The sequence below is a fragment of the Paraburkholderia rhynchosiae genome, from assembly GCF_002879865.1.
GTDB lineage: Bacteria > Pseudomonadota > Gammaproteobacteria > Burkholderiales > Burkholderiaceae > Paraburkholderia > Paraburkholderia rhynchosiae.
The window spans coordinates 285,315-342,597 of the sequence record NZ_PNXY01000004.1 but is presented as its reverse complement, the minus strand read 5'-3'; the positions used below and the strand labels follow the sequence as shown (position 1 = coordinate 342,597).

Here is a 57,283-nt window from a genome sequence, read left to right as displayed (position 1 = left end):
TCATACACGGCCACGACGCGCGGCACGCGGATGGTCCCGAGGTCGGCATCCACGTGCACTTCCACGAACACCGCGCCGAACGAGTGAAACGAGTACTTCTGCTTCTCATCGCCTGGTTTGACCGTGGACGTAGCCTCGATCGGCTTGCCGCCCGAGCGCGCGATGATCGCCGCCGCCGGATCGCGCCTCGCCGGTTGCGAGCGGCTCGTCACCCAGCCGTTTTCTACAGTGATGTCGTCGGGCGCGATGCCATGCACGGGCGACGCCGGGTCCGCCAGCGCCAGTGCAATCAACTGACTGCGTACCTGGCTCGCGGCCTCGCGCACGGCCGGCGAAACGCTGGCGGCCGACTGCGAGCCGCCAGACACCGGCGCCTTCGGCAGCGACGAATCGCCGAGCGCGAAGTGGATGTTCTCCGGCGCGAAGCCGAGCGCATCGGCGGCAACCTGGGTCATCACCGTATAAGTGCCGGTGCCGATGTCCTGCGTGCCCGAGGCCACCATCGCGGTGCCGTCCGGCAGAATCCGTGCGATGGCCGCGGCTTCGCTGCGATTGGCCGGATACGTCGCGGTCGCCATGCCCATGCCGATCAGCGTGTTGCCGTTTCGCATCGAACGTGGTGCGGGAGTGCGCCGCGACCAGCCGAATTTTTCCGCACCGGTCCGATAGCAGTCGCGCAGCGAGTTGCTCGACCACGGCTTGTTTTCCTGCGGATCGGCCTCAGCGTAATTTTTCAGGCGCAACGCAAGCGGGTCCATTTTGAGGGCGACCGCGAGTTCGTCCATCGCCGATTCCTGCGCGAACGAGCCGGTTGTCTCGCCCGGCGCGCGCATGAAAGTCGGCGTGCCGACGTTCAGCGGCACGAGCCGGTGCGTGGTCACCTGGTTCGGTACCGCGTACAGCATGCGCGTGACCATGCAGCAGGTCTCGGTCCAGTCTTCGATCATCGACGTGTTCGAGATGCTGTCGTGGCGCATCGCGGTCAGCGTGCCGTCGCTTCGCGCGGCCAGCACGAAGTGCTGTTCCGTGTGCGGACGCGCGCCGACCGGACCGAACATCTGCGGCCGCTCGAGCACGAGCCGCACGGGACGCCCCGTCTGTTTCGCGGCCATCGCGCACAACGACACATGCGACCACGACGAGCCCTTGCAACCGAAGCCGCCGCCGACGAACGGCGAAATCACGCGCACGTCGCCGGGTGAAATGCCGAGCGTCTTCGCCACAGCCTGCACTTCGCCGCTCACGCCTTGCGTCGAATCGTATAGCGTGAGTTGCGGGCCGTCCCAACGCGCCATCGTGGCGTGCGGCTCCATCGGATTGTGATGTTCGATGGGCGTCGTATACGTCACGTCGATATGCACGGCGCCGCTGCGCATACCGTCCTCGAAGCTGCCGCGCTGTGTATCCGTTTGACGTCCCTGTGGTTTATCGGGCGCATGGGCGTTTGCCTTGGCCTGCGCGAAGTCCAGCGTGGCGGCGCCAGGTCGATACGTGATGCGCAACTGACGCGCGGCATCGGTCGCATGTTCGAGCGTATCCGCGACAACTACTGCGACCGGCTCGTTGTTGTAGTGAACCTCGTTGTCCTGCAGCAGCGACAGACGACGTCCCGCCGGCGGCGCCAATTGCGCCTTGCCGCCGTTCGGCAGACGCGGCGCGTTCTGATGCGTCATCACGAGCAGCACCCCGGGGACGGCTTGCGCGCGGCTCGCGTCGATCGACGCAATCGTGCCGCGCGCAATCGTGCTCGTCACGAGCACGGCATGCGCAAGACGTGCTTCCGGAAATTCCGCCGCATAGCGTGCTTCGCCGGTCACTTTCAGCAGACCGTCGGTGCGATCGAATGGTTGACCGATCAGATTCATGCGACACCTCCCGCGCGGCCGGCGGCCTGGTTCACTGCGCGCACGATCGCGCGTTGCGCGAGCTGCACCTTGAAGCGGTTCTCGTGCAGCGGCCGTGCGTCGCGCAATGCGGCGGACGCGGCGCGGTTCAGCGTGGCTTGCGTGAGCGGCTGTCCGTTTAGCATCTGTTCCGCCGCGCTCGCGCGCCACGGTTTGTGTGCCACGCCGCCCAATGCGATGCGCGCCGTCTGCACGCGCTCGCCGTCCATTTGCAAGGCAGCGGCGACCGACACCAATGCGAATGCGTAACTGGCACGGTCACGCACTTTCAGATAATGCGAATGAGCGCTGAAAAGCGGTGGCGGCAGATCGACCGCGGTAATCAGTTCGCCAGGGCGCAAGGTGGTGTCGACATCGGGCCGGTCGCCCGGAAGCCGGTGAAACTCCGCGAACGGAATGCTTCGCTCGCCAGCGGGCCCGCTTACGCGAACCACGGCATCGAGCGCCGCGAGTGCGACGCTCATATCCGATGGATTCACCGCGACGCACTGCGGACTCGCGCCGAGAATCGCGTGCATCCGGTTGTGTCCTTCAAGCGCTGCGCAACCGCTGCCCGGCACGCGCTTGTTGCACTGGGAGAAAGCGGTGTCGTAGAAGTACCCGCAGCGGGTACGTTGCAGCAGATTCCCGCCGACAGTCGCCATATTGCGCAATTGCGACGATGCGCCCGAAAGAAACGCCTGCGACAACAGCGGATACTGCTCGCGCACGAAGGCGTGATTCGCGGCGTCGCTGTTGCGCACCAGCGCGCCGATGCGAATGCCGCCATCGGGCAGCGTCGTCACGCTGTCGAGTCCGCTGATATGCGTGATGTCGATGAGCCGCACCGGCCGCTCCACGCCACCCTTCATCAGATCGAGCAGATTTGTGCCGCCGCCGATGAACACCGCGCCCGGTTGCTGCGCGGCTCGCACTGCGCCGGCGACATCGCTGGCGCGTTCGTATGAGATCGCATCCATGCTCGTCGCTCCATCACGCGTTGTCGCGATTCGTGACGGCATCCACGCTCGCGTTCTGGGCGCCGCCTTTATGCGTTGCGCGTATCGCGGCAACAATGTTCGCGTAAGCGCCGCAACGGCAAATATTGCCGCTCATGCGTTCGCGGATCTCGTCATCGGAAAGTTTGATGGGACGTCTGCGCACATCGGCTGTCACGACGCTCGCAGTGCCGTTGCGAAATTCATCGAGCAAAGCAGTCGCCGAACACAACTGTCCCGGCGTGCAGTAGCCGCATTGAAACGCATCATGTTCGATGAAAGCGCGTTGTATGGGGCTTAATGCGCCGTTGCTCGCGAGCCCTTCAACTGTCGTGATGGTCTCGCCTTCGTGCATCACGGCGAGCGTCAGACAGGAGTTGATGCGCCGCCCGTTGGCGAGCACCGTGCACGCGCCGCATTGTCCACGGTCGCAGCCTTTCTTCGTGCCCATGAGGCCGGCATACTCGCGTAGTGCATCGAGCAAGGTCACGCGCGGTTCGAGTTGCAATGCATAGGCGCGGCCGTTCACGTTCAACGCGACGGGGCGCGGCGGTACTGCCTCTGGAGTTCGCGCGGGCGGCGCGGCAGGGTTTTGCGTTTGTGCATGAAGGTGCGGTGCCGCACCGACAGTCGCCGCGGCCGCAGCCGATTGTAGAAAACGGCGACGCGAAGGTTGACGTAAGACGGCGGCTTCGTCACCCGAATCCTGACATTCGTTACGTGTGGCCATGACGTTCTATTGACTCCGCTGAAAGGTCCATGCAGGCTGACGATGCGTCGGTATCCGAAGCGTCGTGCGCCAATTATTCAGCGTAGCAAATCCGGCGCAGTTGCGTGTACAACGGTAGTGCAAAACGGTATTGCGAAAATAACGGAGACAGCACAGATGACATCATCGATTGCAACCAGGTCCGCGCTTTCCATTGCATTCATCGTGGCTCTAGGCGTGAGCGCCTGCCACGGCGGCCACGACGACGGTCCCCCTCCACCACAAGCGAACACACTGCCGGGTTTCATCACCAGCACGGTCAAGACACAGTCATATGACGGCAATACTGACGACCTGCTCACTGCGGGACTCGGTAAAACTGGCCTGGCTTTAGCGACCGCGCCCGCCATTGCAAATGCTGCGCAACCGACCGCGGCCGAATTGCGGCGCCTCGCGATCTGGTCGAACTATCGCGCGCTCGTCGACATGACGGCGAATGGCGGCTATGGACGCTTCTGGGGGCCCAATGTCGATCTGAACGGCAATGACACGCTGGGCGAAGGCAAGATCGCCGGCAAGGAATATCTCGCATTCGCCGACGACGGCAGCGGCAACAAAAACGTCAGCATGCTCGTGCAGATTCCGACCAGCTTCAATGCGGATCAACCGTGCATCGTGACGGCAACGTCCTCCGGTTCGCGCGGCGTGTACGGCGCGATTTCGGCAGCGGGCGAATGGGGCCTCAAACGCGGCTGTGCGGTTGCGTACACCGACAAAGGCTCAGGCAACGGCGCACATGAACTGTCGACGAATCGCGTCACGCTGATCGACGGTACCTTGCAGGACGCGAGCGCCGCGGGCAAGGCGAGCCTCTTCACCGCGAACCTCGGCAACACGGATCTCGCGACGTACAACAGCAAATTCCCGAACCGCTACGCGTTCAAGCATGCGCACTCGCAGCAGAATCCGGAGCAGGACTGGGGCAAGAATACGTTGCAAGCAATCCAGTTCGCGTATTGGGCGCTCAACGATTCGTACGGCGCGCTCAACGGCTCAACACGCACCGTACGCTATAAAAGCGGCAGCATCATGACGATTGCCGCATCGGTGAGCAATGGCGGCGGTGCGTCGCTGGCAGCGGCGGAACAGGACACCTCCGGGCTCATTACGGCGGTGGTGGTCGGTGAGCCGCAAATCAACGTGCGGGTGCCCTCGCAAGTGTCGGTGTCTCAGGGCGGTGTGCCCGTCGGCGCATTCGGCAAGCCGCTCGCCGATTACATGACGCTCGCGAACCTGTTGGAGCCCTGCGCGGCGCTCGCGCCCGCTGCAGCCGGCGCGCCATATCTGACCACATTGCCGCTCGCGACCACCACCGCCATTCGCACCGCGCGATGCGCGACGCTCGCGGCTAATGGCGTTATTGCGGGAACAGATACGACGACGCAGGCGACCAACGCGCTGGCGTTGCTGCACCAGAACGGCTATGAGACCGATTCCGACGTGCTACATGCGCCGATGTGGGACTCGCAAGCGGTGCCGGCCGTCGCCGTGACGTATGCGAACGCCTATGCGAAGGCGAGCGTGACCGCCAACCTGTGCGATTTCAGTTTCGGCACGACCAGCTCCACAGGCGTGGCGGGCGTGACACCGGCTGTCTCACCGATGCTAACCGTGTTCGGCGTCGGCAACGGTGTGCCGCCGACCAACGGCATCAACCTGGTCTACAACGCGGGCACGGTCGGCGCGGTGGATCACCGGTTGGCAACCGTCGACGCGAGCTATGTGGGCGCCTCCTGTCTGCGCACACTGTGGACCAATGGCGCCCTAACCACGAGCGTCGAAGCCGTCAAGGTGAATGCGAACCTGCATGGCAAGCCCACCATCATCGTGCAAGGCCGCGCTGATGCGCTAGTGCCGATCAATCATGCATCGCGGCCGTACGTTGCAACGAATCAGCTTGTGGAAGGCGGTGCGAGCAAGCTGTCGTTCTACGAGATCACGAACGGTCAGCACTTCGATGCGTTCCTCGGTGTGGCGGGCTTCGATACGCGCTTCGTACCGCTGCATTACTACAACATCCAGGCGCTCAATCTGATGTGGAGTCATCTGAAGAGCGGCACGCCGTTGCCGCCGTCGCAAGTGGTTCATACGGTGCCGCGCGGAGGCACGGCCGGGGCCGCGCCCGCGTTGACCACCGCTAACATGCCGGCGATTGCGACGAGCCCGGGCGGCAATGCGATCACCGTGGCCAACGGCGCGGTGAATGTGCCGAACTGATTGCGAGTTCACTCCTTGCCATGGATCACGCGCGCCGGTCTGGCGCGTGATCGCTTGTTGAGATGCAAAGGGCAGGTATGGGCGATGCTACCGCTGCTTGAAATCACGCGCGTTCAGAGGACAACGGATGCAGTTCGACTACAGGCATTTTCACATCGATTGCCGGGCACGCCATGCGGACGAAGGCGTTTACTACGCGCGTGCCAGGATCACTCACATACCGCAAAAGAGCGAGCATTTCCGGACTCACGATTCCGGCGACATCGACGCCTTTACAAACGAGGCCGATGCGATCTCGTGCGCCAGGTCGTGGGCGATCGAATGGTGCGATGAGACGTCCGAAGCGGTGGCAAAAGCGGTGGCAAAAGCGGTGGCAAAAGCGGTGTCGAAAGCGGCGTCGAAATAACTCGCATTGCAGGGAGGACGTGCCGTGGCAAGGCTGCGCATTGCGACATTCAACATCAACGGAATCCGTTCGCGTCAGGCGGCATTGCTGCAATGGCTCGAACGCGAAGCGCCGGACATTGTCTGCTTGCAGGAACTGAAGGCCGCCGACAGCGCGTTTCCGGCCGATGCATTGCGCGAAGCCGGCTACAGCGCGATCTGGCATGGCCAGAGCGCATGGAACGGCGTGGCGATTCTGTCGAAGGGCGAAGCGCCGCTCGAAAGCCGCCGCGGTCTGCCCGGTTTCGAAGCCGACACGCATAGCCGCTATCTCGAAGCGGCGGTGGGCGGCTTGCTGGTGTGCTGCCTCTATCTGCCGAACGGCAACCCGCAGCCCGGTCCCAAGTTCGACTACAAGCTCGCGTGGTTCGATCATCTGCTCGAGCATGCGGCGAAGCTGCTCACGAGCGGCCATCCCGTCGTGCTGGCCGGCGACTTCAATGTCGTGCCCACCGACGAAGACATCTACAACCCGCGCTCGTGGCTGAAAGACGCGTTGTTGCAGCCGGAAAGCCGCGAACGTTATCGGCGCCTGCTCGCGCAGGGCTGGACCGACGCGCTGCGAACCCATGTCGGCGATGAGCGCGTCTACACCTTCTGGGATTATTTTCGCCGTCATTGGGACACTAACTCTGGCTTGCGCATCGACCACATCTTGCTGAGCCCGGAGCTCGCGCCGCGTTTGCGCGACGCGGGCGTGGACCGCTGGGTGCGCGGCGAGCCGCACGCGAGCGATCACGCACCGACATGGGTGGAACTGGAGATGGGCGCCGCGCGCAAACGGGTGGCCAAAGCGCGTGGCTAGCACGCGCGTTTTGCGCCAGCCATACAGAAAGAATGCACCAACAGATCGCGAGCGAAGCGCTCGCGAAGGCTACTGCACCCTCGTCGAACCCGGCGCCGGACGCAAACGGGCCGCGACCGCCGGAATCGCCGAGCTGGCCGGCGTGCTTTCGTCGACCGACGTACGGCCGCCATCGTGGAAGAACGCCTGCTCCGCGGCCTTGTTCATCACTAGGATGCTGATGCGCCGATTGGTCGGTTCGTCGACGACATTGCTGTTAAGCGGCAACACGTCCGCGAGGCCGCGCACCTGCAGCAGCTTTTCGCCGTGCATCCCGCCGTAAACGAGCGCGCGGCGCGCGGCGTTCGCGCGCTCGGACGACAACTCCCAGTTCGAATAGCCGACAGGTCCACCGGTATACGGCACGGCATCTGTGTGCCCCGCGATCGAGATGCGATTCTCGACGTCGTTAAGCGCCGCGCCGATCTGCGTCAGTATGGCGACCGCGTACGTCTGCAGCTTCGGACTGCCGGATGCGAACATCGGACGGTTCTGCGAATCGACAATCTCGATGCGCAGCCCTTCGTTCGTGATCGAAATGCGGATCTGATCCTTGAAGGCCTTCAATGCGGGGCTCTGTTCGATCAGCGCGATGAGCTTCTCCTTCAACTGCTGCAAGCGAGCCGTGTCGGCGGGCGCGACAGTCGGCACCGCATTGACAGGCGTAGCCGGCTCGATCTGGGTCTTCTTGCCGTCGCCAGGACGCGTATCCGAGATGTCGCGGCCGCCCCCTTGCACCACGCTCGGCCGCGCGGCGGCTGCGCCTTCGTTGCCGCCGAGCAGGCTCGGGAGGGGCGTGTTGAAGTAATCCTCGATGCCTTGCTTGTCGAACTTCGACGTGGAGCCGAGCAGCCACATCAGCAGGAAAAACGCCATCATCGCGGTGACGAAATCGGCGTACGCGATTTTCCAGGCGCCGCCATGATGCCCACCGTGGTCATCGCGCTTTCTCGAGCGACGCACGATGATCGGCGGCGCCTCGTCCTGCGAGCCGCGTGACCTTCTTTGCGTCATGATGCGGCTCCCCCGGCAGCCGGCTTCGGCGTCCTGGTGGCGCGCACGGCGTCGTCGAGTTCCTGGAAGCTCGGGCGATCGGCGGTGAACAGCACCTTGCGGCCAAATTCGACAGCGATTGGCGGCGCGTAGCCGGACAACGAAGCGAGCAGCACGGCCTTCACGCATTGATACGGCTTTGCTTCGGCGCGGCCCTTAGCGTTCAGCAGATCCGCGAGCGGGCCGACAAAACCATACGCGAGAAGAATGCCGAGGAACGTGCCGACGAGTGCACCGGCGATCATCTCGCCGAGCACGGCCGGCGGCGCGCCGACCGAACCCATTGTGTGGACCACGCCCATCACGGCCGCGACAATGCCGAACGCGGGCAGCGCGTCGGCCATCTTCTGAATCGCATTAGCCGCGATCGACGATTCCGCGTGATGCGTGGCCAGCTCTTCATCCATCAGGTCCTGCACTTCCAGCACATTCACATTGCCGCCAGACATCATGCGCAAATAATCGACGATGAAATCGAGCAGATGGTGATCGCTGAGAACGTGCGGATACTTCTGGAAAATCACGCTTTCATCCGGCGCAAAGACGTCGGCTTCGAGCGACATCATGCCTTCCTTTCGCGCCTTCTGAAGCAGCTCGTAAAGTAACGCGATCAGTTCCAGATACTTTTCCTTCGTGTAGCCGCCGCCCTTGAAGCACGAGGGAATCGCCTTAAGGGTTTTCTTCAGCGTCGAAGTCGGATTGCTCACGACGAACGCGCCGATTGCCGCGCCGAAAATGCATAGCAATTCGAACGGTTGAAGGAGAGCCGGAAGATGACCGCCCACGCCCACAAAGCTCCCTATGACGGAACCGATCACCAGCAGCCAGCCGATTGCGACAAACATATTCTCTCCGATATCCTGCGCGGCGCACGTTCGATTAGAACAGGCCTTGGTTCAAGGGCTTTTCCGTGCGTCATTGAATTTCCGCATGTACTGGTAAACGGCCCGAGTGGCGGTTGCTGAAGTGCAGAAGCGAGTGAAACCGACGAATTCGGCAAAATTCTGGCGCGTTTATGCGGCATCGGTAAAAGCGCCCGCACCTTTTTACCGATCGCTCTGCTAGCATGCAAAGCGACCGGCGCCAGGTCTCTCGAACCGGTAATCAAACAGCGATCGTCAAGCCTCACAAGAAGAACGGAGATGAGCATGAAAGCCAGCACCATTGCCGAACGGGAGGCCCGTGGCCGTGCCGCCCGCGAAAAGTCGAAGCGTTCGAGCCATCGAACGGTGGGCACATTGGAGCGCGATCCGATCGAGCTCCTGAAGCAAAGCAGCGAAGGCCGCGTGCAGAACCTGGTGCCGCTGCGTTACGGGCGCATGGCCGTCTCGCCGTTCACGTTCTTTCGCGGCACGGCGATTTTGCAGGCTCACGATTTAAGCAAGGTTCACGACACCGGCCTGACCATGCCCATCTGCGGAGACGGGCATCTGATGAATTTCGGCGGCTTCGCCACGCCCGAGCGGCAGCTCGTATTCGATCTGAACGATTTTGACGAAGTGTCGGTCGGCCCATTCGAGTGGGATCTGAAACGCTTGACCGCGAGCCTCGTGATCGCCGCACGTCATATGCGTTTGAGCCGCGGCACGGCGGAAAATCTGGTGATGACCGCTGTCAGCGAATATCGCAATCGTATGGCGCAGTACGCGCAATGCGGCGCGCTCGAACTCTGGTACGAGCGCATCACGTTCGACCGGATGGCGGAGACGGCGCTCACGCCGGAGCGCCGTCGTGCCGCGCGGCGCGGCATGGAAAAGGCCGCGAACCGCACGCACGAAAGTCTGTTCGAGAAGATGGCCGAGCGCGACGGCGATCACTGGGTGATTCGCGATGCACCGCCCGCGCTCTTTCACGTGCTCGGCGCGAACACGCTGTTCACGGCCGAAGAGACCGACGAGCTGAAAGGCTCGCACGGACGCAAGATGCTCGACAGCGTGTGGAGCGAGTACGTGAAGACCATGTCGCACGACCGGCGCGAGCTGCTTGCTCATTTCACCGTGCAGGACATCGTGTTCAAGGTGGTGGGCGTGGGCAGCGTGGGTACGCGTTGCATGGCGGTGCTGCTCGTCGATCACATGGGCAAGCCGCTTTTCGTGCAGATGAAGGAGGCGAGGCCGTCTGTGATCGCGCGTTATTACAAGTCGCCGTCCGTCAAACATCAGGGCGAACGCGTGGTGCAGGGTCAGCGCATGTTGCAGGCCGCGAGCGACATTTTTCTCGGCTGGGCGACGACTCCGCTCGGGCGGCATTACTACTTTCGTCAGTTGCGCGACATGAAGCTGTCGGCCAGCATCGATCTGTTCGACACCGATCTGCTGGAGGGCTATGCGCAGCTATGCGGCTGGGTGATGGCGCGTGCCCATGCAAAGGCGAGTGGCCAGGCGGTCGAAGTGAACGCGTATATCGGCCGCGGCGATCAGTTCGCCGAAGCGTTGACGGCTTACGCAACGAGCTACGCGGATCAGGTGGAGCGCGACTACGACGTGTTCGTCAAGGCATGCCGAAGCGGCGCAATCGAGGCGCGCTCAGACGAAGACATGGCGGCCGACTTCCGCATGTGATGGCTGGAATCAGCCGTATCAATGGTCGACCCGCGCCTCGCGCAATGTGACGAAGCGCAATTGCCGCTTGCGAGCCGCGTCGATCACGCGTGGCAGCACCGCGAGAATCAGCGGCTTTCCGTCGACGGTCAGCGCGGCGTTGCCGTCGTGCAGCAGCAGAATGTCGCGCGGCGCGAGACCGTCGAGCAGCCGCCGCGCGACCCGTTGCGGATCGCGCTCGCGCGTGTCGTAGCCGCGCCGTGTCCACGACGCGAGGCGTAGATCGAGCTTGCGCAGCACGGGTTCCAGGAAGATGTTGCGCAGGCCGGCTGGCGCGCGAAAAAACATCGGCCGCTCACCGCTGAGTTCTTCGAGCGTGCGTTGCGCGGCATCGATCTCACGCGTAAGAGCGCGCGGAAACGTCACAGAAAACGTGTGCACGTGAACTTGCGAATGGTTTTCGAGCGCATGACCACGCGCGACGATCTCGCGTGTGAGCGCCGGATAGCGCTGCGCCATTTCGCCAATACAGAAGAACGTGGCGCGCACGCCGAAGGCGTCGAGCAGGTCGAGCACTTGCGGCGTAACGACAGGATCGGGACCATCGTCGATGGTCAGCGCGATGGCGTCCGCGTTGCGCGCGCTCGCGGGCAGGCGCGTCCAGTTCGGCCCCAGCAACGAGGTGCGCGGCAGCAGGCCGGCCACTGTGAAAATGGCGTGATTCACGAAGATTGCCGCGAGCCACCACGGCCATGCGCGAGGGGTGAGGAGCCACCCGGCCAGCACGAAGACGTGCCATGCGGCGGTGGCGGTGAGCATCGCGGGATAGCCGGTTTGCGGCCAGCGGCGCAGCGGTGCGGCGCAAGCGTCGTGGAGCGTGGAAAGTCGGTTCATAAAACATGCGTCCGGTAATCGCGTGCGGCAAGCAAGGCGCCGCACGCAACGTCGAAAGATACCATTGATGCGCGGGCCGACGCGCTTGCGGACAGGAACGGCAATCTAAACGCACGCGCCGGCGGCATTTGTGATCGACGCTCCGCTGCGGTATGGTGCGGAACGAGTTTGAAACGGACTTGAAACGAGGAGATATGTCGTGACGGTGACGGGAATCAGAAAAGTCGCACTGGTAACGGGCGCGGGCAGCGGTATCGGCCGTGCATGCGCGCTGCGGCTGGTGGGACATGGTTATAGCGTCGTGCTCGCGGGTCGTCGCCAGGCGGTGCTCGACGCCGTGGTCGAAGAAGCCCGGCCGTTCGGCGGCGAAGCGTTTGCGGTGCCGTGCGACGTGACCGACGCCGGCAGCGTCGCCGCGCTGTTCGACACGATCCGCGCGCGCTATGGCCGGCTCGATGTGCTGTTCAACAATGCGGGCCGCAACGGCTCGCCGGTCGACATCGACGAACTCGATATCGACGAATGGCGCTCGGTGGTCGACACCAATCTCACGGGCGTGTTTCTCTGCACCCGTGCCGCCTTCGGTCTGATGAAAACGCAGAGTCCGCGCGGTGGGCGCATCATCAATAACGGCTCCATTTCGGCGCACGCACCGCGGCCGAACAGCATCGCGTACACGGCCACCAAGCACGCGATCACCGGTCTCACGAAAGCCGTATCGCTCGACGGCCGCAAATACGACATCGTGTGCGGGCAGATCGACATCGGCAACGCGGCCACGGAAATGGCCGAACGCATGGCGCGCGGCATTCAGCAAGCGAACGGCGAGATCGCGGTCGAACCGCTGATGGACGTGCAGCATGTCGCCGATGCTGTACTGCACATGGCGCAATTGCCGCTGTCGGCAAACGTTCAGTTCATGACCATCATGGCGAGCAAGATGCCGTTCGTGGGGCGCGGTTGACGGCGATCGGCGATAAGCGCGGCGCGGAAGATCAACTTATACTGAGCGCTTTGCAGCTTCGCTTTGCAGTCTCTTTCTAGCGTGTTCACGTGAAGTCACCAGCCGCGCCGCTAGCCGCATCCAACGACGACCCCAAGCCCGTGCCACCCATCCGGCCCAATCTGGAAGAGTGTTGCCACAGCGGCTGCAATCCGTGCGTGTTCGATCTCTATGATGAGGCGCTCGAACGCTATGAAATCGCGCTCGCTGAATGGCAAACGCGGCAAACGCGGCAGACCCGGCAAACGCGGCGAGTACGGCAAACGCGGCAGCCTGAGAAAGCGCGACGTGTAGCCGCTTCGGCGCCGAAGAACAAGCCGCGTACGCGTCGTTGAAACGGCGTCGCGTGTTCTGGCCTGTGCCGCAGCCATCACTCATCCTGTCATGACCGACCTTTACTCCGCGCCCGTCGCATCCTTCAGCGACCCTCATGCACTCGACGATCTGCACGACTTCGTGCAACGGTATCCGCGTCTCTTCGTGCTGACCGGCGCGGGCATCAGCACGGATTCCGGCATTCCCGGCTATCGCGACGACAACGGCGAGTGGAAGCGCTCGCCGCCCATCACGTTGCAGGAGTTTCTCGGCACCGATGCGATGCGCCGGCGTTACTGGGCGCGCAGCATGGTCGGCTGGCCGGTCGTCGCGCAAGCGCAGCCCAACGCCGCGCATACGGCGCTTGCCCGCCTTCAGGCCGCCGGTCACGTGCCGACACTCGTCACCCAGAACGTCGACGGTTTGCATCAGCGCGCGGGCAGCCGCGACGTGATCGAACTGCATGGCGGCATCGACGGCGTAATGTGTCTGGACTGCGGGACGCAACATTCGCGTGCGTCGATCCAGCAGACGCTCGAAGCGCATAATCCCGCGCTGCTCAACGTAAGCGCCGAAACCGCCGCCGACGGCGACGCGCATCTCGAATGGCACGCGCTCGAAGCGTTCCGCGTGCCGGCGTGCACGAACTGCGGCGGTCTGCTGAAGCCGGCAGTGGTGTTCTTCGGCGAAAGCGTGCCGCGCGAACGCGTCGAAGCGGCTTCGCATGCGCTCGACGCTGCGGACGCCGTGCTCGTGGTCGGTTCTTCGCTCATGGTGTACTCGGGCTATCGTTTCTGCGTGTGGGCGCAGAAGCAGCACAAGCCGATCGCCGCAATCAATCTCGGACGCACGCGCGCCGATCCGCTGCTGTCGCTGAAAATTGCGGCGCCGTGCGCCGATATGCTGACCGCCCTGGCCGGCCGTCTCGCGGTAGATTGAGCGGCGAGCTTGATCCAATCCAGCGCAAATCAAACCCAACCCCCACACCAACGCAAACCACCTCACCATGACCGAACCCGTTCCGTCGATGCGGCAACATTCGCCCTCCGCTGAGCGCAACCGCGAACCGATACTCGCCGTCCTGCGCGCCGTGCTGCCCGCCACGGGTCGTGTACTCGAAATCGCGAGCGGCACGGGTCAGCACGCGATGTGCTTCGCCGGCGCAATGCCCGGACTCGACTGGCAACCGAGCGATGCCGATGCGGACGCGCGCGAGTCGATTGCCGCCTGGATCGCGCACGACGCGCCGCCGAACGTGCGCGCGCCGCTCGCACTCGACGTCCATCGAGCGGATTGGGGCGTGGGCACACTCGACGCGGTTGTCTGCATCAACATGATTCACATTGCGCCGTGGAGCGCGGCGCAAGCGTTGTTCGCGGGCGCGGGCCGTCATCTTCGGGACGGCGGTGTACTGTATCTCTACGGCCCGTACAAACGCGGCGGCGCGCACACCGCGTCGAGCAACGAGGCGTTCGACCGGCAATTGCGGAGCCGCGATCCCGCATGGGGCGTGCGCGACATGGAGACGGTCATCGCGCTGGGCGCATCGGCGGGATTCTCGTGCGACGAGCCGGTCGCGATGCCGGCCAACAATTTCAGCCTGATATTGCGCAAACGCGAAGAGAACACAAACGCGCAGTGAGCGAATACTCAGGCGCACAGCCGTTTTGCTTGCCCGATAACAAGCGGCAAACCGGCATTTCTTTTATGCTTTCACCCTCGACGTCCGGCCGACGTTCCTTCCGGCGCGGCGTCACGACACTTTTGGACACTGGAGAATTTTCATGGGCAAACAGGCAATCGGCGTGGTAGGGCTGGCGGTCATGGGCCGCAATCTGGCGCTCAACATCGAGAGCCGCGGCCACGCGGTGTCGGTCTACAACCGTAGCCGCCAAAAAACCGACGAACTCATCGCCGAATATCCGGACAGGAAGCTGGTGCCGGCGTTCACGCTGGAAGAGTTCGTGGAGTCGTTGGAAAAGCCACGCCGCATTCTGCTCATGGTCAAGGCCGGCGAGCCGACCGACGCCACTATCGCGTCGCTCAAGCCGCTCCTGGAGGCGGGCGACATTCTGATCGACGGCGGCAACACGCATTTCACCGACACCATCCGCCGCAATCAGGAACTGGCGAAAGCGGGCCTCCACTTCATTGGCACGGGCGTGTCGGGCGGCGAGGAAGGCGCGCTGAGAGGCCCCTCGATCATGCCGGGCGGACAGCGCGATGCGTACGACCTGGTCGCGCCAATCCTCACCGAGATCGCCGCAAAGGCGCCGGACGGCGAGCCGTGCGTCGCCTACATGGGTCCGGATGGCGCGGGCCATTTCGTGAAGATGGTGCACAACGGCATCGAGTATGGCGACATGCAGCTGATCGCGGAAAGCTATGCGGTGCTCAAGCAGGTCGCCGGTCTGTCGAACGAAGAACTCGGCAAGGTCTACACCGAGTGGAATCAGGGCGAACTCGACAGCTATCTGATCGAAATCACCTCGAAGATCTTCGGCAAGAAAGACGAGGAAACCGGCAAGGATCTGGTCGACGTGATTCTGGATCGCGCGGCGCAGAAAGGCACCGGCAAGTGGACGAGCCAGAATGCGCTCGATCTCGGCGCGCCGCTGCCGCTCATCACGGAAGCCGTGTTCGCGCGCGTGCTGTCGTCGCTGAAAGATCAGCGCGTGGCGGCGAGCAAGCTGCTCGACGGGCCGAAGGCGAAGCCGCCTGGCGCCGAGCGCGACGCGTTCATCGAGTCGGTGCGACGCGCGCTGTACTTCAGCAAGGTCATCTCGTACGCGCAAGGTTTCGCGCAACTGCGCGCGGCATCGGAAGAGTACAAGTGGGACCTGGATTTCGGCACCATCGCGAAGATTTTCCGCGCCGGCTGTATCATCCGCGCCCGCTTCCTGCAGAAGATCACAGACGCCTACACGACCGACAAGGCGATCGCCAATCTGCTGCTCGACCCGTACTTCCGCGACATCGCGAGTAACTACCAGTCGGCGTTGCGCGAAGTGGTGGTCGCGGCGATCAATGCGGGCGTGCCGGTGCCGGCGTTTGCGTCGGCGGTCGCGTACTTCGACGCTTACCGCTCGGAGCGGCTGCCCGCGAACCTCGTGCAGGCACAACGCGACTTCTTCGGCGCGCATACATTCGAGCGTATCGACAAGCCGGGTAGCTTCCACGCGAACTGGAGCTAAAGTTTACGCGCGGCGGTGCGGTGTCCGGTTGCGGCAACGTGCGCGCGGTTGTGTGGCGGATTGAAATGCGTCGGGCGATTATTGCCCGAGGCTAGTCAAGGGATAGGCGAGGGCAGGCTTCAGCGGTGGACTATTGCAATTTGCGGAATAGAGTTTCGTCGTTTCAGGGGTTTCCCCTAGATGTTCAGGCTCCTAAACTTCGGTTCAAGCGCTAGGGACAACAAGCCCGAAGCGAATCACAACAAGTTCTGGAGGTTATACATCATGAAGACTCTTATCTCTGCCGTTGTCGTCGCCGCCGCTCTGGCCGCTCCTGTTGCTTCGTTTGCGCAATCGAACCAGCCGGTCACCCGCGCTCAAGTCCGCGCTGAACTGGTCCAGCTCGAAAAGGCAGGCTACAACCCGGTCGGCGACCATATCGATTACCCCGCCAACCTGCAAGCCGCTCAAGCGCGCGTCGACGCTCAGAACGGTACGACTCAAGCCGCGGCCCAAGTGGCGGATAGCGGGTACGGCGCACCGATCGCCGGCAGTTCGCAAGCAGGCCGTGCGATCAGCACCGACCGCAACTCGGTTTATTTCGGCAACTAATCGCGCCGAAGTTGAGGAAGCGCCGCCTGGCCGATACAGGCGGCCGCTAATGCAAAAAACGCCGCCAGGCTTTTGCCTGGCGGCGTTTTGCCGTTTACCCGTTCACAGCGGTTCGTCCAGTTGGCTCGCCCGAAAGGGCCAGACGGCGCCGGCAAGAAAGCGTTCCGGCAAACTGGCGGATTGGGCGGTGGGCGAAAAGCGATGGCTCAAGGCGCACGCGGTCGTGCCGCTTTGCGCCGGGCTGCATAGGCGCGGGGATGTCGTCCGCGAGCGCTGCTTTAATGCAGGATGCGATGTCGGCCTATGCCGTCGAACAGCGCGCGGCTCGGTTCAAGCGCGAGCAGCCAGGATTCGTCGTAGCCGCTCAGATTGTCGAGCGCCTCGCGCAGCCGCTCGATTGCGAGTGCGGGAATCTCCACGCGCGCCTCGACGCCGCCCGACAGTCCCGCAATGCTGGCCAGTTGTACGAGCGCGTCGGCGGCTTCCGCGACATCGGCGGCGAAAACCAGGTGCGTGTTGAGCAACTCCGCCAGTCCCGGGGAAGCGGTGACGTCGTCGACGTTGAGTTGCACGGCCAGAAAAGTGGCATTGTTCATCGTCAATTCCTTGCGGTCTGGTCGTTTTTGTCGGCGCCGCCCGGGCGCAGCAAGGTTGAGTATAGGCGAGGGTCAAGAGGTTCCAATGCTCGCACGATTGCGCGGACGCAGCCCGTTGGGGCCGGTCGCGCCGGCGACGCCATTTATAATGGGCCTTCAAAACGCCGATGCTGGGAGGCCCTGGCGGGCGCGATGTACGGCTCGAACAGCGATAGGCGCGATGCGGCGCCGGTCCTTACGGAATGCCTCTGACCATGAAGATCATCCGCAGCAGAAACTTCACCGCGACGCGTGCCTGGGGCGCGCTCGACATCGCCAACATGGGCGGCATCACGACGCGTCTGCATTGGACCGATCAGCCGTACAAGTGGCATGTCAACGACGGCGAGGAAGTGTTTGCGGTGCTGGATGGCCGCGTCGAGATGCGCTATCGCGAAGACGGCGTCGAGCAGGCGGCCATTCTCGAAACCGGGGATGTGTTCTATGCGTCGGTGGGCACCGAGCATGTGGCGCATCCCATCGGCGCCGCCCGAATTCTCGTGGTCGAAGCCGAGGGCAGCGTTTAGGGGCCGCGCCGGCCCGACAATGTGCGCGGCGGTGGCCCCCGGTTCACGGAGCGGCACATGGAATGCTACGACATCGATTGAAGCGAATCGGATCGAAAGATTGAATCAGAAAATGTCGAGGAAATCACATGACGAGACCATGGCAATTGACAGTGACCCGTTTGCTGGCGGCTGCCGCGCTAGGCGTGATGCTCGACGGCTGCACGACCATGCCGTGGGACAGCACGCCGTTCTATGGCAATACGCAGTCGCGGCCGACCACCCTCGGCACGGTGCCGGTGCCAGCAGGGTTCTACCGTGTCAATCCTGGCGATTCGCTCGCGGGCATTGCGTCGGCCTATGGCCATAAGCCGCAGGACATCGCGACGTGGAACGGCCTGCCGGTCAACGCGGCCGTCGCGCCCGGACAGGTGCTGCGCGTTTCTCCGCCTATGGCGTCCGGCAGCGTCGTGACGCCGCCCGTCGGCGTCGCGCCTGGCGGAAACCCGCCGCCGACGGCGTCCGCGGCACCCCAGCAGGGCGTGCTGCAATGGCCGCTACGTGGGCCGGTCCTGAGGACGTTCGCGGCGGGCAGGTCGAACGGCATTGTGATCGGCGGGCGTCCCGGCGATCCGGTCAAGGCGGCCGCGACCGGCCGCGTCGTGTACGCGGGTTCGGGCATCGAGGCGTACGGCCCGCTCATCATCATCAAGCACGACGATTCGCTGATCACCGCATACGGGCAGAACAGCACGCTGCTCGTCAAGGAAGGGGATGCGGTCGCGCAAGGACAGACCATCGGCGAGGTTGGTGTGGATAGCCGGGGCGTCGCGTCGATCCAGTTCGAAGTCCGGCAGAACGGCCAGCCCGTCGATCCGCTCGCGTGGCTTCCCCGGTCGGGCGGTTGAGCGTCCCGCTTGAGCCGCGGTTTTTGCGCGGCTGCTGCGAGGGCCGCGTGAATTGAATACACTGTGTGGCTCACAAGCCGGCGCCATGCCGCGCCATTTGATGCTGTCCTCGCCGTCGAAAGAAAAAGCGCGGAACGCGTGGCGCGCCGGCGTACCGTCATGGCCTCTCACTCGAAAGACGCACAGGAACACACAATGATCGATTTGCGCAGCGATACCGTAACCCGTCCGAGTCCGGCGATGCTCGCGGCCATGTCGGCCGCCGAAGTCGGCGACGACGTCTGGGGCGACGACCCCACCGTGCTGCGTTTGCAGTCGACACTCGCCGAACGCACCGGCAAGGAGGCTGGGCTGTTCTTCCCGAGCGGCACGCAAAGCAACCTCGCGGCGCTGATGGCCCATTGCGCGCGCGGCGACGAATACATCGTCGGCCAGTTGGCGCACACGTACAAGTACGAAGGCGGCGGCGCGGCGGTGCTCGGCAGTGTCCAGCCGCAGCCGCTCGAAAATGCCGCTGACGGTTCTATTCCACTCGAGAAAATCGCGGCCGCGATCAAACCGATCGACAACCACTTCGCGCGCACGCGGCTGCTGGCGTTGGAAAACACCATCGGCGGGAAGGTGTTGCCGGCGGGTTATGTCGCCGAGGCCGTGCAGCTCGCGCGAGAGCGGGGCCTGTCGGCTCACCTCGACGGCGCTCGCGTCTACAACGCGGCGGTCGCGTCGGGCAAGCCGGTCGCGGACTTGTGCGAGCCGTTCGATTCGGTCTCGATCTGCTTTTCGAAGGGACTGGGCGCGCCGGTCGGCTCGGTGCTGGTCGGCAGCCGCGCGCTGATCGACGTGGCGCACCGCTGGCGCAAGGTGCTCGGCGGCGGCATGCGCCAGGCAGGCGTGCTCGCGGCGGCTTGCCTGTACGCGCTCGATCACAACGTCGAGCGTCTCGCCGACGATCATGCCAACGCCGTGCATCTGGCGGCGGGTCTGGAAGCCATCGATCAGGTGAAGGTGCAGTCGGTCGCGACCAACATGGTGTTCGCGCAGTTTCCGCAGCAGCACTGCGCGCCGCTCGAAGCGTGGCTCAAGGGGCGCGGCATCCTCACGCAGATGCTGTACGCGTCGCGCTTCGTCACACACAAGGACGTGTCGCGTGATGACATCGACACGTTTATCGCGGCGGTGAAGGGGTATTTCGCCGCGCGTTGATTGAGTGCCGGTCCAGCGGCAATTGCGCGGGATGTGTCGCGCGAAGACGGATCTCAACACGCTGATCGCCGGAGCAAACCGGCATTGCGCGGGTCTCGATCCCGCCGTGCTTACGCGGTGATCGCACGTCGATCAATTGGCGATCAATTGGCGATCAAGCGGCAATCAGGCAGCCAGAAGCAACCACCGGCAAAACGGGCGCACTGTCCCAACAGCGCGCCCGTTGTTTATTTCACCGACGCTTTCACATGCACGCCTGCGCGATGCGACGGCGCGAAGAGCCGTAGACCGCTCGCGAGACTCGCCGCGCCGGCGAACAGTGCGCCGGCGCCGAGCGCGAGCGTCGGGCCATGCCGGCCCGCAATTCCAAAGCTCAATGCGACCAGCGCCGCGCCCGTTGTCTGGCCAAGCAGCCGGGCCGTCGCGACGATGCCGCTTGCGCCGCCGCTGCGCTCAGGCGGGGCGCTTGCCATCAGCGCTTTCAGATTCGGCGACTGGAAAAAGCCGAAACCCGCGCCGCAGATTGCCATGCGAATAGCGATGTCGAGCACATGCGGATGCACCGGCAATAGCGCAAGCGAGGCCGTGCCCGCCGACATCACCGCGAGCCCGACCGCGCCGAGCAGGCCGGGCGGATAACGGTCGGAGAGGCTGCCCGCGAGCGGCGCGGCCAACGCGACGACGACTGGCCAAGGCGTCATCAGAAAGCCGGTTTCGACCTGGCTGCGATGCAGCACATCCTCGAAATAGAAGGGCAGTGAAACGAACGCCAGGCCTTGAGCGGCGAACGAACACACGGCCGTTAGCGCGGACAGCGCGAACACGGGCCGCTTGAACAGATCGACCGGCAACATCGGCGCGGGGTGGCCGGCTTCACGGCGAATCAGCAGCAGCCCGAATATCACTGCAACCGCCGCCGCACTCAGCACGAGTTGCGTCGACGCGCGCTGCGCCGCTTCGCCGAGCGCAAAGATCAGCGCGGCAAACGTCACGATGTTGAGCAGCGCGGCAACCGGATCGAAATTGTGCGTGCCGCGTTCGGTGTGCGGCAGGGCTGGCCACGCAAAAGCCAGGGCCAGCACGCCGAGCGGCACATTGACCGCGAACAGCCATGGCCACGGCGCGACCGAGAGGATCAGCGACGCCACCGTCGGTCCGACCGCGAACGAGACGCCGACGATCAGCGCATTGGTGCCGAGGCCGCGTCCAAGCCGGTGCGGCGGATACAGAAAGCGGATCAGCGCGGTGTTGACACTCATGATTGCGCTCGCGCCAAGCCCTTGCAGCACGCGCGCGCCGGCGAGTAGGGGGAGAGTCGGCGCCATCGAGCACGCCAGCGACGCCACTGTAAACAGCGCGATGCCGCCGATATAAATCCGCCGATGCCCGACGATGTCGCCAAGCGCGGCCAGCGGCAGCAGCGTCGCGACCATCGCGAGCTGATAGGCGTTGATGATCCACACGGACGCCGCGGGCGCCGCATGCAAATCCGCGGCGATGGCGGGCAGCGCGGTGTTGGCGATGGCGGTGTCGAGCGTGGCGAGCGCGACGGCGAGCATGATCGCAGCCATCGCACGGCGGTTGGCGGCGGACATCGGGGCATCCGCGGGGAAGGGCGGCACTGTAGCGGCGCTGGGCTTGTCGGACAAGGCGTGGTTCGTCGGGTTATGCGTGTCGACGCGCCGCATGATGAAGACGTGCGGCGCTTGAGCGGCAGGTTATGTGAATGGCAAAGGACGCGGGCGTTTCATGCAAACGCCCAAGGCGTGCTGCGCGGCAAATGTAGCGATTGTTACAGAGACGCGGAAATCGTGCAGCGAACCCGCGCTTTCTCAAGGCCGGGTGATGGTGCACCGAGACGCAACTAACTGTCAGCCCCGCGACGCGCCTTCGAATTGCCGCACGCCGTCGTTCCGTTCGCGCGCGGCGGCCGTCCGTTTGCGCCTCTCGGGCTGGATACGCAGCTCGCTCGGCAGACCGGCCCGCGATTCCATCACTATCCGATTGCATCGCGGGGTCATCTTCACGTCACGCGTCGAAAAAATAATTGGGTCGTGTCACCTGCTCCGCGTCGCATCGTGTCACGCTCGCGCCGGCCGTCGTCACACTCTGGCATCCACCAGCTGATGACAGCCCGATGCACGCGCGCAGTGCCTGCACACTCGCGCCCTGCACCGCGCGCGTGCGCCGAGCAGGCCCGTCGGCGCGTGGCTGTGCGCGCAAGCGGGCATGGCATGTGCGTAAGCAGGAGCCGCGCTCGCCGGCATCCGGGAGTCGTAAAATGTCGTACTCTGTTTCTTAACCCGCCTGACCGGCACGCGCCTCCCGTCCGTCATCTGTGCGGTTCGCGTACGCCGCGGCGTTTTTTCCGGAGGCTTCGATGACAGCCGTCGACCTGGAATTCGACCAGCTCAACAGTACCGTCGACGCGCTACGGCGCTCAATTTCCAATCGCATGATGTACGGCGTCGGCAAGGACGCCGTCACCGCGCATCCCCATGACTGGCTGCACGCCGCGGCGCTCGCCGTGCGTGACCGGCTGGTCGCGCGCTGGATGAAAACCACCCGCCTGCAATACGAACAGGACGTGAAGCGCGTCTACTACCTGTCGATGGAATTCCTGATCGGCAGGACGTTTACGAACGCATTACTCGCCCTGGGCATTCACGATCAGATGAAGGAAGCGCTGGCGAGTCTGGGCGTCGACATGGACGCGCTCATCGACATCGAGCCCGACGCCGCGCTCGGCAATGGCGGTCTCGGCCGGCTGGCCGCATGTTTTCTCGATTCGATGGCGACGCTCGGCATTCCGGGCTTCGGCTACGGCATCCGCTACGAATACGGCATGTTCCGTCAGGAGATCGTCAACGGTGAACAGGTCGAAGCGCCGGACTACTGGCTGCGCGCAGGGAATCCATGGGAGTTTCCGCGGCCCGAGATCAAGTACACGGTGAATTTCGGCGGCCGCACGGTGCAGCGCGGCGACCACGTCGAGTGGATCGACACCGAGCATGTGAACGCAACCGCGTATGACACCGTGATACCCGGCTACGCGACTGACGCGACCAACACGCTGCGCCTGTGGTCCGCGCGCGCCACCGACGAACTCGATCTCGGCGCGTTCAATCGCGGCGACTATCGCAACGCGGTGGACACGAAGAACATGTCGGAGAACGTGTCGCGGCTTTTATATCCGGACGACTCGACGCCGGCCGGCCGCGAACTGCGTCTGCGTCAGGAATACTTTTTTGTGTCGGCGACCATGCAGGATCTGATTCGCCGTTATCAACGCACGCACAGCACGTTCGGGCGCTTCTCCGAAAAAGTGGCGGTGCATCTGAACGATACGCACCCCGTGCTGGCGATTCCGGAACTGATGCGTTTGCTCGTGGACGTGCATCACTTGCCTTGGGACAAGGCATGGAAACACGTCACGCAGATCTTCTCGTACACGAATCACACGCTGATGCCCGAAGCGCTCGAAACGTGGGACGTGGAAATGCTTTCGCGGCTGTTGCCGCGGCATCTTGAGATCATCTTCGAGATCAATGCCGGCTTTCTCAAGCACGTGAGCGAGCAATCCGGTCACGATGCCGAAATGATCCGCCGCATTTCCCTCGTCGATGAATACGGGCAGCGGCGTGTGCGCATGGCCTATCTGGCGATTGTCGCGAGCCATAAGGTGAACGGCGTCTCGAAGCTGCATTCGCAACTGATGACGCGCGACATCTTCGCCGACTTCGCGCGCATTTATCCAGACCGCTTCACGAACGTGACCAACGGCATTACGCCGCGGCGCTGGCTTTCGCAGGCGAGCCCGTCGCTGTCGTCGCTGATCGATCAGCGAATCGGCACGCATTGGCGCGGCAATCTTTTCGAGCTGGAGCAACTGCGTGAACTGCGCAGCGACAGCGGTTTCGTCGAAGCATTCCGCGAAGCCAAGCGGCAAAACAAGTTACGGCTCGTGCAGAGGCTTGCGCATCACACCAAACTGCATTTCGATCCCGATGCGCTGTTCGACTTGCAGGTGAAGCGCATCCACGAATACAAGCGGCAGTTGCTGAACGTGCTGCATGTGATCGTGCGTTACAACCAGATTCGCGCCAATCCGGAACGCGACTGGGTGCCGCGTGTGGTGATGTTCGCCGGCAAGGCCGCGTCCGCTTACCGGATGGCGAAGACGATCATCAGGCTGATTGGCGACGTCAGTCAGAAGGTCAATCACGATCCGCTGATAGGCGACCGCCTCAAAGTGGTGTTCGTGCCGAACTACGGCGTGAGCGTGGCCGAGTTGATCATTCCCGCGGCGGATTTGTCGGAGCAGATTTCAATGGCCGGCACTGAGGCGTCGGGCACCGGCAATATGAAGCTCGCGCTCAACGGTGCGTTGACGATCGGCACAATGGACGGAGCGAACATCGAGATCTGCGACGCCGTGGGCCGCGAGAATATCTTCATCTTCGGTCACACCGCCGACGAAGTGGACGACCTGCGCGCGAGCGGCTACCGGCCGCGGCAAGTCTACGAGGAGAACGCCGAGTTGCGAATGGCGCTCGACCAGATTCGCAGCGGCTATTTTTCGCCCGACGATCCGCTGCGCTTCTCGGACATTTTTCACACGCTCGTCGACTGGGGCGATCACTACATGGTGCTCGCCGATTTCGCTGCGTTTGCAAAGGCGCAAAACGAAGTGGATGCGCGTTTCGTCGACAAGCGCGCGTGGGCCGAGAGCGCGATTGAGAATGTGGCCGGCATGGGGCAGTTTTCGTCGGACCGAACCATCAGCGAATATGCGCGCGAAATCTGGCGCGTGACTCCGCTTGAACTTGGGTGAACGGTTCGTTGCTTTCGCTTGCGAAGCAACATGAAAAAGGCCGTGCGTCAGTTCACTTGACGCACGGCCTTTCTATTTGCGGCTGCCCTTAAGGCGTCAGCTTCTCAACCGCCTGGCTTGCAGACAGGCCCAACTGGCCGCGCGGAAAATCGAACAGCACGTCGATATTCTGCATGCCCATCAAGCCGATCACGATGCGGTTCGCGCCTGGCTTCACCTTCACGATCGTGACTTGTGCGTCGTCGTAGCGGTGCACCCAGTTGGCCGAGCCGATCGCCGCGTTGTAGTTGCCTTGAATGAGCACCTTGCCGACGCTGTCGTCGCCGGTCCAGTTCGGCGCCGTATCCGTTTCGATGCGGATCATGCCGGTGGTCGCCGTGGCAAACACGAGCGGTGCGCAGAACATCATCTTGTCGCCGACATTGACGCAGCCTCTCGGCCATTGCACCGTGCCGTCATTCGATACGGTCATCGGCACCATCGTGTAGTCCTTCGTGATCGTACTGGACGGACTTAGCATCAGATACGGCTTTGCAAAGTTCGAGTGGACCAGATAGCGCTCGCCGATGTGGCCGGCCAATGCGCGCAGCGGCTGCGTGCAACAGGTGTCGTCCGGTTGAGCGGCGCCGACGCCGAAAAGCCCGGAGAACGCCCAGCCGAATTCGCCGGTATAGCCGTCAATCGCGACGCAGCGTTTTGAGGTGGCCTGGCACCTGACGGTATCGACCGCTTGGGCGTCGACCTGTACCTGCTTCGAGCCCGCGACGCTCGTCGGCAATTTCACGGCCGCGCCAGACACTTGCGCGCCGTTCGCCAGCGAGAGTGTGCTTGCCGGCGCGGCGCTCGCGTAGTCCGAACCCGGCAGTGCCGATTTCAACACTCGCACGCCTTGCGTACCGGTATCGAGCGCCATGTACAGCGGTCTGCCGTCGAGTTGAACCGGCAGCCCGAGACGCGCGTGGTCCTCGTCGGCACGTTCAACGTGCAGAGGGATCAGCACGCCGTCTTTGCCGCCGTTGATCAGCGACACAGTCGGCGCCGGCGGCGTGGGCGTCGGGAAGGTGGTCGAGCATCCGCTCAACGCTGTGAGCGCAGCGGTCGCGACAAGCGCGGCGCCGGTACGACGGCAAAAATAATGATGCAGATGCCGACCTGCGGCATAAACAGAAAGCAGGGACATGGAGCACGCTCGCAATAAGGCGGTCCCTGGCGAAGGCGATGGATGCGAATGCAATGCGGAAAGAGACGGTCGCGATGGCGCGAGAAAATGCGCCGTCAAAGGCACTAGCTCTTACCGCATTGCCGCTGTGCGAGCGTAAATGCCGCGACGCCGCCGCCCGCGACGCACCGCGAGGCCTGCGAAAGGGAACGCGCGATAACAGAAGCGGCGACTCTACCTGCGCGTCGGCGAGCACTTGCAAAGATGTGTGAAGGCTTTCAGCGAGGTCCGGCGCGCGGCCGCGGCACGTTGGCTGGCGCCGAGGGTCGTGTCGACGCGAGCGTTGCCGTCGGCAGAATGCATGAGCCGCGCGAGCGAACTCATGTTTGGTTGCTCAGACTTTCTGCGCTGCTGCCGCGGCAGCGCCTTTTGCTTCATTCACGGCAGCGCCGACGCGCTCGACGAACTCACGGTCGACGCTGGAAAGCGCCTCGCGTTCTCCATTGGCCGTTTGCACCATAAGACGATGCGTGATGTCTTGCGTCACCCATGTGAGCCAGCCGACCACGATGAGCATCGCGCCGCAAACCATCCCCGCCGGCGAGCGCAACAGGCCGCCGACAATCGCGCCGACGAGCCCCAGCACGGAGATGGTAATGGGCAACACTTTGTTCTTCTGCACGGTGACGACCTGGACGCTGACGATGTCGCGCAGCGGAAAGACCTGGCCGGCCGAAGAGAGCGCATTGCGGGTGACCGACACACCGCGATCGTTGAAGGGGGTTTCCATCGAGTTGAATGCTAGCTGTTGGAAAGGGCGCAGAGTACCAGAAGAACCGACGCAACAGCTTCTTGCGTTGCCTCAGCGTTGCGCAAAAGCGGACCGCTCTGCGCGAGGGCAACCTGAGCGCACGTCGACGAACTTGTCGCCGGATATTTGTGTCGAAGCGATGTGGCCGGAGTTCACATCATGAAGTCGTTCTACGTCACTGCTGCCGCTGCCGCTGCCGCTGCCGTTGCAGTCCTCTTTGCGGGCTGTTCGTCCACATGGTCGCCGGCTAACGGGCAAACCGTCCAGCGCGTTCCGGCCAGTACTGAAACCCGCGCCTCGCGTACCGTTCACGGTGCGGCGCTCCCCGAGCCGGCGTCGAGGCCACCGGTGCTTAGCGTCGGCGTCAGCGATCCCGACACGCAATTGATTCTGCCGTGGTTCCTCGCGGACATCGTCAACGCCGTCAACACGCATCAGTCTGTTGGCGACTTGCTGCATACGATGAAAAACGGCCTCTAACAAGCACATCCAGCCGCCGGATCGCAAAAGCTGTCTTGCCGGAGCCTTCCCTCAGCCGATAACCACTCCGCATTCCTTGAACGCATCGCGCAATCCCAACTGCGGATACGCACGCTCCAGGGTGCGCATGTCCGCACGCATTTCCTCGACGATCCAGTCGCGCACGTCCGAGACAATGGGCCGCAACGGCCGGTTCGCTGGCGACACCAGACAGCAGCGCCGGTTTGTCACGAGGATTTCTTCTTCGGCGGGCACGAGCGCGCGCTGCGACAGCCAGTGCGATACCACGTTGAGCCAGCCGAGCGCGATGCCTTGGCCGAGCAGCGCCGCTTGCACGACGATCGCATAGTCGTTGAAGCCCAGCATGCTCGCGACGCGCCGGCCATGCTGTTCGAACGCGCCGAAGCGGTGATGCCAGCCGCGCTCTTCGTCGTCCATCACGATGACGACATCGCCATGCTCCCGGCCCGCCTCGGTTTGCGCTGTTTCCTGATAGCGCGGGTTGCACACCGGCATCAGCGTCTCGGGCATCACGAGCACGCTGTTCTCGTCGATTTCGCCGGCGTGCATGAAGCGCATGCCGAGGTCCACGTCGACCAGCGGTCCGCCGATGCGCCCCGAAATGAGCTGAAACCGCAGATCAATTGATGGAAACGCTTCGTTCAGGCGGCTCATGCGCGGCATCAGCCAGTGCGTGGTGAAGCCAGTGGATACCGACAGCGTGACGGATTCCACGCCTGTCGAGCGCGCCTCGATTTCGCGTATCGCGCTTTCGATGCCGTTGAAGCCCTCCGATATCTTGCGATACAGGATGCGCCCGTTCTCGGTCAGCTCGATACCGCCGCGCACGCGCTCGAACAGGCGCACTCCGATGTGGTCTTCCATGCGCGCGAGCATTCGGCTCACGGCGGGCTGGCTCACATAGAGTTCCTGCGCGGCACGCGTGAAGTTGCCACAACGCGCGGCCGCTTCGAAGACGAACAGCGCATTCGCGCTCGGCAGTTTTTTGCGTAGATTCGGCATGACTTCATGTTATGCCCGATCCAACAATTTGGGAATTGCCGCCAAAAAGTTTGACACCTATATTTTCCCTAACGCAGGCCCTTCAGCGAGAAAAAACGCAATGGACGCACGAGCGAAAACAGGAGTCTCCATCCGGTCGGCAGCGAAGCGTTATGGTCCGGTGGTCGCACTGGACGACGTGTCGCTCGACATCGAGCCAGGCGAATTCGTGTCGCTGCTGGGGCCGTCCGGTTCCGGCAAGACGACGCTGTTGGGCATCCTCGGCGGCTTTGTCCAACCGAGTTCCGGCTCGGTGTGGGTCGGCGAGCGCGACATTACATTCGCGCCGCCGCACAAACGCAACATCGGCATCGTGTTTCAGAACTACGCGCTGTTTCCGCATATGACGGTCGGCGAGAACGTCGCGTTCCCGCTGCGCGCGCGCCGCGACCCGAAAGCCGGCTGGGCGAGAAAAGTGGCCGACGCCCTCGCGATGGTCGAGCTGAGCGGCTATGAAGCGCGCAACATCAGCCAGCTTTCCGGCGGGCAACGTCAGCGCGTCGCGCTGGCAAGGGCAATGGTCTTCGAGCCGCAACTGATTCTGATGGACGAGCCGCTCTCCGCGCTCGACAAGCAATTGCGCGAAACGATGCAGATCGAGCTGCGGCGCCTGCATCGCAAGCTCGGCGCAACGATCGTCTACGTGACGCACGATCAGCGCGAGGCGCTGACGATGAGCGACCGCGTCGCCGTGCTGAAGAACGGCAAGCTCGTGCAGATCGATACGCCTGAACGTCTCTATGACCGGCCTTGCGACGCATTCGTCGCGAGCTTCATCGGCGAAGCGACGTTGCTCGATGTGAGCCGCGCCGGCGACGATTCGGTCCGCCTTGGCGACGCCGTATTGCGTACCGCGCATCCGCTGCCGCGCGGCGAGCGGCTGCTCCTCGCCGTGCAAACCGAAAAGCTCGTGATCGACGGCGGCGCGATTCAGCCCGCCGCCAACCGGCTGTCGTGCCGCGTCACCGAAGTGCTGTACCAGGGCGAGAGTCTGCGCGTGTTCGCGGCGCTTCCCGACGGCACCTCGATCAGCCTGCGGCAGCCCGGCAATCACGACGCGCGTAGCCGCATTCCATCACCGGGCGAGCAGATGACCGTCGTGCTCGATCCGCGGGACACGATCGTCGTGCCCGCCTGATTTTCCTCGCGCCCGCATGGGCTTCCGTCTTACGAATCACGCAAACCGCAAAGGATGATGCAATGAAGCTCACCGATTTCAAGGTCCTGACGTTCGATGTCGTCGGCACGCTGATCAACTTCGAACAGGGCGTGCTCGCGTCCGTGCGGCGTCTTGGCGGCGCGGCGGCGAAAGACCTCACGGACGACCAGATCTTCGAACCGTATATGCGCGGACGCGCGGCCCATCCTGGCCGTTCGAGCCACGAGATGGCGAACGTGTATCTGTATCTGGCCAAGGAACTCGGGCTGCCCGACGACGCGCAATCCGCAGCCGCGTTCCAGCGTGACGTGCTGGAATGGCCCGCGTTCGAAGACTCGGTGGCGGCCTTGAAGCGCTTGCGCAAACATTACCGGCTCGTGGCAATGACGAACGCGGACCGCGTCGCGTTGTCGGCCTACGCACATACCTTGGGCGATCCGTTCGACGACAGCGTTTGCTGTGACGAAACCGGCGTCGCGAAACCGGATCCGCAGTTCTTTGCCTATAACCGTGGACGTCAGGCCGCATTCGGCTTCAAGTTCAACGAGATTCTGCACACTGCGCAGAGCCAGTATCACGACATCGGCATCGCGACCAAGCTCGGTTATGCGACGTGCTGGATCGAGCGGCGCCAGGGCATGAAGGGCTTTGGTGCGACGCCGGTGCCGGAAGCGGTCACGGCGCCGACGTTCAAGTTCGCGACGCTCGGCGCGCTCGCGGACGCCGTCGAAGCCGAAGCGCGCGCCGCTTAAGTCATGCTCGCGCCCGCCATTCAGCACCCTTCGCAGCGGCCTCAGCCCGATTCGTTATGGCGGGCGATGGCCGCCCGTGAGCCGCACAAGCAAGCGCCGGTCAGCATGGGCGCCCCGCTGGCACGTGATCTCACGGTCGATGTGGCCATAATCGGCGCCGGCTATTCGGGCTTGTCGGCCGCGTACGCGCTGCAAAAACGCGGTGTCGATTGCGCGGTGTTCGATGCGAACCCGGTCGGCTGGGGCGCGAGTGGGCGTAATGGCGGCGTGGTGTCGTCGAAGTTCCGCTTGTCGTTTCCGCAGATCCACAAGCTGCATGGGCTCGATACCGCGAAGCGCATGCACCGCCTCGCGCATGATGGCGTGCGCGTGGTCGAATCGTTTATCGACGAATTCAAGCTCGAACGCGCGCGTTTTGAGCATACGGGCAGCCTGCGTTGCGCGCACACCGAGCGCGCGCTCGCCGCGATTCGCGCGGAAGCCGACTGGGTGCGCACGCAGTTAGGCGACACGTCGATGACCGTGCAGTCGCGCGAAGAAGTGACGCGCGAGACGGGATCGACAGGATTCGTCGGCGGCGTGTTGAGCGCCGATGCCGGCACGATCCTGCCGCTCGAATATGTCTACGGTCTCGCGCGAGGTCTCACCGCGCGCGGCGTGCCGATCTACGAAGCGACGCCGGTTCTCGAAATGACGCGCTCCCAACGCGGGCCCGGCGTCGTCGTGCTGCGAACGCCTGGCGGCACCGTGCAGGCGAAGCAGGTGATCGTGGCGACCAACGCGTATTCCAATCTCACGTCCGCCACCGCCGCGTATCAACGCGAACTCGTGCCGTTTCGCAGCGCGATGATCGCAACCGAGCGCCTGCCCGGGGAACTCGATATGCGGCTGATGGTGCAGCGCCGCAGCTATACGGAAACACGCCGCATGATGAAGTGGTTTCGCAAGGTGGACGGCCGCATGCTGTTCGGCGGGCGTGACGCGTTCGGCAAGGAAGGGCAGGCAACCGGTTTCGACGCATTGCGGCGCGCGATGATCGCGCTCTTTCCCGATCTCACGGATGTGCGCGTCGAATATGGCTGGTCGGGATATGTCGGCATGACGTTCAACGCGTTGCCGCACGTTGGCCGCAGCGACGATGCCACGACCTTTTGTCTGGGGTATAACGGAGCGGGTGTCGCGATGGCTAGCCTGCTAGGCCAGCATGCTGCGGCGCTTGCGCTCGGCGAGACGCCGGAGCTTGCCCTGCTCGGTCAGCAAGGCTTGCGGCCGGTGCCGTTTCATTCGCTGCGCGCGCCGGGCGTTCGCGTCGTCGCCGCGTGGTATCAGTTTCTCGACGCCGTGGGTGCATGATGACGACAGCCAAACGGATTCTCCAGGACCCCAGCTTGATGCAGACCGCCACGATGGACCCGTCGGTGCACCATCAGCAACGCGAAGATCGCGCGATGCTGCTGTTGCTCGCGCCCGCGCTTTTCGTCGTCGTGGTGCTGCTGGTCGTGCCGCTCGCGTGGCTCTCGTGGCAGTCCATCTGGCATGACGGCGGCTTTACGCTCGTCAACTACCAGCGCATTTTTACTGGCACTTACCTCGACACGTTCCTGATGACGTTCAAGCTCAGCGTGATCGTGACGGGCGTGACGCTGTTGCTCGGCTATCCGGTTGCGTATTTCGCGGCGTCGGTATCGCCACGCTGGAGCGCGCTGATACTCGGCATGGTGATTCTGCCGTTCTGGACCAGCGTGCTCGTGCGTACTTACGCATGGCTCGTGCTGTTGCAGCGCACGGGGCTCATCAACAAGGCGCTGCTTGAAATGGGCCTTATTGATCGACCGGTGCAACTCGCCTATAACCAGTTCGGCACGATCCTCGCGATGGTGCACATCCTGTTGCCCTTCATGGTGCTGCCGCTCTATTCGGCGATGCAGAAGATCCCGGCGAATCTCTCGCAGGCCGGCGCAAGTCTTGGCGGTTCGCCGCTGCACGTGTTCTGGCGCGTGTTCCTGCCGCTGTCGATGAGCGGCGTCGTGGCGGGCGTCACGCTCGTGTTCGTACTGTGCCTCGGTTTTTACATCACGCCCGAACTGATGGGCGGCGGCAAGTCGATCATGGTCTCGATGGTAGTGAGCCGCAATGTCGAGATCTATAACAGTTGGGGCGCGGCGAGCGCGGTCAGTGTCGTGCTGCTGCTCTGTGTGTTCGCGATCTTCTATGCCGCGAGCCGCGTGATTCCACTCGAAAAGACCTTGGGCGCGAAATGAACAAGATCCCGTTCGGCAGAGTCGTGCTCGGCGTGTTCGTCGTGCTGATTCTCGTGTTCCTGATGGTGCCCGTGCTGATCGTCGTGCCGCTGTCGTTCTCCGACACGCGCTTCATGACGTTCCCGCCGCCGGCCTACTCGTTGCGCTGGTATCACGCGTTCTTCGACAATCCCGCGTGGATCGACGCGGCTCGCACGACGCTTACCGCGTCCGTTTGCGCGGCCCTGGTCGCGACGCCGCTCGGCGTCGCAGCGGCCTACGCGATCCAGCACGGCACGCACTGGTCGATGCGCTATTTGCGCACGCTGTTGATGTTGCCGCTGATGGTGCCGATCATCATCGTCGCGGTAGGCGTGTTCTTTGTGTTCTCGCAAGCGGGTTATGTGAACACGCTCGGCGGACTGATCGTCGCCGATACGATGCTCGGCCTGCCGTACGTGCTCATTTCCGTGGGCGCCGATTTGCGCACCTTCGACCGAACGCAGGAGATGGTCGCGCGCAGCCTCGGCATGAACCGCTTGCGCAGCTTCCTCGCGGTAACGCTGCCGCAGATCAAGGCGAGCGTGATCTCGGGCGCGGTGTTCGTGTTCATTCAGGCGCTCGATGAAACCGTGGTCGCGTTGTTCATCTCGGGCGGCACGAATCAGACGCTGACGCGGCGCATGTTCGTCACGCTGCGCGATGAGATCGATCCGACCATCGCCGCGATCAGCACCATGCTGACGGCGCTTACCCTGTGCCTCGTGATGATCGTCGTCGTTAGCCGGCGATCCTCTACCGCGCGGGCCTGAACTCAATTCATTTGGTCTCACTGGAAAGCGGATGTCGAACGCACAGAAGTTTTATATCGACGGCGCGTGGGTCGCGCCGTCGGGCACGGCACGCCTGCCTGTGATCGATCCCTGCACGGAAGAAGCGTTCGCGGAAATCGCGCTCGGCAACGGGGACGATGTCGAACGAGCAGTCGCCGCCGCGAAGCGCGCGTTCGTGTCGTTCTCGCTGACCGAGCCTGCCGAACGCGTCGCGCTAATCCGCCGGATACTCGACGCCTATATGGCGCGCTACGACGAAATGGCCGACATCATCTCGCGTGAGATCGGCGCGCCAAAAGCGCTGTCGCATGCATGGCAGGCCGCGCTCGGCAAGCGTCACCTCGAAGAACTGCTGCGGACCTGCGAGAGCTTCGCGTGGCAGCGCAAGAAAGGCACGACGCTCGTCAATCACGAACCCGTCGGCGTGGTCGCGTTGATCACGCCATGGAACTGGCCGATCAATCAGATCGTCTGCAAGGTCGCGCCCGCGATTGCGGCAGGTTGCACGATGGTGCTCAAGCCGAGCGAAGTGTCGCCGCTCAACGCGGTGCTGTTCGCCGAAATGATCGATGCCGCCGGCGTGCCGCCTGGCGTGTTCAATCTCGTCAATGGCGATGGCCCGACTGTCGGCGCCGCGCTGTGCAGTCATCCGGACGTCGACATGGTGTCGTTCACAGGTTCGACGCGGGCGGGCGTCGAGATCGCGAAGCTCGCCGCGCCGAGCGTCAAGCGGGTGCATCAGGAGTTGGGCGGCAAGTCGGCCAACATTCTTCTCGACGATGTCGACTTCGAAGCGGCCGTGACTTCCGGCGTGAACTCGTGCTTCAGCAACAGCGGCCAGTCGTGCAACGCGCCGACTCGCATGCTCGTGCCGGCAGCGCGGCATGATGAGGCTGTGCGCATCGCACAGCGCGCGGCGGCCGCGCATCGTGTCGGTCCCGCGGGCGATATAGAAACGACGATGGGCCCGGTTGTCAGCGACGTGCAATACGCGCGCGTGCAACGGCTCATCGAAAAGGGCATTGAAGAAGGCGCGCAACTGGCGGCGGGCGGGGCAGGACGCCCGGACGGTTTGACGCGCGGCTACTACGTGCGGCCTACGGTGTTCGCGAACGTCGACCCTTCGATGACGATTGCGCACGAAGAGATCTTCGGCCCCGTCCTCGCAATCATTCCGTATCGCGACGAGGAAGATGCCATCGCAATTGCCAACGACACGCCGTTCGGCCTTGCCGCCTATGTGCAGTCCGCGGATCAGGCGCGCGCGCGGCGTGTCGCGTTCCGTTTGCGTGCGGGCAGCGTGTACGTCAACTATCCGTCATGGGACGCGGGCTCGCCGTTCGGCGGCTACAAGCAATCGGGCAATGGCCGCGAATACGGCGAGTGGGGACTCGAGGCGTTTCTGGAAGTGAAGGGCATCGTCGGGTATGGCGATTAAGCGGCGCTCGCACGACCGCGCAGAAGGTCGGCGATGCGCTCAGCGATCATAATTGTCGGCACATTCGTGTTGGCGCATGGAATCGAAGGCATCAACGACGCATCGCATACGTGCAAGCCTTCGACGCCGTAGACGGCGCCGCGCGCATCGGTAACTGCGAGCGGATCGTCGGCGGCGCCCATCCGGCAGGTTCCCGACGGATGCCACGTGCCGCCCACTGAACGTGTGACGAAGTGCGTCATCGCGGCATCGTCGGCGAGCAGATCGTTCAGCGTCACGCCTTGCGTCACCACGCTGCGCACGAGCGATCCTCGCAATGGGCCCGCGATGTCCAGCAATGCGCTCAGCGCGCCGCGCTGTAACGCGTTCCACACGCCAGGCACAGCGACGGCTGCAACTCGCGGCGAATAGCTCGACGGAAACAGCACGCCGCGATGCGCGGCCATCGACGGCGCAGCCAGCGTCCTTGCACCCAAACGTAGTGCGAGCTTCAGGCGTTCGAGATCGCGAGGATCGGACAACATCGCGAAGTCGACGTCGGGTTCATCGAACGCGCTCGCGGATTTAAGCTTCAGACGTCCGCGCGAATACGATTTATTGACCCAGAAAAACATCGTGCCGAGACGGTAGCCGACCGAGTGCCAGCCCGAGCGTGACAGGATCGCGCCGTGCATGTCGCCCTGCACGGTGCCGGGCAAACCCGATGAAAAGCGCAGGATCGCCTGTTCGTGATGCTCGTCGGGAAACGGCGTGCGTGCCGCGCGAGGTAGAAACGCCGACACCGCGATCGACGGATGCTCCATCAGATTGCGGCCCACGCCTTCGCGATGCGCGCGCATGGGGATGCCGAGCGCGGCAAGTTCGTCGGCGGGGCCGATCCCGCTTCTGAGCAGCAATGCGGGCGAGTGGATCGCGCCCGAGCAGACGATCACGCAGCCGGCCCGCAATTCGTGATGCGTATCCGTATGTTGGCCGTCACGCCGAACAAGGCGGGCGCCGCTTGCACGTTGGCCATCGAACAGGATGCGCTCGGCGATCTCATCCGTGCGGATTGTGAGGTTGGGCCGCGCTCGCACGGCATCGTCGAGATAGCAAACGGATGTGGGGATGCGTTCGCCACTCGCGCTTACCGCGATCGAGCCAATGAATGTGCCGTCTTCCCATGCGCCGTTCTGATCAGCGCGCAGCGGATAACCCTGCTGGTCCAATGTGTCCAGCACGGCCTTCACGAATGGCGAGATGCGCGGCCAGCCAGTGCGCTGGATGCGCAGCGGGCCGCTTGCGCCATGCAGGCCGCTGTCGCCCGAGTTGCCGAAGTCGCAATCCGTTTCGAGCTTGCGGAAGTACGGCAGACACGCTTGCCAGTTCCACCCTTGCGCGCCGAGTGCTTGCCATTCGTCGTAGTCGGCGGGTGCGCCGCGGTTCGCCATCAATGCGTTGATCGCGGAGCCGCCGCCGAGCAGCCGCGCCTGTTCATAGCGGCGCAGTGCGGCAGGCGCGCTCATGCGCGCTTTGAGTTGCTGCCAGATGTTCGCGGTGTCGAGATACGCGCGGCCCGGATAGCGGCTGCGAATCTCGGCAGGCATCGTCGCCTGCGAGATGTCGCGGCCTGCCTCGACGAGGCACACGGTTTTGCCGGCGTCTTCGGAGAGACGCGCGGCTAGCACGCAGCCGGCCGATCCGCCGCCGAGAATCAGATAGTCGATCACGTTGAATAGATAAAGAGCGCGTGGCTCATGGCTGTATGTGCGATGAGCGCCATGGGCACGATGAGCACGATAACCCGCGGCAAGATGCAAAACGCCCGCGATGAACAGTGTTCCCGCGGGCGCGTCAATGGCCTGGCGCTAGTCGCGCGGCCGTTACTGCATGAACTTCAGCCAGCGCGCTTTCGCCTGGATGCCTGCATCGGAGGCCCACCAATCTTCAGACATCAGCGCCTGCTTCGCGGCATTTTCCGGCGAACTGGGGAGCTCGCTTGCGCGCTTGGCCGTGATCTTGCCGGTCTTGAATGCAGCCGGATTGCCCGGACCGTAGTCGATGTAGAGTGGCAGGTTGGCCTGCAACTCCGGCGAGATCGCGGTGTTGAGGAAGCGTATCGCGTCGTTCAGATTCGGCGCATTCTTCAGCACGCACAGCTGCGTGTTTTGCAGAATGCCGTCATTGAACGTGAAGTCGACGTCGGGAGCGTCCTTGCGAACCGCACTCGCGCGGCCGTTCCAGATCATCGTCATATCGACTTCGCCGTCATGCAGCAATTGCGCGGACTGGCCACCCGAGGTCCACCAGACCGTGATGTCAGGCTTGATCTGCTGCAGTTTCTTGAAGGCACGGTCCACGTCGAGCGGATACAGCTTGTCGCGAGATACGCCGTCGGCGAGAAGCGCGGCTTCGAGCACCGTCTGAGGATCGTTGCGCAGCGCGCGCGTGCCGGGGAACGCCTTTACATTCCAGAAATCCGCCCAGCTTTGCGGCACCTTCTTCAGCGTCTTCTTGTTGTAGCCGATCACAGTCGAATAGAACTCGTACGCGACCGAGTAGGGCGTACGGTACTTTTCAGGCATCGCGGCGGCGTTGGGAATCTTCGAGAAGTCGAGCTTTTCGAGCAACCCTTCGCGGCCGCCGCGCAGACAGTTGGAAGTGGGCGTATCCACCACGTCCCAGATCGGCTTGCCGGTGGCAGCCTGGGCCTTGATCTGCGGCCACGCGTCCGGAATGCTGTCCTGATTGATCGTGATGCCCAGCTCCTTGGCCGCCGGGTCGAGAATGGCTTTGGTCTGGGCCTCCTGATAAGTGCCGCCTTGCGACACGAAGGTGATTTTTCCTGCAGCGAGAGCGGGCGCCATGCTCGCGACGCTCAACGCCAGAGTCATGGCAAACGGGCGCAACCTTGGCATGCTGATCACGACTTCTCCTCGATACGGTTGAAGCGAAAGACATCATCCAGGTCGGCGCTATCGCGCCTGCGGCTTGCGGCCGGAGGTGAAATAGCGCGGGCATGACTTGAAATATAGTGAGTCAATTTGGCCGGAGCAACGCCGCAATTGTTGGAGAGGTCATGACATGGTGTTATGTCTGGCCATGCCTGCGAGGTTACGCTAATGCCGGTCAAAGATCACGCGGGCCTTTCATCAACGGATCGCGGATTGCGATTGCATGTATCTCAGTGTCCGTGCCGCTCGCCGACCGCGACCGGCGCCTGCTTCGATTGCCGGCTCAGCATCAGCGTGACGACAGCGGACACAGCCAGCGTCGCGCCGACCACGTACAAGCCCGCCGAGTAACCGCCCGTCACGTTCTTGAGCCAGCCGATCGCGAACGGACCGACGAATCCGCCGAGATTGCCGATGGAATTGATCATCGCGATGCCCGCCGCCGCGCCCGCGCCTGACAGGAACATGCTCGGCATGGCCCACAACGGCGCCTTGGCCGCGCTGATTCCGATGTTCACGACCACGAGGGCGAGGACGATCATCAACGCCGTCGCGGCGTTACCCGCGAACACGAAGCCGAGGCAGGCCACCACACAGGGAATGACGACATGCCACGTGCGCTCCTCGGTGCGGTCCGAATGCTTCGCCCACAGGATCATTGCGACCACGGCGACGATGCTCGGTATGCCCGCCAGCAGACCGGTCTGAAACGAGTCGAAGCCATACTGGCGGATGATCAGCGGCGCCCACAAGCCGAGTGTGTACAACCCCGCCGACGTGCCGAAGTAGATCAACGCCAGCGCGAGCACGCGCGGATCGCGCAGCGCGCTCAGCGCGCCGGCCGTGTGGCCCGCATGCGATTGCCTCGCGTCCGCTTCTGTCTTCAGCCTCGCAATCAGCCATTCGCGCTCTTCCGGCTGCAGCCATTCCGCTTTCGACGGCGTGTCCGTCAGGTACTTGAGCACAAGGAAGCCGAGGACGACCGCAGGCAGTGCTTCGAGAATGTAGAGCATCTGCCAGTCCGCAAGACCCGAGATCGACGGAAGCTTCATGATGGCGCCGGAAATGGGCGATCCGATTGCCGTGGAAATCGGTGCGGCGGCCATGAACCATGCCGCGGCCACCGCGCGCTGACGGGTTGGAAACCAGAGGCTCAGATAGAGAATGATGCCTGGAAAGAAGCCCGCTTCGGCAACGCCCAGCAGAAAACGCAGCGCATAGAAGCTGTTCGGCCCGACGACAAACGCGGACGCCAGCGAGACGATGCCCCACGACACCATCACGCGAGCAATCCAGCGGCGCGCGCCGACCTTGTGAAGAATCAGATTCGACGGCACTTCGAACAGGAAGTACCCGATGAAGAAGAGCCCGCCGCCGAACCCGAATGCCGTGGGCGACAGGCCAATGGCCTTGTTCATCGTGAGTGCGGCGAAGCCTACGTTGACGCGGTCCAGAAAACTGACGAAGTACAGCAGCATGACAAACGGGATGATCCGCAGCATGAGCTTGCGGGAAACCCGGCTTTCGAGATCGGAATTCATTGTCTCCTCCTTGGGAGGCGTGAGCAGGGCTCTCTTGGAAATGCACCAGGCGTGCGGGGCGCGCCGCAGCCGTCGAATGCGGCTGTTGGGTTCGGCGCCCGTCACGAGGTGTCGGCGAGGCGGCTATGCAGGCTTATGCGGCGTTGGCGGCAGGCGCTGCTGCTTGTTCGATGAACGCGCAAACGGCGGCCGTCACCTGCGCGGTCGTTGCCGTGCCGCCCAGGTCGCCGGTATGCAGCGACTTGTTTGCAGTGACGGCTTCAACTGCCTGCATCACGCGCTTCGCAGCATCGAATTCGCCCAGATGTTCGAGCAGCATGACGACCGACCAGAAGGTGCCGACCGGATTCGCGAGGCCCTTGCCCATGATGTCGAACGCGGAGCCGTGGATCGGCTCGAACATCGACGGAAAGCGGCGCTCCGGATCGATGTTGCCGGTCGGCGCAATGCCGAGGCTGCCGGCGAGCGCGGCGGCAAGATCGCTGAGGATGTCGGCGTGCAGGTTGGTAGCAACGATCGTGTCAAGGCTCGCGGGACGGTTGATCATGCGCGCGGTCGACGCGTCCACCAGTTCCTTGTCCCAGTTCACGTCCGGGAATTCCTTCGAGACCTGCAGCGCGATCTCATCCCACATCACCATTGCATGACGTTGCGCGTTGCTCTTCGTGATCACGGTCAGCAGTTTGCGCGGACGGGACTGCGCGAGGCGAAACGCGAAGCGCATGATGCGCTCGACGCCGGCGCGCGTCATGATCGACACATCCGTCGCGGCTTCGATCGGATGGCCCTGATGAACGCGGCCGCCCACGCCGGCATATTCGCCTTCCGAGTTCTCGCGAACGATCACCCAGCTGAGATCCTCGGGCTTGCAGCGCTTCAACGGAGCATCGATGCCGGGCAGGATGCGAGTCGGGCGGACGTTCGCGTACTGGTCGAAGCCCTGGCAGATCTTCAGCCGAAGACCCCACAGCGTGATGTGATCGGGAATGTCCGGATCGCCTGCCGAGCCGAACAGGATCGCGTCCTTGTTGCGGATCGCGTCGAGTCCGTCCGCCGGCATCATGACGCCATGCTTGCGGTAATAGTCGCCGCCCCAGTCGAAGTTCTCGAATTCGAACGCGAACGACTTCGTGGTTGTCGCGAGCGCCTGGAGGACTTGCGCGCCGGCTGGCACGACTTCCTTGCCGATGCCGTCGCCGGGAATGGTTGCAATGCGATAGGTATGCATGTCTGGCGCCCTTCATATGTTGTGGATGTGAGTGACTGTATCGACATCCGGGCGCAAAAACCGGTGCTAGACTCAAAGCATCTTTAACTTTTATTCACAAGTAAAACCGATGCGCGATACCGTTCAACCGGCGGATCTGAGCTTTTTCTCGACGCTCGCGGCGTCCGGCAGCCTGAGCGCGGCGGCGCGGGAACTCGGACTGACGGCCGCGGCCGTGAGCAAGCGGCTCACGCAGATGGAAAGCCGCGCGGGCGTGGCGCTGATCAACCGCACGACACGCCGGATGATGCTCACGCCCGAGGGCGAGCTGTATCTCGAACGTGCGCGCAGGATTCTTGACGAGATCGATGAACTGGTTGAGCTGCTGGGCACCGCCAAGAAGAGTCCGAAGGGATTGCTGCGTGTGAATGCCACGCTCGGATTCGGGCGCAGCCATGTGGCGCCCGCGATTTCGCGCTTTGTCGCGAGGTATCCGCAGGTGTCGGTTCAGCTTCAGTTGTCGGTCACGCCGCCGCCGCTCACGGACGATACCTTCGACGTCTGCATTCGCTTCGGCGAGCCGCCCGACACGAGGGTCGTCGCGCGGCGCCTCGCGGGCAACCGGCGCCTGCTGTGCGCGGCGCCTTCGTATATCGCGTCGCACGGTATGCCGGTGACGCCGCACGATCTCACGCGGCACAACTGCATCGGCATCCGCCAGGGCGACGAAGCGTATGGCGTGTGGCGCCTGACTTCAGGCAAGGGGGCGTCGCGCAAGACGGAAGCGGTGCGCATCAAAGGCACGCTGACTACGAACGATGGCGAGATCGCGGTGAAGTGGGCGCTCGAAGGACACGGCATCCTGATGCGGGCCGAGTGGGACATCAAACAGTATCTGGCCGACGGGTCACTCGTTGTCGTGCTGCCCGATCACGACACGCCGAACGCCGATATTTTCGCGGTGTACTCGCAACGGCATCAGATGTCGAATCGCATTCGCGCGTTCGTCGACTTTATCGCGCAGGAGTTGCGGGACGGAGCGGTTGAGCGATGACGCTTCGACTATATTGATTCGATGAGTACCTACCGCATGGAGGCGCAGCATGAGTGTGCAGCTGAACCATACTATCGTCTGGTGTCGGGACAAGCAGGCGTCGACCGAGTTTCTCGGGGACATTCTGGACCTGCCGGCTCCGATTCCGTTCGGGGAAATGCTGGTCGTGCAGATGGCCAATGACGTGTCGCTGGATTTCTACGAAAGCGATGATCCGATCGCGATGCAGCACTACGCGTTTCTGATCAGCGAGGAAGAGTTCGAGCGGGCGTTTGCGCGTATTCGCGAGTTGCGGCTTGACTATTGGGCCGACCCAGGTAAACGACGCGCTGGAGAGACGTATTCGCACAACGGTGGCCGTGGGTTGTATTTCGACGACCCAGATGGCCATTTCCTGGAGTTGATGACGCGGCCTTATAACGTTGGCAGCTAGGTTTCCCGTAGCGTGTGTGAAGCGCGAGTTTTATCACTGCATTGGCATGGCCTGCATTGCCGGCTCCTTGTCCATAAGCGCGCTTTGTTGCGCTGCATGCATTGCGGCGACCTTTCTTTCCGCTTCCTGAATGTCGGCGGGATAACTGGAGTCGTCGCCTAAAGACGGGTTGTATCCGGCGGCTTCGAGTTCTTCGAGTTCATGCATGACTTCGGCGCGCGTGAGTTGATGCGTGCCGGCGGAGGGTGATGCTTGTGCGTGCGCCCACGTCGATGTGATCGCAAGTGCGATGCTCGCGATCGCTGTGATGAATGAGCGCGATACTGCGCGGTTTGAATAGATGCGTTTCATGGCACTGCTCCTCGATGTACGAGCACATTGTTCGAACCCGATTTGAGTTCGTATTGACGCGCTCTGCATCGGTTAACCGTTGCAGTGAGGTTCTTATTCCCGGCAGGGAGATGCCAACAACTCGTGACTTACCGAACATCTCCCAGTGCCTATACTGCCCGTTGCTGTTTCCATCAATTTGATCGTTTCAATGCGGGGGCGTCTGCTATGACATACACGGTTAAAAGCGTCGAGCACCTCGAGGAAATCTATGACAAGCCACACTACACCCCGATCTGCTAACGCAGTTCGCCCGGGGCTTTGGGATCCCGCGAAGCCCGTTGCCCGCACGAGTTTGCCGAGTGCGGGAGACATGCACAGGCGTCTGAGTGGCGGCACTTTCGATGGTGAGCAATACGATAAGGAAATGCCCGAGAGGACGTTGGCGGGGCTTTATTAAAGCGGTAGTGATCGGGCTTCGCGCGAGCCCCGTCACTTGATTCCCACCACCATGGAGTCCGGCCCGATAAGATGCTCGATTCGCACGTCCGAGAAGCCGGTCTGTTTCATCCAGTCGCGGCACTGCGCGCCTGTGTAGTCAAAACCGCCAGGCGTTTCAATCAGCATGTTGAGGCTCATCAGCAGGCCAAATGCGTTGCTGCGGCGTTCGTCGTCGATGATGGCGTCATACACCACCAGCGAGCCGCCCGGCGGCAACGCCGCATAGCACTTTGACAGTAGTTCCAGCTTTTGCGGCAGCGGCCAGTCGTGAAGAATATGGCCCATGATCAGAACATCCGCAGTGGGACAAGAGTCGTTGAAAAAGTCCCCAGGATAAAACTTCAAGCGATCCGTGAGTCCATGTGCCGCGACGTACTCGTTAAATACCGGACCCACTGCCGGCAAGTCGAACCCTCCGCCGCTTAAATGAGGATGCGCCAGTGCGACTTGTACAGGCAGCGCGCCTTGTGCGGTGCCGATATCGATAAACGTGCGGTACTTGCTCCATGGAAAAATCTGCGCGATCGCACGCGCGGCACCGAGACTCACCCCGCTCATTGCACGCAGGAAACCGCGCAACGACGCCTCGTCGTGGTAAATCGCTTCGAACAGGTTGCCGCCGCTTTTCGCTTCGTTTTGCGGGAGGCCCGTGCGCAGTGCTTCGGTGAGGGAACCCCAGAACGGATAGAGCCTGGCGTTCGCCATTTCTAGCAAGCCACCGACGTAAGAGGGCTTTGCTTTGTCGAGGAAGAGGTCCGCGTCCGGCGTGTTGCTGTACATGCCGTCGTGTCGTTCCAGTACCGACAACGCGACAAGTGCGTCGAGAAAATCGAGTGCCGATCGGCGGTGCAGGCCGAGCGATTCAGTGAGCGCCGCCGCGTCGCGTGGACCGCAGGCAAGTTGCGTGAAGACACCAAGTTCGACGGCGGACAGCAAGGTCTTTGACGCCCAGAAGGCCATTCCCAATTGAAGCAGCCGCTCGGGCGACGGCGCATCATTTCGGTCGTTACGCTGCCCCTGATCAGAAGACGCCGCGGAAGGACTGCTTTGCTCGCGTTCCATAAGCTCTCCGGTGAGCGGGTCAGATACGACGAAACGTAAAGCGGGTGAAGGGATTCCGAAAAAATGTAAAGCGTGCGTCAGGTGCGGTCAAGACGCTTTTGTGAGCACATGTGTGCGCAAGCGCACACATGAAAACGCCCCTGCAAGCAGGGGCGCTTCTCACATTCCGCACCGGCGAGAAACTCCCGTTTCGCGCCGGTAGGTAGTGCTCTAAAAGCTTTAGAACTTATGACGAAGACCGACGCGGAACGCCAACTGATTGTCCGCGCCCGTGCCCGACGTACTGAAGTAGCTCGTGCTCGAACCGATCTGCGCTTGCAGGTCCTGCGCGCCGTTGCGGCCGGCTGCGATCTGATAGATACCAAGCGCATACACGTCGGTACGTTTGCTCAGCGCATAGTCGACGCTCAGGTCGACCTGGTTCCAGTGACCGCGGTTCGCGTTGCTCAGGTGCATGTATGTGTAGCCCGCGCCAGCCGTGAGTGCCGGCGTGAAAGCGTACTTCGCGCCCGCTTCGTACGCGGCGAACGTCGTCGCGCCGCCCGTGATCGTCTCGAGACGCGTGTTCGTGTACAACGCCCACAGCGTCGCTGCGGCGATCGAGTAACGGCCGCCCACGCCGAACGTGCGCAGATCGCGGATGTTGCCCGTCGTCACGTTGGCGATGGTCGTCGAGAACGACGGCGTTGCCTGGCTCGGGTAACGGATGTCCGTGTATGCCGCGCCGACGCCGAACGGACCGTTCGCGTAGTTCACGCCGAAGCTATAAGCGCGCGACGAACCCGCGACCGGCGCTGCGGTCGTGCCCGTTGCCGGCGCGCCGGCGAATGCGCCAGCCTGATTCGAGAAGCCATACATCGCGCCGAACGTGAGGCCCGAGAAATTCGCGCTGCTGAATTTCACCGAGTTGTTGATACGGCTCGACGTCAACTGGTCGACGTCGTTGATGTGGTAAGCGTAGTTGCCCGCGACCGTTTGACCGCCGGTCGAATAGTTGCCGCCGAGGTAATCGGTCGAGAACGAGTACTGGCGGCCGAACGTCAGCGAACCCATATTGTTCTTCGACAGACCCACATACGCCTGACGGCCGAACATCGCGCCGCCCTGGCCGAGCGTGCCGTTGCCGCTGTTAAAGCCGTTTTCCAGCACGAACAGCGCCTTCAGGCCACCGCCCAGATCTTCGGTGCCGCGCAGGCCCCAACGGCTACCTTGTGCCACGCCGTCGTCGTACTTGAAGAGATTGTCGTGACCCGTAGTGGTTCTCGAGTTGTTCACGTAGCTGATGCCGGCATCGATCACGCCATACAGCGAGACGCTGCTTTGCGCGTGAGCGGCGCTTGCGAAGACGGCGAGGGTAGCGGCGGTCAATAGTTTCTTGTTCAAAACGTTTCTCCGATTAAAGATTAAGCGATCGCAACGCCGTGCTCTTTGGTAAGGTCGTGCGATGGCCTGAAATTTAAGGGAACGCTGAGTAAGGTATGTGACAGGCTGGTTCATTTCGAAATCTGTCGCACCCGCGCGACAGTCGATGGCAATCGGTGGGCGAATGACGCGTGAAGATGATCGAATTCAACGACTACGTGCAGCCGAACGCAGCGTTGGATGCGGACGATCTCGACGCCAACGGCTTTCAGCATCAGCCGTTTCTCGATAGCCAGATCAGGCAGCGCGGCTACAGGATCGTCAATGTGGGCCTGACGTATGTGTCGCCAATGGGCTTCTATTCGAAGAAGCTAAAGTCGCTCAAGGATCTGCCGGAAGGCGCGAAGATCGGCATCCAGAACGAGCCGTCGGCGTATGAATCGGATGAAGTGCGCAAGTACACCAGCACGCAGTTCAAAGGCGCGATTATTCCGGCATTTTGATGGGTTTATTAGCGGGCTATATCAGCGCGCCTGATTGCCGGCCACTACGGCCGAAGCGGGGTTAGGGCGCCGTCATGGCGCCTTCGCCTTTGCCTTTAAACTTCGGCGGCCACACCATCAATTGCTCAACAGCGAGCCGCTTCGAAAAGCATTCGCGCCCGCAATTCGCGCGAACTCGAGACCAGCCGTTGCAAAGCGCGTCAAATGCCGCGCATACAGCACGCCGGCCACGCTGCTCTTGAGCGTCACGACGCGATCCGTCAACGGGTCGACGATATCGGCGATCTCATGGCCAATGTCGACCCATGTGCCCACTTCGCAGCGATACACCAGCACGCCGCTGATCGGCGCGACAAGCGGTTCGGCGCCGGCCAATGGCGTGGCCGCAAATTCGAGCGGCGGCAGCGGGGCGGCCGTGCCGTCGATTACGCCGCGCGAGGTCAGATATTCGATGATCGCCTGCGCGTCGTGCTCCGCATACTCGTAGGACACTTCGCGCTGGCCGCGCAGTTCGATGGTGACCGAGATCGAGCCGTTCGGAATCGGAAAGCGCTCTCCAAAACGGCCGCGCAGATCCGACCAGCAGAAGCTGTGGATTTCGTCGAACGGATTGCCAACCGAGTTCAGCGCGAGCAGCGACGCTTTCGCGTCCAGATAACGCGCGAGCGGTTCGACTTCAGGCCAGAGGTCCGGATTCGTGTACAGGTGCATTGCGGCTTCCCAGTCGCAATGCAGATCGAGCACGACGTCCGCATCGTAGGAAAGCTTTTGCAGCGCGAGACGTTGCGATTCCAGCTCGGTGGTGGGCTGTTGCGCGTCGAGCGCTTCGCGCATCGCGGCACGAATTGCCGTGCGATTGGCGTCGGCGCTATCGGTGAGACGTTCTTCGATCACCGGCGTCACCAGTGCCGAAAGATCATGGAAATTGCGATTGAAGTTCTGCGCGGTGTTGGTTTCGAAGCGCCCTGTCAGATGGCCGAGGAAGTGCTGGTTGAGGCCGATCGGATTGGCCACTGGCACGATCACGACTTCGCCGCGCAGCTTGCCGGCTGCTTCGAGCGCGGCAAGCTTGCGGCGCAGTTCCCACGAAACGAGCATGCCCGGCAATTCGTCGGCATGCAGCGACGACTGGATGTAAATCTTCTGTCCGCCGCCGGGACCGTAATGAAAACTCGTCAGGTTGCGGGCGGTGCCGAGCGTCGGCGCAATCAGCGGATGGGATTGGGTTTGCATGGTTGTCGAATTCGCGGGGGAAAGTGCGGCGCGCCGCTATCTCGTTGATTACAGGTGGAAAGCTTGCATGATGTCAGTCGAGCGCAGCCGCGATCACAGCAGGTCCGCGGCGCTTCGATCGCACGATCTTAGCCGATACGGCGCGGCACGTGGTTTCTTGCGCCGTAAAACGAAACGGGCTCCGCGTGTGGCGGAGCCCGTCTTCTGCGAGCCGTTCCGCGCGCCGTTAAACGCGCGTGGCGGACTTGGCTGGCTTACTGGCTGGCGTATTAGCTGCCGTACACGTCGAAGTCGAAGTACTTCTTCTCGAGCTTCTTGTAGGTACCGTCCTTGATGATGTCGGCGATTGCCTTGTCGACCTTCGCCTTCAGGTCCGTGTCTTCCTTGCGCATGCCGATGCCCGCGCCGTTGCCGAGAATCTTCGGATCGTCGAGGTTCTTGCCGACGAACTCGAAGCCCGCGCCGCGCGGCGTCTTCAGGAAGCCGATTTCAGCTTGCACGGCATCTTGCAACGCTGCGTCCAGACGGCCCGACAGCAAGTCGGCATACACCTGGTCCTGGTTCTGATACGGCACGACCTTCGCGCCCTTCGGTTCCCAGTACGTCTTCGCGTAGGTTTCTTGGATCGTGCCCTGTTCGACGCCGACCGTCTTGCCCTTCAGCGATTCAGCCGTCGGCACGATGCCCGAGCCCTTCTTAGCGACGAGGCGCGTCGGCGTGTTGAACAGCTTCGACGAGAAAGCGATCTGTTCGGCGCGTTGCGGCGTCATGGACATCGACGACAGCACGCCGTCGAACTTCTTCGCCTTCAGAGCCGGAATCATGCCGTCGAAGTCGTTTTCGACCCACACGCATTTGGCCTTCAGGCGCGTGCAGATTTCGTTGCCGAGGTCGATGTCGAAGCCAACGAGCTTGCCGTCGGAGCCTTTGGACTCGAACGGGGGATAGCTGGCATCGACCCCGAAACGGATGGTGGACCAATCTTTAGCGTGTGCGCCAATCGAGACGGTGGCAAGCAGAGCAACCGTCAAAGCCGCTAGCAGTTTTTTCACTGTTTAACTCCTCGGTGTAGTTCAAATACTCCCGCATGCGGTTGTGCCGCTGCGGGAAACCCGGCGCGACTTACGACCGGGCCTGGGTTGAAGCCGCCGGCCGGGGCGGCCAGCAGCGCGCGCCAAGCTTATCAGTTCAAAAATATTGGGTAGTTAGTGAAACACCGGATAGCGAACCGCGCACGGCCGCCCACTGAAAGCCCGCCGGCTCGCGCGGCGTGGCAGTGAATGCATGCGGCATTGACCATGCCTGTCCGCGGCGAAAAACCGCAATGAGGACGTAATGAGGACGTAATGCGAATCGTTAAATGAAAACCGTCAGGGCCTGACGTTTTAATCGCCCGCAATTATTAAAGAAAGTTAAGCACGTGCCGTTATCAGGTGATGAATGCCCGTCGTGTCCCGCCGATGATCAGTTATTTCAGGCATTGACGCGGCAGGGAAACCAAAAACAGATTGCTTAGCGCTATCATCGTTGCTCCTCGCGCTTGCCAGGCAGCGCAAAGCGCTTTTTTCTGTCTGAGGAAAACGTCTCCAGTATTAATACGCGAGTCATTCACGCGGGCGTTTGTTCGCCGGAAACTGCCTTCTGCTAAATGGTGTTGTATGCACATGATTTCGATGGCAGATGAAATGCGCTGTTGTAAACGGCACGGCCAGCCGCGGGTTGCAGTGGCTTCGTCGCGTGCACGGTTGGCGGCGCGCAGCGGTTTCGGCGGTTTTGGCGTTTTCGTCCGGCTCGTCGCAAGTGCGCTTTTCTGTCTTGGGCTGCTCTCGAGCGCATCGGCTGAAGCTGGAAAGAAAGTTCTGCACGTGCTCGCCTGGCCCGGTTACGCCGATGCAGACGTAGTCAAGACTTTCGAGTCGCGCTACGACGCGAAGGTGGAAGTGACGCTCGTCGATTCGGATGAAGCGCTGTGGGCGCAAATGCACGCGCAGAACACGGCACCCTTCGACGTGCTCGCCGCCAACACCGCGGAAGTCCAGCGCTACAGGCGCGCCAATCTGCTCGCGCCGCTCGATCTGCAAAGCCTGCCCAACACCAGAAGCCAGTTGCCGCGCTTCCAGGCGCGTTCGTCGATTGAAGGGCTGACGTTCGACGGCAAGGTCTACGCAATCCCGTTTACCTATTCGTCGATGGGGCTCATTTACGACCGCAAACAGGTCGCGGTTGCGCCGCGCTCGATGCGCGAGCTGTGGAACCCGCGATACCGCGGCAAGGTGCTCGACTTCAACAGCGCACAGCACAATTTCTCGTTCACGGCCCTGGCATTGGGTTATCGCAATCCATTCGACCTCAATGCGACGCAGATGCGCACAATCGCGCACAAGCTGGTCGATCTGCGCCGCAATCTGCTGACCTATTACACGCTGCCCGAAGAAGCGACAGCGTTTTTCATCCAGCATAAAGTCGCGCTGATGTTCGGCAACTACGGCACGCAGCAAGTGGAATTGCTGCGCCGCGCGGGCGCCGACGTCGGCTACGTGATTCCCGACGAAGGCGCGCTCGCATGGCTCGATTGCTGGTCGATGACGCGTGCAGCCGCCGATCCGGCGCTGGCCCTCGCGTGGATCAACTACATGCTCGAACCGGACGTGAGCCAGTTGCTGACCCAGCGGCAAGGACTCGCGAATACATTGACCGCCGCGGCTGCGAATAGCGACAGCGCTCGCATCGTGTGGATCGGTCCGGTGGAGGACATTCAACGGCGCGAGGACCTGTGGGGCAGAATCGTGTCCGGCGACCGCTCGGAGCGCTTTTGATGATCCGCCCAGGCCTCACCTTCAAGCTGTCGATCCTGCTCGCGTGCATCGGCGTGCTGGCGTCGGGCGCGACGGGCTATTACGCGTATCGCGCGAACCGCACCATGCTGGTGAAGGAAGCGGCGCACAGTCTGCTGACGTCGACGGAATTGCTGGGCCAGCGTTTTTCCGAATCGATCGACGATGTCGGCGCCGACGCGCTGGTGCTCGCGAGCTTGCCTTCGTCGGCCGAAATCGCATCGACCGATGACGGCTCCCGCGCTAACCCGTCGCGAGAACGGCTCGCGCAGGTGTACTCGAGCTTCATGATCCATCACGCCGAATACCTGCAAATCCGCCTGATCAGCCGCGCACATTACGGCCTGGAACTGATTCGCTTCGACCGCGATGCCGACGGACTGATGCGCGTGGAGGGCGGCAATCTGCAGGAAAAAGGCCAGTTTCCGTATGTGTTCGAGCCGCTCGCGTTTTCGCCGGGACGCATCTACACGTCGCCGATGTCAGTCAATCACGAATACGGCGCGCACGCGGCGCAAGGCAAACCGACGCTGCGGGTCGGCACGCCCGTGGCCAACGCACAGGGCGCGGTAGTGGGCGTCGTCGTGATCGACGTGGACCTCGCGGGTTTGCTCAAACGCCTGCAAAGCGATTTGCCGAGCGACTATCAGGTCTATCTCGCCAACGAATGGGGCGACTTCCTCGTTCATCCCGATACATCGAAAACGTTCGGCTTCGACAGAGGCCGCCGGGTGCTGATGCAGGACAGTTTCGCCGTCACGAAGCCGCTTTTCGAGCAGAAGGAAAGCGAAGTACTGGTGAACGGCCTCGCGCGTCCGCGGCAGGCGCAGGGGCAGGTGCTCGCCTTCATGCGCAGGCCGTTCGGCGCGTCGGGGGGCAACCGCTTTATCGTCATCGGGCTCGGCAAGCCGCTCGAAGATGTGCTGTCGGGCGCGCATCTGCTTGGCGGTAGCATCATCCGCATGGTGCTGATTTCGAGCGTGCTGGCGCTGTTTCTCGCGATTCTGTTTGCACGCGCGCTGACCAAGCCGCTTCATATTCTCGCGTATGCGGCGACGCATCTTTTCGCCGAGCACGCAATGGAAACACTGCCGCTCAAACGCACCGACGAGATCGGCGTGCTCGCGCGCTGTTTCGATCGTTTGCGCCGCGAAATCAGATCGCAGATGGACGCGCTGCATGTCAAGCAGCGCGAACTCGTGCATCTCGCCACGCACGACGTGCTGACCGGATTGCCGAACCGCATGCTGTTCATGGAAAAGCTCGAACGTGCAATCCAGGAAGCGACGCGTCGCCGTGAAGGGCTCGCGGTGCTATTCGTGGACCTCGACCGCTTCAAGCAGATCAACGATCAGTTCGGCCATTCGGTCGGCGACAAGGTGCTCGTTGCGGTCGCTCGCCGGCTCAAGCAGGTACTGCATTCCGCGGATGTCGTCGCGCGTCTTGGCGGCGACGAATTCATCGTGCTGATTGAAGGGCCGCGTTCAGCGGAAGCGGCGCCGGGCATCGCGTCGCGCATCATGGATACACTGAATGAAGAGATCGTGATGGACGGTCAAAGCATGACGGTGGGCGCGAGTATCGGCATCAGCCAGTTTCCGGACGATAGCGGCACGGCGGAGGAACTGCTGCTGAACGCCGACGCGGCGATGTACGCCGCGAAATCGGGGGGACGGTGTGCCTATTTGCGTTATCACGACGTACTCGAAGCGCGCCGCGGTGAGCAGGTGCAACGGGTGGAAGCCGTGCACGCGCAAGCCGGCGAAGGCGCAACCGAAGGGCACGAGGCCGAGCCGACGGCGTGATTCAGGCACTAAATGCAGTGCACTATTGCAATGCCGCTATCGCCCCGCGGGCGCCATCATTCTTCAGCAACTGCAACGCGTGATGAAGCGCCGCTCTGAATTCGGGTTGCGCGGCCAGTTCCGCGCTGAATACTTCGCGCACGGATAGCAGCGCATCCATCAGTGCTTGCGGTTCGCCATTAGCCGACGTCGCGAGCCCCTTCAATTTATCGGCAAGCGGATCGCTGATGTCGTAACGCGAGCCGTTGTCCGCGTAGCCGCGCAAAAACATCATCCATGCCGCGACCGCGAGTGCGAGACGCGTGATCGGCCGGCCTGCGCCGAAGTTCGCCGCGATCGTGCCCAGCAGGCGCGGCGGAATCTTCTGGCTGCCGTCCATCGCGATTTGCGCGCAGCGGTGCTTGAGTGCCGGATTCGCGTAACGCGCGAGCAATGCATCGCGATAGCCGGCAATATCGAACGAGCCGGGCATGTCGAGCGTCGGCGCGATTTCCTGCGTCATCATCGCGTGGATGAGTTTGTGCATGGCGGGTTCGGCAATGGCTTCGTCGATGGTGGCGAAGCCGCCGAGCATCGACAGATAGGCGAGCGTGGAATGCGTGCCGTTGAGCATGCGCAGCTTCGCCAGCTCGAACGGCGTCACGTCGTGAACGAGTTGCGCGCCCACCGCGTGCCATGCAGGACGTCCCGCGGGAAAGCGATCTTCGATCACCCATTGCCGGAACGGCTCGCAAGGCACGGGCGCGTCGTCACGGTAGCCGAGCGTGGCGGCTGCAGTGGCACGCTCTGCCTCGGTGGTAGCCGGCACAATGCGGTCGACCATCGTCGACGGGAATGCGACTTCTGCCGCGATCCAGTCGGCGAGCGCCGCATCCCACTGCCGTGCGAACGAACACACGACCTGGCGCAACGCCGCGCCGTTGTGCGCGAGGTTATCGCACGAGAGCACGGTGAACGGTTGCGCGTTCGCCGTATCGCGCCGCTTGCGCAGCGCCGCGACCAGAATGCCGGGCACCGTGCGCGGCGCGTGCGGATTCTGCAGATCGCGCGCGACGGCGGGATCGTGGAGCGCGACGTCGCCAGTCTTTGGATCGCGGCAATAGCCTTTTTCCGTGACCGTCAGGGAGACGATCCGCACGCAAGGATCGGCGAGGCGCGCGAACAGTGCGTCGTGATCGTGAGGCATGGCGAGCACTTCACGCAACGCGCGCACGACCGTCACCTTTGCGCCTTCGGGCCCGCGCTCGACGACACTGTACAAACCTTGCTGCTCCATCAGCGCGTCGCGCTTGGCCACGTCGCCTTGCAGCGTGACGCCGCAAATACCCCAGTCGCCGCCTTCGGCGAGCATGGCTTCTTCGGTATAGAGCGCCTCATGCGCGCGATGAAAATTGCCGATGCCGAGATGGACGATGCCGATGCGCGGCTCGTGCCACTCAGGCCGCTCCGGTAACAACACATGGTCATGCAACGCGGGCAACGCGTGGCGGGTAAGGCGAGGCAGTGAAGGTGGCGTGCTCATGTAGTGAAGTCCAGATGAGGTAACAGGCCGGAAAACGCCGTGAGTCAGCGGGAAAACCCTGATTTGACGTCTCGCTATACTTGTATGGTAGCATCGTTTAAACGATTCGAGGCAAGCAGTTGAAGCTGAATTCAATAGCCGCGTCGCCGCATCGCCTCGTTGAAAGCGACATGAAAACCGCAAGCCGCGAGTCCAATGCGACCGCGGTTTCCGCGCCGTGCAAGACCCGTCTTAAGCAAGGAAGCAGACATGAAAATCGTTCGCGCCGACGTGATTGTCACGTGCCCAGGCCGCAACTTCGTCACACTGAAAATCGTCACGGATGAAGGCGTGCACGGTATCGGCGACGCCACGCTCAATGGCCGCGAACTGGCGGTTGCATCGTATCTGAGAGACCATGTGTGTCCGCTGCTGATCGGCCGCGATCCTGGCCGTATCGAGGACACCTGGCAGTATCTGTACAAAGGCGCGTACTGGCGCCGCGGTCCCGTCACCATGACGGCAATCGCCGCCGTCGACGTGGCGCTGTGGGACATTCTCGGCAAGGTCACGGGCATGTCCTTGTACAAGCTGCTCGGCGGCGCGTCGCGCGAAGGTGTCATGGTCTATGGCCACGCCACCGGCCGCGACATTCCCGAAGCGCTCGACCGTTACGCCGAGCACATCGAGGCCGGCTATCAGGCCATTCGTATTCAATGCGGTGTGCCGAACATGCGCTCGGTCTATGGCGTGTCGAAAGGCAGCGGCATGTACGAGCCGGCGACGAAGGGCGCGGTGGAAGAGCAAAGCTGGTCGTCGGAAAAGTATCTCGACTTTGTGCCGAAGCTCTTCGAAGCCGTGCGCGACAAGTTCGGCTTCGATAGCCATCTGCTGCACGACGTGCACCATCGCCTGACACCGATCGAGGCGGCGCGTCTAGGCAAATCGGTTGAACCGTATCGCCTGTTCTGGATGGAAGACCCCACGCCCGCCGAGAACCAGGCCGGCTTCCGGCTGATTCGCGAGCATACGGTGACGCCGATTGCAGTCGGCGAGGTGTTCAACAGTATCTGGGACTGCAAGCAGTTGGTCGAGGAGCAACTGATCGACTATATCCGCGCGACGTTGACCCACGCGGGCGGCATCACGCATCTTCGGCGCATTGCTGATTTTGCTTCGCTGTACCAGGTGCGCACGGGTTGTCATGGGCCGTCGGACCTGTCGCCGGTGTGCATGGGCGCGGCCTTGCATTTCGACCTGTGGGTGCCGAACTTCGGTGTTCAGGAATACATGGGCTTTCCTGAGGAGGCGCTCGAAGTGTTCCCGCATGCCTGGCGCTTCGACAAAGGCATGATGCATCCGGGCGATGCGCCGGGTCACGGCGTCGATATCGACGAAGCCGCGGCCGCGCGTTTCCCATACGACCCGGCGTATCTGCCCGTTGCGCGTCTCGAAGACGGCACGCTGTGGAACTGGTGAAGCACCGCTGCCGAAGCCCTGGCTTTTTCATCTCGCTTTTTGCCGCGCGGCGTTGAGTTCGCGCATCTGTCATACCGGAGTCCACCATGCTTGCAGCCGTGCTTCACGAACCCAGACTGATCCGCATCGACGAGGTCGATCCGCCGGAGCCCGGCCCCGGTCAGGTGCGAGTGCGCGTGCGCGCGGGCGGCATTTGCGGTTCCGATCTGTCGTACTACTTCAAGGGCAAAAGCGGCGATTTCGCCGTGCGCGAGCCGTTCGTGCTCGGACACGAAGTGGCCGGCGAAATCGATTCGCTCGGTGAAGGCATGAGTGCGGACGCGCGCCTCGTGCCTGGTCAGCCCGTCGCGGTGAATCCGGGCCTCGCATGCGGGACGTGCAAGTACTGCACGGTAGGGATGCCTAATCATTGCTTGAACATGCGCTTCATGGGCAGCGCGTCGACGTTTCCGCACACGCAGGGCATGTTCCGCCAGTACATCGTCGTGGCGGCGCGGCAGTGTATTCCGGTTGCGGCTGGCGTCGACTTCGCTCAGGCGTCGATGGCCGAGCCGCTTGCCGTCGCGCTGCATGCGGTGAAGCAGGCCGGCTCGCTGGTCGGTGCGAGCGTGCTGCTGATCGGCTGCGGTCCGATCGGTTGCATTCTGTTGACGGTGGCGCGGCGCGCCGGCGCGCATCGAGTCGTTGCGGTCGATCTGTCGAGCCGTGCTTTGCAGGTCGCCGAACAACTCGGCGCTGACCAGACCGTGAATGCCGCCGATACCGCGATTATCGAACAGTGGTCCGCGCAACGCGGCACCTTCGATGTCGTGATCGAAGCGTCCGGCAGCCCCGCAGGACTCGATACCGCACTGCGTTCGGCGCGCGCCGGCGGCACGGTGATCCAGGTCGGCAATTTGCCCGCGGGACAATCGCCGGTTGCCGCGAACCTGGTGATGTCGAAAGAACTTCGCTATCAAGGCTCGTTCCGCTTCACCGACGAATACGCGATTGCCGCCGATGAAATCGCGTCGGGCAAAGTCGACCTGCGCCCGCTGATGACGCACGCATTCGCAATAAGCGACGCGAACCAGGCGTTCGAAGTCGCGCTGGACCGCTCCCAGTCCATGAAAGTGCACCTGAATTTCGACTGACCCCGCACGCCTGTACGCGCGTTGCGCATGCGCGCGTCGACCAGGCGCCTGAACTTCACAAGCCGTTCGAACGCCCGTCAAGAGGCGTATGGAAGGAGACATCCAATGATCAAGAGTCAACGCTGGTTTGTCGTCGCGCTGCTGTTTCTGGCGGGCGTCGTTAATTATCTCGACCGCTCCGCGCTGTCTATCGCCGCACCGCTGATCCAGAAAGACCTGAACTTTTCGCATGCGCAGATGGGCGTGGTGTTCAGCAGCTTTTTCGTGGGCTATGCGTTGTTCAATTTTGTCGGCGGCGTGCTGTCGGACAAGATCGGAGCAAAGCGAGTGTTCGGCACGGCGATGGGCGTATGGTCCGTGTTTTGCGGCGCGACTGCACTGGCGACCGGCATCGGTTCGCTCATCGTGTTGCGCGTGTTGTTCGGCATGGGCGAGGGTCCGTTCAGTTCGTCGAACAGCAAGATGGTCAACAACTGGTTTCCGCGCAAGGAAGTGGCGAGCGCGATCGGTGTGATCAGTTCCGGTACGCCGCTCGGCGGCGCGCTGGCGGGTCCGGTGGTGGGGTTCATGGCCGTGCAGTTCGGCTGGCGCTGGGCGTTCGTCGCGATCATGCTGCTGGGTCTGCTGTGGCTCATTGTCTGGGCCGCGACGACGACCGAGCATCCGCAGCAGAACTCACGTGTCACCAGTGACGAGATGGAGCTGATTCTGGCGGGCCAGGCGGACGAGCATGCCATCGCACATTCCGCCGACGGTGCAAAGCTGGGCCTCCGCCACTTCCTGCGCAAGCCGATCATTCTTGCAACTGCCTTTGCGTTCTTCTCGTATAACTACGTGCTGTTTTTCTTTCTCTCTTGGTTCCCGACGTATCTGACCGAAGCGCATCACCTGAGCCTGCATGACATGAGCATCGCCACGGTGATTCCGTGGGTACTCGGCAGCATCGGACTCGCGGCTGGCGGTTTTATCTCCGACCTGATTCTGCGTCTGACCGGCAAGCCGCTGCTTTCGCGCAAGATCGTGCTCAGCACATGCCTGGGCGCCGCAGCGGTATGCGTCGCGTTGGCCGGACGCGTGGTGAGCACGCAAAGCGCGGTCGCGTTGATGTCGGTCTCGATCTTCTTCCTGTACGTGACGGGCGCCGTCTATTGGGCCGTGATTCAGGACACGGTGCCGCGCGAACATGTGGGCGGCGTCGGCGGCTTCGTGCATCTGCTGGCGAATCTGGCCGGCGTGATTGGACCTGCGGTGACTGGCTTCATCGTTCAGGCGACGCATGGCGCGTATGGCAGCGCATTTGTATTGGCCGGCGCCATCGCGGTGCTCGGCGCGGTGTGTTCGCTCGTGTGGATTCGCGAGCCGCGGGCAAGCACGCTGACAATGAAAGGTGCATGGTAGTATGGTGGGAAGCCTCCCAAGGCACTGAACGCACTGACAACGCACATCGGCACGGATGCATATGACGTCGATGCGCGTTGACGCTACTACTCGCTGCTCTTTCGTTGTTTGCAAAATGTCGACCAGGAATCTCCTCGCCAGCAAGTCGTCTGGTTCCGCCGACGCAACGCTCGCGGCGCCGCGAGCGCGGCGTCGTGCGGGCGCGCAGG

Annotated in this window: 50 protein-coding genes and 1 pseudogene (2 of these 51 only partly in view); 30 read left to right on the top strand and 21 right to left on the bottom strand. The window is 62.8% G+C overall.

Annotation, left to right across the window (positions count from 1 at the left end):
• The 3 genes in view from C0Z16_RS08090 to C0Z16_RS08080 are tightly spaced (at most 13 nt apart) and all read right to left on the bottom strand, a layout consistent with a single transcriptional unit that may run on beyond the window.
• Positions 1–1,865: the 5' portion of a xanthine dehydrogenase family protein molybdopterin-binding subunit gene (locus tag C0Z16_RS08090; protein ID WP_102631644.1), read on the bottom strand. Its footprint begins 358 nt before the window's first position; the window shows 1,865 of its 2,223 coding nt (coding positions 1–1,865); it begins with the start codon at positions 1,863–1,865; the stop codon falls past the left edge of the window.
• Complete coding sequence (locus tag C0Z16_RS08085) at positions 1,862–2,863, bottom strand: FAD binding domain-containing protein (protein WP_102631643.1); 1,002 nt, start codon at positions 2,861–2,863, stop codon at positions 1,862–1,864. Before C0Z16_RS08085 ends, C0Z16_RS08090 begins: the two co-directional genes overlap by 4 nt.
• Positions 2,864–2,876: 13 nt before the next feature.
• Positions 2,877–3,611 carry a 2Fe-2S iron-sulfur cluster-binding protein gene (locus C0Z16_RS08080; RefSeq protein WP_102631642.1) on the bottom strand — a complete coding sequence of 245 codons (735 nt, stop codon included), beginning with the start codon at positions 3,609–3,611 and terminating at the stop codon, positions 2,877–2,879.
• Positions 3,612–3,767: 156 nt separating this feature from the next.
• On the opposite strand from C0Z16_RS08080, the gene C0Z16_RS08075 reads away from it, so the two are divergent.
• From C0Z16_RS08075 to C0Z16_RS08065, 3 genes are all read left to right on the top strand, one after another.
• Positions 3,768–5,867: a D-(-)-3-hydroxybutyrate oligomer hydrolase gene (locus C0Z16_RS08075; protein WP_102631641.1), complete on the top strand. Its 2,100-nt coding sequence runs from the start codon at positions 3,768–3,770 to the stop codon at positions 5,865–5,867.
• 127 nt (positions 5,868–5,994) lie between these two features.
• Complete coding sequence (locus C0Z16_RS38680) at positions 5,995–6,273, top strand: hypothetical protein (protein WP_102631640.1); 279 nt, start codon at positions 5,995–5,997, stop codon at positions 6,271–6,273.
• Positions 6,274–6,297: 24 nt separating this feature from the next.
• Positions 6,298–7,116 carry an exodeoxyribonuclease III gene (locus tag C0Z16_RS08065; protein ID WP_102631639.1) on the top strand — a complete coding sequence of 273 codons (819 nt, stop codon included), beginning with the start codon at positions 6,298–6,300 and terminating at the stop codon, positions 7,114–7,116.
• Between the two features lie 69 nt (positions 7,117–7,185).
• On the opposite strand, the gene motB is transcribed toward C0Z16_RS08065, so the two are convergent.
• Together motB and motA are read right to left on the bottom strand one after the other, a co-directional pair.
• Positions 7,186–8,169, bottom strand: coding sequence for a flagellar motor protein MotB (gene motB / locus C0Z16_RS08060; protein ID WP_102631638.1), 984 nt, complete (start codon positions 8,167–8,169; stop codon positions 7,186–7,188).
• Entirely contained in the window at positions 8,166–9,053 is an 888-nt protein-coding gene (motA, locus tag C0Z16_RS08055; RefSeq protein ID WP_102631637.1) for a flagellar motor stator protein MotA, read from the bottom strand. The genes motB and motA overlap by 4 nt, the downstream gene beginning before the upstream one ends.
• A 303-nt stretch (positions 9,054–9,356) precedes the next feature.
• Between motA and C0Z16_RS08050 the strand changes: the two genes are divergently transcribed.
• Positions 9,357–10,769: a DUF2252 domain-containing protein gene (locus C0Z16_RS08050; protein WP_102631636.1), complete on the top strand. Its 1,413-nt coding sequence runs from the start codon at positions 9,357–9,359 to the stop codon at positions 10,767–10,769.
• 18 nt (positions 10,770–10,787) lie between these two features.
• On the opposite strand, the gene C0Z16_RS08045 is transcribed toward C0Z16_RS08050, so the two are convergent.
• Entirely contained in the window at positions 10,788–11,642 is an 855-nt protein-coding gene (locus C0Z16_RS08045; protein ID WP_102631635.1) for a polysaccharide deacetylase family protein, read from the bottom strand.
• A 199-nt stretch (positions 11,643–11,841) separates the two neighbouring features.
• On the opposite strand from C0Z16_RS08045, the gene C0Z16_RS08040 reads away from it, so the two are divergent.
• The 6 genes from C0Z16_RS08040 (at position 11,842) to C0Z16_RS08015 (ending at position 16,745) form a co-directional block, all read left to right on the top strand.
• Positions 11,842–12,606: an SDR family oxidoreductase gene (locus C0Z16_RS08040; RefSeq protein WP_102631634.1), complete on the top strand. Its 765-nt coding sequence runs from the start codon at positions 11,842–11,844 to the stop codon at positions 12,604–12,606.
• Between the two features lie 89 nt (positions 12,607–12,695).
• Complete coding sequence (locus C0Z16_RS08035; RefSeq protein WP_102631633.1) at positions 12,696–12,980, top strand: oxidoreductase-like domain-containing protein; 285 nt, start codon at positions 12,696–12,698, stop codon at positions 12,978–12,980.
• A 49-nt stretch (positions 12,981–13,029) separates the two neighbouring features.
• Positions 13,030–13,899 (top strand): NAD-dependent protein deacetylase, encoded by an 870-nt coding sequence (locus tag C0Z16_RS08030; RefSeq protein ID WP_102631632.1) that lies wholly within the window; start codon positions 13,030–13,032, stop codon positions 13,897–13,899.
• 67 nt (positions 13,900–13,966) lie between these two features.
• Complete coding sequence (locus C0Z16_RS08025) at positions 13,967–14,602, top strand: DUF938 domain-containing protein (protein ID WP_102631631.1); 636 nt, start codon at positions 13,967–13,969, stop codon at positions 14,600–14,602.
• A 142-nt stretch (positions 14,603–14,744) separates the two neighbouring features.
• Complete coding sequence (gndA, locus tag C0Z16_RS08020) at positions 14,745–16,154, top strand: NADP-dependent phosphogluconate dehydrogenase (RefSeq protein ID WP_102631630.1); 1,410 nt, start codon at positions 14,745–14,747, stop codon at positions 16,152–16,154.
• Positions 16,155–16,418: 264 nt separating this feature from the next.
• Positions 16,419–16,745, top strand: coding sequence for a DUF4148 domain-containing protein (locus tag C0Z16_RS08015; protein ID WP_102631629.1), 327 nt, complete (start codon positions 16,419–16,421; stop codon positions 16,743–16,745).
• Between the two features lie 278 nt (positions 16,746–17,023).
• On the opposite strand, the gene C0Z16_RS08010 is transcribed toward C0Z16_RS08015, so the two are convergent.
• Entirely contained in the window at positions 17,024–17,341 is a 318-nt protein-coding gene (locus tag C0Z16_RS08010) for a hypothetical protein (RefSeq protein ID WP_102631628.1), read from the bottom strand.
• Positions 17,342–17,595: 254 nt separating this feature from the next.
• Between C0Z16_RS08010 and C0Z16_RS08005 the strand changes: the two genes are divergently transcribed.
• The 3 genes from C0Z16_RS08005 (at position 17,596) to ltaE (ending at position 19,997) form a co-directional block, all read left to right on the top strand.
• On the top strand, positions 17,596–17,907 hold the full coding sequence (locus tag C0Z16_RS08005) for a cupin domain-containing protein (protein ID WP_167403500.1): 312 nt from the start codon (positions 17,596–17,598) through the stop codon (positions 17,905–17,907).
• A 128-nt stretch (positions 17,908–18,035) separates the two neighbouring features.
• A complete protein-coding gene (locus C0Z16_RS08000) occupies positions 18,036–18,794 on the top strand; it encodes a peptidoglycan DD-metalloendopeptidase family protein (RefSeq protein ID WP_102631627.1) in 759 nt (252 codons plus the stop codon).
• A 195-nt stretch (positions 18,795–18,989) separates the two neighbouring features.
• Positions 18,990–19,997, top strand: a complete 1,008-nt coding sequence (gene ltaE / locus C0Z16_RS07995; protein ID WP_102631626.1) for a low-specificity L-threonine aldolase — start codon at positions 18,990–18,992, stop codon at positions 19,995–19,997.
• Positions 19,998–20,224: 227 nt separating this feature from the next.
• Here the strand turns inward: ltaE and C0Z16_RS07990 are convergent, their stop codons facing one another.
• Positions 20,225–21,592: an MFS transporter gene (locus C0Z16_RS07990; RefSeq protein ID WP_175130658.1), complete on the bottom strand. Its 1,368-nt coding sequence runs from the start codon at positions 21,590–21,592 to the stop codon at positions 20,225–20,227.
• Between the two features lie 785 nt (positions 21,593–22,377).
• On the opposite strand from C0Z16_RS07990, the gene C0Z16_RS07985 reads away from it, so the two are divergent.
• On the top strand, positions 22,378–24,831 hold the full coding sequence (locus C0Z16_RS07985) for a glycogen/starch/alpha-glucan phosphorylase (protein WP_102631624.1): 2,454 nt from the start codon (positions 22,378–22,380) through the stop codon (positions 24,829–24,831).
• Positions 24,832–24,919: 88 nt separating this feature from the next.
• Here the strand turns inward: C0Z16_RS07985 and C0Z16_RS07980 are convergent, their stop codons facing one another.
• Positions 24,920–26,011, bottom strand: a complete 1,092-nt coding sequence (locus C0Z16_RS07980) for a hypothetical protein (RefSeq protein ID WP_102631623.1) — start codon at positions 26,009–26,011, stop codon at positions 24,920–24,922.
• A 373-nt stretch (positions 26,012–26,384) separates the two neighbouring features.
• Positions 26,385–26,780: a DUF6232 family protein gene (locus C0Z16_RS07975; RefSeq protein WP_102631622.1), complete on the bottom strand. Its 396-nt coding sequence runs from the start codon at positions 26,778–26,780 to the stop codon at positions 26,385–26,387.
• Between the two features lie 180 nt (positions 26,781–26,960).
• On the opposite strand from C0Z16_RS07975, the gene C0Z16_RS07970 reads away from it, so the two are divergent.
• A complete protein-coding gene (locus tag C0Z16_RS07970) occupies positions 26,961–27,281 on the top strand; it encodes a hypothetical protein (protein ID WP_102631621.1) in 321 nt (106 codons plus the stop codon).
• A 51-nt stretch (positions 27,282–27,332) separates the two neighbouring features.
• Here C0Z16_RS07970 and C0Z16_RS07965 read toward each other — a convergent pair whose 3' ends face one another.
• On the bottom strand, positions 27,333–28,304 hold the full coding sequence (locus C0Z16_RS07965; RefSeq protein ID WP_102631620.1) for a LysR family transcriptional regulator: 972 nt from the start codon (positions 28,302–28,304) through the stop codon (positions 27,333–27,335).
• A gap of 100 nt (positions 28,305–28,404) precedes the next feature.
• Here C0Z16_RS07965 and C0Z16_RS07960 point away from each other — a divergent pair, with 100 nt between their 5' ends.
• From C0Z16_RS07960 to C0Z16_RS07935, 6 genes are all read left to right on the top strand, one after another.
• The gene (locus C0Z16_RS07960; protein WP_102631619.1) at positions 28,405–29,481 is read left to right on the top strand and encodes an ABC transporter ATP-binding protein; all 1,077 of its coding nucleotides are present in this window, start codon (positions 28,405–28,407) and stop codon (positions 29,479–29,481) included.
• Between the two features lie 62 nt (positions 29,482–29,543).
• Positions 29,544–30,254: an HAD-IA family hydrolase gene (locus C0Z16_RS07955; RefSeq protein ID WP_102631618.1), complete on the top strand. Its 711-nt coding sequence runs from the start codon at positions 29,544–29,546 to the stop codon at positions 30,252–30,254.
• Positions 30,255–30,257: 3 nt separating this feature from the next.
• Positions 30,258–31,607, top strand: coding sequence for an NAD(P)/FAD-dependent oxidoreductase (locus tag C0Z16_RS07950; RefSeq protein ID WP_102631617.1), 1,350 nt, complete (start codon positions 30,258–30,260; stop codon positions 31,605–31,607).
• A complete protein-coding gene (locus C0Z16_RS07945) occupies positions 31,604–32,515 on the top strand; it encodes an ABC transporter permease (protein WP_102631616.1) in 912 nt (303 codons plus the stop codon). The genes C0Z16_RS07950 and C0Z16_RS07945 overlap by 4 nt, the downstream gene beginning before the upstream one ends.
• Complete coding sequence (locus C0Z16_RS07940; protein ID WP_102631615.1) at positions 32,512–33,306, top strand: ABC transporter permease; 795 nt, start codon at positions 32,512–32,514, stop codon at positions 33,304–33,306. The genes C0Z16_RS07945 and C0Z16_RS07940 overlap by 4 nt, the downstream gene beginning before the upstream one ends.
• 31 nt (positions 33,307–33,337) lie before the next feature.
• Positions 33,338–34,765 carry an aldehyde dehydrogenase family protein gene (locus C0Z16_RS07935; RefSeq protein WP_102631614.1) on the top strand — a complete coding sequence of 476 codons (1,428 nt, stop codon included), beginning with the start codon at positions 33,338–33,340 and terminating at the stop codon, positions 34,763–34,765.
• Here the strand turns inward: C0Z16_RS07935 and C0Z16_RS07930 are convergent.
• The 4 genes from C0Z16_RS07930 to C0Z16_RS07915 form a co-directional block, all read right to left on the bottom strand.
• Positions 34,762–36,474 (bottom strand): GMC family oxidoreductase, encoded by a 1,713-nt coding sequence (locus C0Z16_RS07930; protein ID WP_102631613.1) that lies wholly within the window; start codon positions 36,472–36,474, stop codon positions 34,762–34,764. The two genes, C0Z16_RS07935 and C0Z16_RS07930, sit on opposite strands and share 4 nt — an antisense overlap.
• A 153-nt stretch (positions 36,475–36,627) precedes the next feature.
• Positions 36,628–37,638: an ABC transporter substrate-binding protein gene (locus C0Z16_RS07925; protein WP_102631705.1), complete on the bottom strand. Its 1,011-nt coding sequence runs from the start codon at positions 37,636–37,638 to the stop codon at positions 36,628–36,630.
• A gap of 290 nt (positions 37,639–37,928) precedes the next feature.
• Positions 37,929–39,239: an MFS transporter gene (locus tag C0Z16_RS07920; protein ID WP_102631612.1), complete on the bottom strand. Its 1,311-nt coding sequence runs from the start codon at positions 39,237–39,239 to the stop codon at positions 37,929–37,931.
• A gap of 133 nt (positions 39,240–39,372) precedes the next feature.
• Positions 39,373–40,467: a tartrate dehydrogenase gene (locus C0Z16_RS07915; RefSeq protein ID WP_102631611.1), complete on the bottom strand. Its 1,095-nt coding sequence runs from the start codon at positions 40,465–40,467 to the stop codon at positions 39,373–39,375.
• Between the two features lie 109 nt (positions 40,468–40,576).
• On the opposite strand from C0Z16_RS07915, the gene C0Z16_RS07910 reads away from it, so the two are divergent.
• Positions 40,577–41,500, top strand: a complete 924-nt coding sequence (locus tag C0Z16_RS07910) for a LysR substrate-binding domain-containing protein (protein WP_102631610.1) — start codon at positions 40,577–40,579, stop codon at positions 41,498–41,500.
• A gap of 49 nt (positions 41,501–41,549) precedes the next feature.
• The gene (locus C0Z16_RS07905) at positions 41,550–41,933 is read left to right on the top strand and encodes a VOC family protein (protein WP_102631609.1); all 384 of its coding nucleotides are present in this window, start codon (positions 41,550–41,552) and stop codon (positions 41,931–41,933) included.
• A 33-nt stretch (positions 41,934–41,966) separates the two neighbouring features.
• Here C0Z16_RS07905 and C0Z16_RS07900 read toward each other — a convergent pair whose 3' ends face one another.
• The 3 genes from C0Z16_RS07900 to C0Z16_RS07885 form a co-directional block, all read right to left on the bottom strand.
• The gene (locus tag C0Z16_RS07900; protein WP_102631608.1) at positions 41,967–42,284 is read right to left on the bottom strand and encodes a DUF4148 domain-containing protein; all 318 of its coding nucleotides are present in this window, start codon (positions 42,282–42,284) and stop codon (positions 41,967–41,969) included.
• A 471-nt stretch (positions 42,285–42,755) separates the two neighbouring features.
• Positions 42,756–43,826, bottom strand: coding sequence for a methyltransferase (locus C0Z16_RS07890; RefSeq protein WP_102631607.1), 1,071 nt, complete (start codon positions 43,824–43,826; stop codon positions 42,756–42,758).
• A 219-nt stretch (positions 43,827–44,045) separates the two neighbouring features.
• Complete coding sequence (locus C0Z16_RS07885) at positions 44,046–45,209, bottom strand: porin (protein ID WP_102631606.1); 1,164 nt, start codon at positions 45,207–45,209, stop codon at positions 44,046–44,048.
• Positions 45,210–45,379: 170 nt separating this feature from the next.
• On the opposite strand from C0Z16_RS07885, the pseudogene C0Z16_RS07880 reads away from it, so the two are divergent.
• Positions 45,380–45,619 (top strand): annotated as a pseudogene (locus C0Z16_RS07880) (MetQ/NlpA family ABC transporter substrate-binding protein); the annotation flags it as partial.
• Between the two features lie 189 nt (positions 45,620–45,808).
• Here C0Z16_RS07880 and C0Z16_RS07875 read toward each other — a convergent pair.
• Together C0Z16_RS07875 and C0Z16_RS07870 are read right to left on the bottom strand one after the other, a co-directional pair.
• Entirely contained in the window at positions 45,809–46,924 is a 1,116-nt protein-coding gene (locus tag C0Z16_RS07875) for a succinylglutamate desuccinylase/aspartoacylase family protein (protein ID WP_102631605.1), read from the bottom strand.
• A 269-nt stretch (positions 46,925–47,193) separates the two neighbouring features.
• The gene (locus C0Z16_RS07870) at positions 47,194–47,976 is read right to left on the bottom strand and encodes an ABC transporter substrate-binding protein (RefSeq protein WP_102631604.1); all 783 of its coding nucleotides are present in this window, start codon (positions 47,974–47,976) and stop codon (positions 47,194–47,196) included.
• Between the two features lie 606 nt (positions 47,977–48,582).
• Between C0Z16_RS07870 and C0Z16_RS07865 the strand changes: the two genes are divergently transcribed.
• On the top strand, positions 48,583–49,740 hold the full coding sequence (locus tag C0Z16_RS07865) for an extracellular solute-binding protein (RefSeq protein ID WP_102631603.1): 1,158 nt from the start codon (positions 48,583–48,585) through the stop codon (positions 49,738–49,740).
• Positions 49,740–51,563: a GGDEF domain-containing protein gene (locus tag C0Z16_RS07860; RefSeq protein WP_102631602.1), complete on the top strand. Its 1,824-nt coding sequence runs from the start codon at positions 49,740–49,742 to the stop codon at positions 51,561–51,563. The genes C0Z16_RS07865 and C0Z16_RS07860 overlap by 1 nt, the downstream gene beginning before the upstream one ends.
• Before the next feature lie 22 nt (positions 51,564–51,585).
• On the opposite strand, the gene C0Z16_RS07855 is transcribed toward C0Z16_RS07860, so the two are convergent.
• Positions 51,586–53,085: a mannitol dehydrogenase family protein gene (locus C0Z16_RS07855; protein WP_102631601.1), complete on the bottom strand. Its 1,500-nt coding sequence runs from the start codon at positions 53,083–53,085 to the stop codon at positions 51,586–51,588.
• Positions 53,086–53,334: 249 nt separating this feature from the next.
• On the opposite strand from C0Z16_RS07855, the gene manD reads away from it, so the two are divergent.
• The 4 genes from manD to C0Z16_RS07835 all read left to right on the top strand — a co-directional run.
• Positions 53,335–54,543: a D-mannonate dehydratase ManD gene (gene manD, locus C0Z16_RS07850; protein ID WP_102631600.1), complete on the top strand. Its 1,209-nt coding sequence runs from the start codon at positions 53,335–53,337 to the stop codon at positions 54,541–54,543.
• A gap of 86 nt (positions 54,544–54,629) precedes the next feature.
• Positions 54,630–55,676, top strand: a complete 1,047-nt coding sequence (locus C0Z16_RS07845; protein ID WP_102631599.1) for an L-idonate 5-dehydrogenase — start codon at positions 54,630–54,632, stop codon at positions 55,674–55,676.
• A 105-nt stretch (positions 55,677–55,781) separates the two neighbouring features.
• Positions 55,782–57,074, top strand: coding sequence for an MFS transporter (locus C0Z16_RS07840; RefSeq protein WP_102631598.1), 1,293 nt, complete (start codon positions 55,782–55,784; stop codon positions 57,072–57,074).
• 115 nt (positions 57,075–57,189) lie between these two features.
• Positions 57,190–57,283 carry the beginning of a GntR family transcriptional regulator gene (locus C0Z16_RS07835; protein ID WP_102631704.1) on the top strand. The gene runs 740 nt beyond the window's last position, so 94 of the gene's 834 nt are visible here — the first part of the coding sequence; the start codon lies at positions 57,190–57,192; the stop codon falls past the right edge of the window.

Bases quoted from the DNA above. Each gene is read 5' to 3' on its own strand.
- ltaE (WP_102631626.1), top strand. From the start codon at position 18,990: ATGATCGATTTGCGCAGCGATACCGTAACCCGTCCGAGTCCGGCGATG.
- C0Z16_RS07965 (WP_102631620.1), bottom strand. From the start codon at position 28,304: ATGCCGAATCTACGCAAAAAACTGCCGAGCGCGAATGCGCTGTTCGTC.
- C0Z16_RS07890 (WP_102631607.1), bottom strand. From the start codon at position 43,826: ATGGAACGCGAGCAAAGCAGTCCTTCCGCGGCGTCTTCTGATCAGGGG.
- C0Z16_RS07905 (WP_102631609.1), top strand. From the start codon at position 41,550: ATGAGTGTGCAGCTGAACCATACTATCGTCTGGTGTCGGGACAAGCAG.
- C0Z16_RS07985 (WP_102631624.1), top strand. From the start codon at position 22,378: ATGACAGCCGTCGACCTGGAATTCGACCAGCTCAACAGTACCGTCGAC.
- C0Z16_RS07980 (WP_102631623.1), bottom strand. From the start codon at position 26,011: ATGTCCCTGCTTTCTGTTTATGCCGCAGGTCGGCATCTGCATCATTAT.
- C0Z16_RS08015 (WP_102631629.1), top strand. From the start codon at position 16,419: ATGAAGACTCTTATCTCTGCCGTTGTCGTCGCCGCCGCTCTGGCCGCT.
- C0Z16_RS07840 (WP_102631598.1), top strand. From the start codon at position 55,782: ATGATCAAGAGTCAACGCTGGTTTGTCGTCGCGCTGCTGTTTCTGGCG.
- C0Z16_RS07875 (WP_102631605.1), bottom strand. From the start codon at position 46,924: ATGCAAACCCAATCCCATCCGCTGATTGCGCCGACGCTCGGCACCGCC.
- C0Z16_RS08045 (WP_102631635.1), bottom strand. From the start codon at position 11,642: ATGAACCGACTTTCCACGCTCCACGACGCTTGCGCCGCACCGCTGCGC.
- C0Z16_RS07920 (WP_102631612.1), bottom strand. From the start codon at position 39,239: ATGAATTCCGATCTCGAAAGCCGGGTTTCCCGCAAGCTCATGCTGCGG.
- C0Z16_RS08005 (WP_167403500.1), top strand. From the start codon at position 17,596: ATGAAGATCATCCGCAGCAGAAACTTCACCGCGACGCGTGCCTGGGGC.
- C0Z16_RS07960 (WP_102631619.1), top strand. From the start codon at position 28,405: ATGGACGCACGAGCGAAAACAGGAGTCTCCATCCGGTCGGCAGCGAAG.
- C0Z16_RS38680 (WP_102631640.1), top strand. From the start codon at position 5,995: ATGCAGTTCGACTACAGGCATTTTCACATCGATTGCCGGGCACGCCAT.
- C0Z16_RS07860 (WP_102631602.1), top strand. From the start codon at position 49,740: ATGATCCGCCCAGGCCTCACCTTCAAGCTGTCGATCCTGCTCGCGTGC.
- C0Z16_RS08080 (WP_102631642.1), bottom strand. From the start codon at position 3,611: ATGGCCACACGTAACGAATGTCAGGATTCGGGTGACGAAGCCGCCGTC.
- C0Z16_RS07945 (WP_102631616.1), top strand. From the start codon at position 31,604: ATGATGACGACAGCCAAACGGATTCTCCAGGACCCCAGCTTGATGCAG.
- C0Z16_RS07940 (WP_102631615.1), top strand. From the start codon at position 32,512: ATGAACAAGATCCCGTTCGGCAGAGTCGTGCTCGGCGTGTTCGTCGTG.
- manD (WP_102631600.1), top strand. From the start codon at position 53,335: ATGAAAATCGTTCGCGCCGACGTGATTGTCACGTGCCCAGGCCGCAAC.
- C0Z16_RS07855 (WP_102631601.1), bottom strand. From the start codon at position 53,085: ATGAGCACGCCACCTTCACTGCCTCGCCTTACCCGCCACGCGTTGCCC.
- C0Z16_RS07955 (WP_102631618.1), top strand. From the start codon at position 29,544: ATGAAGCTCACCGATTTCAAGGTCCTGACGTTCGATGTCGTCGGCACG.
- C0Z16_RS07990 (WP_175130658.1), bottom strand. From the start codon at position 21,592: ATGTCCGCCGCCAACCGCCGTGCGATGGCTGCGATCATGCTCGCCGTC.
- motA (WP_102631637.1), bottom strand. From the start codon at position 9,053: ATGTTTGTCGCAATCGGCTGGCTGCTGGTGATCGGTTCCGTCATAGGG.
- C0Z16_RS07950 (WP_102631617.1), top strand. From the start codon at position 30,258: ATGCTCGCGCCCGCCATTCAGCACCCTTCGCAGCGGCCTCAGCCCGAT.
- C0Z16_RS07865 (WP_102631603.1), top strand. From the start codon at position 48,583: ATGCACATGATTTCGATGGCAGATGAAATGCGCTGTTGTAAACGGCAC.
- C0Z16_RS07900 (WP_102631608.1), bottom strand. From the start codon at position 42,284: ATGAAACGCATCTATTCAAACCGCGCAGTATCGCGCTCATTCATCACA.
- C0Z16_RS08010 (WP_102631628.1), bottom strand. From the start codon at position 17,341: ATGAACAATGCCACTTTTCTGGCCGTGCAACTCAACGTCGACGACGTC.
- motB (WP_102631638.1), bottom strand. From the start codon at position 8,169: ATGACGCAAAGAAGGTCACGCGGCTCGCAGGACGAGGCGCCGCCGATC.
- C0Z16_RS08085 (WP_102631643.1), bottom strand. From the start codon at position 2,863: ATGGATGCGATCTCATACGAACGCGCCAGCGATGTCGCCGGCGCAGTG.
- C0Z16_RS07910 (WP_102631610.1), top strand. From the start codon at position 40,577: ATGCGCGATACCGTTCAACCGGCGGATCTGAGCTTTTTCTCGACGCTC.
- C0Z16_RS07845 (WP_102631599.1), top strand. From the start codon at position 54,630: ATGCTTGCAGCCGTGCTTCACGAACCCAGACTGATCCGCATCGACGAG.
- C0Z16_RS07975 (WP_102631622.1), bottom strand. From the start codon at position 26,780: ATGGAAACCCCCTTCAACGATCGCGGTGTGTCGGTCACCCGCAATGCG.
- C0Z16_RS08075 (WP_102631641.1), top strand. From the start codon at position 3,768: ATGACATCATCGATTGCAACCAGGTCCGCGCTTTCCATTGCATTCATC.
- C0Z16_RS08025 (WP_102631631.1), top strand. From the start codon at position 13,967: ATGACCGAACCCGTTCCGTCGATGCGGCAACATTCGCCCTCCGCTGAG.
- C0Z16_RS08050 (WP_102631636.1), top strand. From the start codon at position 9,357: ATGAAAGCCAGCACCATTGCCGAACGGGAGGCCCGTGGCCGTGCCGCC.
- C0Z16_RS07935 (WP_102631614.1), top strand. From the start codon at position 33,338: ATGTCGAACGCACAGAAGTTTTATATCGACGGCGCGTGGGTCGCGCCG.
- C0Z16_RS07925 (WP_102631705.1), bottom strand. From the start codon at position 37,638: ATGACTCTGGCGTTGAGCGTCGCGAGCATGGCGCCCGCTCTCGCTGCA.
- C0Z16_RS08030 (WP_102631632.1), top strand. From the start codon at position 13,030: ATGACCGACCTTTACTCCGCGCCCGTCGCATCCTTCAGCGACCCTCAT.
- C0Z16_RS07970 (WP_102631621.1), top strand. From the start codon at position 26,961: ATGAAGTCGTTCTACGTCACTGCTGCCGCTGCCGCTGCCGCTGCCGTT.
- gndA (WP_102631630.1), top strand. From the start codon at position 14,745: ATGGGCAAACAGGCAATCGGCGTGGTAGGGCTGGCGGTCATGGGCCGC.
- C0Z16_RS07915 (WP_102631611.1), bottom strand. From the start codon at position 40,467: ATGCATACCTATCGCATTGCAACCATTCCCGGCGACGGCATCGGCAAG.
- C0Z16_RS08000 (WP_102631627.1), top strand. From the start codon at position 18,036: ATGACGAGACCATGGCAATTGACAGTGACCCGTTTGCTGGCGGCTGCC.